The following is a 57,671-nucleotide window of genomic DNA, read 5'->3' as shown; positions in this document are numbered from 1 at the left end:
CCGGTCACCGCGAGCCGTGGGGTGGTGACGGCGCAGGACGGGCGGGTCACCGTGCGCCTGCCCGGCGTCGCGACCGATGAGCCGGTCCGGATCAGCCTCGGCTGACCGCCGCTCCGACCTGGCCGGGTGCGGCCGGTGTGGAGGGTTCGGGTCCCCTCCACACCGGCCGGCCCGTGGTCAGCCCGCCGTGCAGGTCGGGTTGAGGCCGGTGGAGGTGCCGTTGGCCTGGAAGCCGAACTCGGTGGACTGGCCGGCGCCGACCCCGCCGTTGTAGGCCACGTTCGTCCAGCGCGTGGTGCCGGTGTCACCGCTGCGGTTGACGTTCCAGGCGTTGGTGACCGTCGCGCCCGTCGGCAGCGTGATCGTCACCGACCAGCCGTTGAGCGCCGACGATCCGGCCGTCACCCGCACCGTCGCCACGAAGCCACCGGTCCACTGGTTCACTGCCACCGTCGCGGTGCAGGCACCCGGGCCGGGAGGCGGCGTGGTGGGCGGCGGCGTCGTGGGCGGCGGGGTGGTGGGCGGCGGGGTCGATCCGTTGTTGAGCGCGGCGAGGACGGCGTCGTACGCCGGCTTCTTGGCACCGCCGCTGGTGAACAGCAGCGGGGTCTGGGAGGCCCGCCACGAGTCGCTGTCCCGGATTCCCCAGACGGTGATGCCGTTGCAGCGCGCCACCGCGAGGCAGTCCTGCACCACGCTGCGGTACGTGGCCGCCGACGCGCCCTCGATGTCCAACTCGGTGATCTGCACGTCGACGCCGAGCGCCGCGAAGCTGGACAGCGTGGTGCGGTAGTTGCTCGGGTATGGCGAGCCGCTGTTGAAGTGCGACTGGAGACCGACGCAGTCGATGGGCACGCCACGCTGCTTGAAGTCCCGCACCATGGTGTAGACGGCCTGGGTCTTGGCGTGCGTCCAGTCGTCGGTGTTGTAGTCGTTGTAGCAGAGCTTCGCGCCGGGATCGGCGGCACGGGCGGCCCGGAAGGCGGCCTCGATCCAGTCGTTGCCGGTGCGCTGGAGGTTGGAGTCACGACGGGCGCCGGTGCCGCCGTCGGCGAACGCCTCGTTCACCACGTCCCAGGCGACGACCTGGCCGCGGAAGTGGGTCGCCACCTGGGTGACGTGGTTGAGCATCGCCTGCCGCAGAGCGGTGCCGCTCATGTTCTGCATCCAGCCCGGCTGCTGCGAGTGCCAGGCCAGGGTGTGACCGCGCACGCTCATCCCACGGCTGCGGGCGTGGTTGACGATCTGGTCGGCCGCACCGAAGCTGAACTGCCCCTGCTGCGGCTCGGTCGCGTCGATCTTCATTTCGTTCTCGGGGGTCACCGAGTTGAACTCGCGGTTCAGGATCGTGGTGTAGGCGCTGTCGTTGAGCTTGTTCGCCGCCACCGCCGCGCCGAAGTACCGGCCCTGCTCGGCCGCGGACGCGCCGAGGGTGGTGCCGGCGGCGGCGGGAGCCGCCAGGAGCATCGCCAGGCCGGCGGCGAGTGCGCCCACTCCGGTCAGCGCGATCGCGGCTCTGGATGCCGCCTTCCACTGCGCTCTTCTCATCGTGCAACTCCAGTTCTGGGTGGTGGTGGGGGTCAGGAGGTGGAGCAGGTGACGCCGTTCAGGGCGAAGGACGACGGTCTGCCGGTGCCGCCGTCGTGGGTGGCCTGGAAACCGATGCCCACCGAAGCGTTCGGGGCGATGGCGGCGTTGTAGGAGACGTTGCGGGCGGTCACCGCGCCGCTGGCCGGGGAGTACGACGCGTTCCAGCCGTTGGTGATGCGCTGGCCGCTGGGCAGTGCGAAGGTCAGCGCCCATCCGTTCACCGCGGCGGCACCGGTGTTGGTGATGGTGATGCTCGCGGTGAGGCCCGTGTTCCAGGTGCTGACCGTGTACCCGACCCGGCAGCCGTCCCCGGTCGGCGGCGGAGTCGTCGGTGGTGGGGTGGTCGGCGGCGGGGTGACGCCGTCCAGGCCGAAGAAGCGCAGCACCTGCGCGGCGTCGACCGGCAGGTTGTGCGACACGCCCTGCATGCTGATCGCCTCGACCGGAGCCGTGCCGCCACTGCCGCCGTACCGGGTCCGGGTGTAGCCGGACTGCGGCGAGTCGGTGTACGTGGGCGTCTGGCTCAGCCCGTGCACGTTGGTCCACTGCTTGACCTGCTCCCCGAAGTTCGGGTAGCGCAGCGTCTCATCGTTGGTGCCGTGCCAGATCTGCATCCGAGGCCGCCGGCCGGTGTAGCCGGGGTACGCCTCGCGGACCAGGTCCCCCCACTGCTGCGGGGTCCTGAGGAGCTGCCCGTTGGCGCACTCGCTGTTCCACTCCGAACTGCCGCCGGTGGCGAAGCAGCCGAACGGAACCCCGGCGAAGGACGCACCGGCCGCGAACACGTCCGGGTAGACGCCCAGCAGGACGTTTGTCATCATCGCCCCCGACGAGGTGCCGGTGGCGAAGATCCGGGTCGGGTCGGCGGTGTACCGCTGCCGCACGTGGTCGACCATCGACATCAGCCCGACCGGGTCGCTGCCCCCGCCACGCCGCAGCGCCTGCGGCGAGGACACGTCCCAGCACAGGCTGCTGCGGGTCACCGACGGGTAGATCACGATGAACCCGTACCGGTCGGCGAGGGACGCGTACTGGGTGCCGGAGTGGTACGCCGGCCCCGATCCGGTGCAGTAGTGCAGGGCCAGCAGGACCGCCGGCCGGGACGCCACCCGGTCCGGGACGTACAGGTGCATCCGCAGGTTGGTGGGGTTGCTGCCGAAACCGGTCACCTCGGTCAACGTCGCCGCCGAGGCCGGGGCGGCGAACGTCAACGCGGTGGCGGCCAGCGTCATGGCCCCCACGACGGCGCCAAGCATTCTTGTTCTCAGTCTCATTCGCGATTCCTGGGGGAAGTGGCGCATGGAAGGGGAGTAGATCGAGGACTGCCCTTCGCCCGACCCTGACCGCGGCTCGCGTGACCTTGTCAGCTTCAATCGATGCGACTCGATTGTCAATACTTCCGGAAGTCTTCGCCCGCTGGAACCGGGCAACAGCCTGCGCGGCGATGCGGGGAGCCGACGGCGTCCACGAAAGACGCGGTGGCGTGCTACCGGAAAATTCCCGGTCAGTAGATGCGGCGCCCCCGCGCGTCGGGCACCCCGGACTTGCGGAGGAAGTACGTGTTGATCTGGTCCCGCCACTCGACGGCGCTGCGCACCTGCTCGTCGAGGCGCTGAGCCACCCGCTCGTACACGGCCGGGTCGACCATCCCGCTCAGCGTCCGCCACCGCTGCCGCATCGCCACCACCTCGTCGACGCCGGCGAAGTGGGTGTCGTAGATGTGCTGGATGACGGTGGACCCGTTGTGCAGGACGTGCCCGTAGGGGACGTGGTGGAAGAAGAGCAGCAGCTCGTCGGGGCAGCGCTGCGGCGACTCGTACACCTGCGCCCAGTACGGCGGGTACTGGCCGGCGAAGCCCGTGCCCGTCGCGCGGCTGCGGTCCACGCCGACGCCGTCGCGGTCGGCGAAATGGTAGGTGCCCCACCGCGAGTACTCGTACCCGTCGACGTCCGGGCCGTAGTGGTCGCCGGGATGAACCATGAAGCCGACACCCAGCGGGGCCGTGTACCGCTCGTAGGTACGCCAGGAATCGTCCATGATCTCGTGCAGCGTCCGCCCCACCAGCTCCGGGTCGCCGATCGCCGACGGCGGGAAGGTGAGCGCGATCCACTCGTCGAGAACCGCACCCGGGTCCAACCCGGGATCCCAGGCGAGCCGGCCGAACGTGTACAGGTTGGCCTGCGCCAGCGGGTGCCCGGTCCAGAAGATGTCGTCGCCCACGTTGGCGACGGCGACCAGGCCGCCGCCCGCCCCCGCCTCCCCCGCTGCCACGTCGGCGACGGTCCGCCCGTCCGGACCCCACGGCGTGAACCGCAGCACCTCGCTCCAGCACGGGCCGAGGTGGCAGACGTGTCGCTGCTGGCCGGTGTACTCCTGGGTGACCTGCAACTCCACCGCCAACCGGGTGGCCGGCATGGCCGCGATCACCGGGGAGACCGGCTCGCGCACCTGGAAGTCGACCGGGCCGAACTTCACCTGCAGGACCACGTTGGACCGGAACCGCCCGTCGAGCGGGGCGAAGTGGTCGTACGCCGCCCGCGCCCGGTCGGTGGAGCGGTCCCGCCAGTCCTGGTGATGGTTGTAGACGAACGCCCGCCAGTGCACCACTCCCCCGTGCGGTGCGAGCGCGTCGGCGAGCAGGTTCGCCCCGTCGGCGTGGTCGCGCCCGTAGGTGAACGGGCCGGGCTGGCCCTCCGAGTCGGCCTTCACCACGTAGCCACCGAAGTCCGGGATGCGCTCGTACACCTGCCGGGTGGTGGCGGACCACCAGGCCCGCACGCCCTCGTCCACCGGGTCGGCGGTGGGCAGGCCACCCAGGACCACCGGTGCGGCGAAACTGACCGACAGGTGCACCCGGATGCCGTACGGGCGCAGGACGTCCGCGATCTCGGCCACGTCGCCGAGCCGGTCGGTGAGCAGCCGCGCCTCGGTCCGGCCGACATTGACGTTGTTCACCGAGATGGCGTTGATCCCGCAGGCCGCCAGCAGCCGCCCGTACTCCCGGACCCGGTCCAGGTCGCCGCGCGGACGGCCGTTCCGCCAGAAGATCGAGCCGCCCGCGTACCCCCGTTCGACCTGGCCCATCACCGGGTGCACGGCCACGTTGTCCCAGTGGTTCAGCATCCGCCGGCGCAGCACGGGCCGCTGGCGCTCCGGTGGACGGGCCGGGTCGAAGGCCGCCGCGCCGAGCCGGACCAGGTGGAACAACCCGTACAGCAGACCGGCGGGCGCGTCGGCCAGCACCACGGTCACCTGGCCGGCCCGCGCCAGGAGGAACCCCTCGTCACCGAGCGCCCCGCCGTCGCCGGCCTCCGCCAGCGCCGCCTCCCCCGCTGCCCGCGCCGCCTGCACCGACGGGCTCGGCAGCGGGCCGGCGCCACGCAGCGCGAACACCAGGTCGGCGTCGACGTCCCAGGACGGCGAGTGCCACACGCGCCCGCCGTAGCGGGTGCAGCCCCGGGCCACCTCGTCGAGGACGGTGTCGACGAGCATCCCGTCGCCGTGCACCAGGACGCGTCGAGCGCCGAGCGCCCGGAACGCCTCCGGCGGCAGCCAGGCGGCGTGCGCCCGCGGTTCCTCGGCGCCGACCGGCTCGTCGACCGGCTCCTCGGCGCTCACCGGTCCTCCCGCAGCACCACGACCCCGTACGCCGGCAGCCGCAGCGGCTGGCCGGTCTCCGTCCGATCACCGCCGAGCAGGTCGACGCCGCCGGTCGACGCGGTCACCTCGACCGGCTCGGCGCGGTGGTTGAGCAGGAACAGCAGGCGCGTCCCGTCCGGCGCGACCCGCACGGCGGACTCCAGGTCCGGCACGTCCGGGTAGGGCCCGAGCAGGTCGTGCCGGGCCAGCACCTGCCGGACCACCCAGGAGATCCCGACCTGGTCCAGCCCGGCGGCGACGTACCAGCCGTACCCGTCGCCGTGGGCGTTGCGGGTCACCGCCGGTGTGCCGGCGTAGAAGTCGGCCTGGTAGGTGCCGACCACCTCCGCGCCCTGCGGAATCACCAGCTCGAACAGCAGCCGCGCCTCGACCTCGATCTGGTCGGCGCCCGCACCGAGGCGGACCGGGTTGACCGCCTCGGGGCCACGGGCGTCCCACTCGTCGACCCGGATCCCCATGAGCTGCCCGAGCGGGCCCGGCACGTCCAGGAGGAACGCCTGGTCGTTCTCGTCCACCCGACCCGACAGGTACGTGGTCAGCACCGAGCCGCCGCGCGCGGCCACCGCCTCCAACCGCCGCGGCAGGTCTCCCTTGAGCAGGTGCAGGGCCGGCGCGACGACCACGTCGTAGCCGGACAGGTCGGCGGTCACCGGGACGACGTCCAGGTCGACCCCGGCGTCCCAGAGCGCCCGGTGGTACGCCAGCACGACCTGCTGGTAGCGGACCAGCCGGGACGGGCCGTCGGAGATCTCCAACGCCCACCAGCTGTCCCAGTCGAACAGCACCGCCACCCGCGCCGGCGTCCGCGCGCCCAGCGAGGCGGAGCCGAGCCCGCTCAGCTCGGCACCCAGCTCGGCGACCTCCCGGAAGACCCGGGTGTCGGAGCGGCCGGCGTGGCCGATCACCGCGCCGTGGTACTTCTCGCTGGCTCCCCGGGAGGCACGGAGTTGGAAGAACAGCACGGCGTCCGCGCCGTGCGCCACCGCCTGCCAGCTCCACAGCCGCATCAGGCCGGGCCGCTTCAGCGGGTTGACGTCCCGGCAGGCGGTGACGCTCGGGGTCTGCTCCATCAGCCAGAACGGCTGGCCGTCCTTGAGCCCGCGCATCAGGTCGTGGGTCAGCGCCATCCGGGCCGCCGAATCGTCGTCGGGCGGGTAGTTGTCCCAGGAGGCGAAGTCCAGGTGGGGTGCCCAGCGGTGGTAGTCGATCGGCCGGTACATGCCCATGAAGTTGGTCGTGACCGGGAGGTCGGGGCTGGACTCGCGGATGGCGGCCTTCTCGTCGCGGAAGTTGGTGAGCATCGCGTCGGAGGTGAACCGCAGGTAGTCCAGGGTGATGCCCTGGAAGGCCGTGTGGTCGGGGCCGCGCCAGTGCTCGGTCAGCGCCGACGGCGGCTCGATCTGGTCCCAGTCGGTGAAGGTGTGCGACCAGAAGGTGGTGTACCAGGCCGCGTTCAGCTCGTCGAGCGTGCCGTGGCGCTGGCGCAGCCAGTCGCGGAACGCGGCCGCGCAGAGCTCGCAGTAGCAGGCGCCGCCGTACTCGTTGCCGACGTGCCAGGCGATGACCGCCGGGTTGTCGGCGTAGCGGCTCGCCACCCGGCGGGCCAGCTCGGTGGAGAGCCGGCGGAACACCGGTGAGCTGGGACAGGAGTTGTGCCGCTGCCCGAAGCGGTGCTTGCGGCCCTCGAAGTCGGTCCGGGTCACCTCCGGGTACGCCTTCGCCAGCCAGGCCGGGTGCGCGCCGGTGCCGGTCGCCAGGCAGATGCCGCGCCCCTCGGCAGCGGCCCGCTCGACGATCCGGTCCAGCAGCGAGAAGTCGTACACGCCCTCGGCGGGCTGGGTGAGCGCCCAGTCGAACACGCCCACGGTGACCAGGTCGATCCGGGCGGCGTCGAAGAGGCGGTAGTCCTGCTTCCACACGTCCTCGGGCCACTGCTCCGGGTTGTAGTCGCCGCCGAAGGGCACCTTTGCCGTGACGGGCAGGCTCATGCGGTGAACTCCTTCCGGATCAGGTGGATCATCGGGTCGGCGACGCGCAGGAACGCCAGGACCGCGACCGAGGCGAACAGCGCCAGCACCGCCTCGGAGAACACCGCCGTGACGCCGGCCGCCGCGGCCAGCAGCAGGGCGTTGCCGATGGTGACGGCGGGGGTACGCACCAGGAAGTGCACGGCCAGCCGGAGCACGTCTCGGGTGCGGAAGTCGAACAGGGAGGTGATGACCAGGGCGTTGGCGGCGCAGAGGGTCACGCCGACTCCGATCAGGACCAGCGGCACCGCCCACCACCCGGGGACGGCGGCCGCACCGAGGTGGGCGAGGTTGACCGCGAGCACGGTCAGCCACAGCAGCGTCGGCACCCAGACGCGCGACGCCCCTGTGAGGTTGGCCCGGTAGCCCCGCCAGAACACGGCGGCGGGCCGCAGATCCGTCACGTCGGGGCGCTGGTGGCGCAGGGCGTACAGGGCCGCGGCGACCGCCGGGCCGACCGGGACCAGGCATGCCGCGGCCAGCGGCAGGTTGCTCGGGTCCCGCCCGAGCAGCAGCAGCGGCAGCAGCCCGGGCAGGGTGGTGAGCAGGAGCAGCAGCTCGACCACGAGCAGGGTGTAGACGCGGGCGGCGGCCCGGGACAGGGGCCCGTCGCCGAACTGTCGCCAGGTGTGCGTGGCACCGCTCACGGCTGCTCCTCGCGATCGGGCCCGGCCGGCAGGCCGAGCAGTCGGTCGTCGTCCCACCACGGCGGGGTCTCGTCCACCACCGGGCTCAGCTCGACCAGGGTCACCTCGTGCCGGGCCAGGGTGAGGTCCACGTCGACCCGGCCGGCGGCGACCGGCAGGGCGCGGTGGGTACGGGCCGGCTCGGCGGCCTCCCGCAGCGCGTCGAGCTGCCGGGCGCTGGGCGAGCGGGGGCGGCCCAACTCCGCCCAGGCCGCCCACGCGTTACCCGCCTCCTCGCTGACCGTCGAGCGGAGCAGGAACGCCGAGGCCGTACCGGGCGGACCGAGCGGGATCGACAGGGCCAGCGGGTGCCGGTCGGGCACCGGCGAGCGGCCGGTGACATCCACCGGCGCCCAGGCCAGCACGGCGATCCGACCATCGGGGTGTCGGGTCACCAGGTGGTCGTCGCCGCGCGCGAGCACCTCGCCACCGAGGCGGGCCATGAAGGCGTACAGGTGGTAGGTGGGTTTCTTGATCTGGCGGTGGGTGAGCAGGCCGAACCCGCCGTGGAACAGCGCGGTGGGCACCCCCACCTCCTCGAACATGTCGCTGAACGTCCAGTACGAGAAGGAGTCGACGACCTCGCCGCCGGCGGCCAGCACCGGCGCGAGGTACGCGGCGTGGAACGCCGTGTCGTGGATCGGGTTGTCCGGCCGGTAGGAGGAGTTGAACTCGGTGATGTGCACCGGCAGCCCCGCCAGCGCGGTGCCGGCCAGGTGCCGGCGCGGTGCGGCGAACTGGGTGAGCAGCTCCGCCGCCGGGGCGAGCGTCTGGTGGGTGCCGAACGGCACGTGCTGGGCGGGCCCGGAGGTGTAGGCGTGCCGGCTGACGAAGTCGACCGGAATCTGACGGTCGGTGACGAACTCGGCGAAGGGCACCAGCCACTCGTCCGCGCCCGGCGAGATCGCCGGGCCGCCGACCCGCAACGACGCGTCGACCTCCTTGACCGCGTGCGCGCTCACCTCGTACAGGCGGTGGTACGCGTCCCGGTCGGCGCCCTGCCAGAAGGACACCAGGTTGGGCTCGTTCCACACCTCGATCGGCCAGCCGCGGACCTCGTCGAGGCCGTACCGGTCGACCAGGTGGGCGGCCGTGGCCCGGACCAGGTCCGCCCACTCCGACCAGGAACGGGGCGGCGTGACGTTGCCCCGCCACCAGAACACCGTCTGGTCGCCCGAGGCGAGACCCGAGGGCATGAACCCCAGCTCGACGAACGGCCGGATGCCGAGGTCGAGGTACGCGTCGACGACCTGGTCGACGTAGGTGAACGAGTGGTGCACGCGGCGCTCGCCCCGGTGCTCGTACGGGCGGTGCACGCCGACGCCGTCGCTGAGCAGCCCGTGCCCCCGGATGTGCCGGAAGCCGATGTCCCGTTGGATGAGGGCCAGCGAGTCCTGGTAGTCACGGCGCAGGGCCAACTCGAAACGGCCGGTGCCGACACAGCCGCGCCAGGCGTCGGTGAGCCGGCCGATCGGCTGATCGGGAACGGTGATGGGCATGGGGGTCCTCTGGTCGTCCTGCCCGGGACGGGCGGGTCACGCTCGCGCGCCGGTGGTCGCCGGGGTCCGGCCGGGCCGCTGTTCGCCGCCCGACCGGACTTCCCGCTGATCAGCCGTTGTTCTTCTGGAAGCGCTCGTACGCCTTGTTGACCATGTCGATGTACTGCTCGGAGTTCTTGGCCTTCAGCTCGGCCAGGTAGGCGTCCCATTCGCTCAGGGGCCGCTGACCGAGGGCGAACTTCAGCGTGTTCTGGGAGACGAAGTCCTTCAGCGGGGTCTCCCAGAGCGACACCTGCTCGCGTTCCTCATCGGTGAACGGGAACGGCGGGGCCACCTCCCTCGGCTTGCGGGCGTCCATCACCTTCTGGAACTCCAGCTCCTCGGGGGAGAAGAACCCACGGACCAGGTCGGGGGTGCCGCCGTAGGCGAAGACGCCGTTGTAGAAGCCGAAATCCTTCTGCAGGTGCTTGGGGGCCTTCGGGTTGAGCCCGAGGACGTCGACGCCGGCGGTGACGGTGCGCTTGCCGGACGCGTCCTTGGTGAAGGTCGTCCCCTCCACGCCCCACCGGGCGAACTCCTGGCCGGCGTCGGAATACCACAGCCAGTCGATGAACTGCATCATCGCTACGAAGTTCTTGCTCTCCCGGGCCTTCGAGGAAATCATGATGCCGTTCTCCAGACGAGGGAACGGGTTGATCTCACCGGCCGGGCCGACCGGCAGCGGGATCTTGGCCATCTTCGCGTTCGGCAGGGTCTTGGCCAGGTCGGGCCGGTGGTTGTTGACCAGGGTCTGCGCGTTGCCGGTGACCACGAAGGACTTACCGTTGGCGAGCTTCTGGCGCGCCTGGTCGTCGGTCTGGGTGAAGCTCTCCGGGTCGAGCAGGCCCTCGGCCACGAGCTTGTGCAGGTACGTGAGCATCTGCTTGTACTGCTCGGATCCGCCGGTGTAGGTGAACTTCTTGGCCGTCGGGTCCCAGTTGGCGTGCTGGTAGTCCCAGCCGGCCCGGGTGCCGAAGGAAGCGCTGAGGATGTTCAGCAGGGCGCCGGTCGGCGTGGGCTTGCTGAACAGGTCGGAGTACGGGTAGACGTTCGGGTACTTCGCCTTCATCGCCTTGAGCACCGTGTACAGCTCGTCCCAGGTCTTCGGAACCGCAAGGCCCAGCTCCTGGAGGATGTCGGTGCGCACCAGCACCGTGTAGTCCTGCGTGGGCTTCTCGTGGACCCCGGGCAGCAGGTAGAACTTACCGTCGGACTGCCGCAGGTTGTCGATCTCCGGCTTGAGGTTCCACTTGGTGATCTTGTCCTTGAGGTTGGGCATCAGGTCCAGGTAGTCGCTCACCGGGAGGATCGCTCCGGAGGAGACGAACGCGTCCTCCTGCGGGTGGTACGTCTTCGGAATGATCAGCGGGGCGTCCCCGGCGCCGATCAGCAGGCTGCGCTTCTGCTCGTAGTCGCTCAACGGAACGGCGACGGGCTCGATCTTCACGTTGGTCCGCTTGGTCAGCTCCGACCAGAACAGCCAGTCCTCCTTGAGCGGATAGAACGTGTGGTTGTTGTAGAGCGTGGAGAAGGACAGCGTCTCGGTCGCCTTGAACTGGTCGCCGACGCCGTAGTCGGCCATCGCGCCGGCCCGGTTCTCCGACAGGTCCGTCGACTCGCCGGGGTCCTCGGAACAGGCGGCGGTGAGGGTGAGCGCGAGCAGACCCGCGGTGGCCATCGCCACGCGGCGCCACGTCTTGTGGAGCATGGCTCGTCCTTTCGGTGGTGGGGGTTTCGAGGTGGAGGGGTGCGGCCCCGGCGTCATCCCTTGACGGCGCCGAGCATCACGCCGGAGACGAAGTACCGCTGGACGAAGGGGTAGACCGCCAGGATGGGCAGGGTGGTGAGCACGACGGTCACGGCCTGGAGCGTGGCGGCGGCCTGGACCTTGTCGGCGTCGGCGGCGGCCGACTCGGCGCTGGTGGCGCCCGCGATGAGGTTGCGCAGGTACACGGTGACCGGGAGCAGGTCCTGCCGGTCGAAATAGAGGAACGCGGTGAACCACGAGTTCCAGAAGGAGACCGCGTAGAAGAGCACCATCGTCGCGATGATCGCCTTCGACAACGGCAGCACGATCCGCAGCAGGATGCCGTACGTGTTCAGGCCGTCGACCGCCGCGGCCTCCTCCAGCTCGGTCGGCAGGCTCTCGAAGAACGCCTTCATGACCAGCAGGTTGAAGACGCTGATGGCGTTGGGGATCACCACGGCCCAGATGGTGTTCTTCATCCCCAGGCTGGTGACCAGCACGTAGTTGGGGATCAGGCCGCCGGAGAAGAACATCGTGAACAGCGCGATGCCGACGAGGACGCCGCGTCCCTTGAGGTGCGGCTTCGACAACACGTACGCGTAACACGTGGTCAGGACGATCGAGATGAGCGTCGCGACCAGCGTGTACACGATGGTGTTGCGGTAGTTCGTCCAGAACATCGAGTCGGACATCACCAGCTTGTACGAGGTCAGGTCGAAGCCGCGTGGGACCAGGCTGACCTTCCCCGCGATGATGTACGCCTCCTCGCTGAGCGAGCGGGCCACGATGTTGAGGAACGGGTACAGCGTCACGATGACGACGCCGATCAGGACGACCGTGTTGACCACCCGGAAGATCCGGTAACCCCGGCTGTCCACCGGCCCACGGGTCTGCGGGGCGTCTCTTCTCGTACCGAGGGTCACCACAGGCTCGTCCCTACCGTGCGACGGGAGATGAGGTTCGCCGACAGGACCAGGACCAGCCCGATGACCGCCTCGAAGAGGCCGATGGCGGCCGCGTAGCTGAAGTTGCTGGACTGGAAGCCCATCCGGAACAGGTAGGTGGAGATCACGTCCGCGGTCGGGTACGTCAGCGGGTTGTAGAGCAGCAGGATCTTCTCGAACCCGACCGCCATGAAGCTGCCGATGTTGAGGATCAGCAGCGTCACCATCGTCGGCCGGATACCGGGCAACGTCACGTGCCAGGTCTGTCGAAGCCGGCTGGCGCCGTCGATCCGGGCGGCCTCGTACAGGTCCTCGTCGATCGTCGTGAGGGCGGCGAGGTAGAGGATCGTGCCCCAGCCGACGGTCTGCCAGACCTCGGACGAGACGTAGATGGTGCGGAACCACTCCGGTTGTTGCAGGAACGCCACCGCGTCGCCGCCGAACAGGCGGACGAGTTGGTTGGCCGTGCCGTCGATCGACGTCAGCTGCATGACCATCGCCGCCACGATCACGATCGACAGGAAGTGCGGCAGGTAGGACACGGACTGGACGAACCGCTTGAACCGGCGGGCACGCACCTCGTTGAGCAGCAGCGCCAGCACGATGGGCAGCGGGAAGCAGAACAGCAGGGTCAACGTCCCGAGCACCAGCGTGTTGGTGAAGACCTCCCAGAACGTCGGGTCGGTGAAGAACATCCGGAAGTACCGCAGCCCGACCCAGTACTCGCCGAAGATGCTGCCGCCCGGCTTGAACCGCCGGAACGCGATGATGTTCCCGATCATCGGCAGGTACCGGAAGATCAGGAAGAACAGCAGCGGCAGCACGGCGAGCGAGTAGAGCTGCCAGTCCCGGCGCAGCGCCTGCCGCCAGGTCCGCCGACGGCCCGGCGCGCGCCGCCCGGGAGGGCCGGCCTCGGCCGGCACGGGCTCCGGTGTCGGCGGCGTCGGCCGCAACGTCTCGGCCGTCATCCCCGGCCTCCGGCGCGGGCCGCCGCGCCGCTGCCGACTGGCACCTGATCTCTCATGCCCCAGACCCCTTAGCTCCGGCCACATCCCGCGCCCTTCCGGCGGCCAGGTACGTGGCGAGCGGTCCACGATCCGAAACTTTCCGGAAACCCGCGTAACCTTTTCGGCAACCTAAGTGCACCGACTGGGTGTGTCAAGGGTCTCACGTCGACTCCCGGCAACCCCTCCTGCGCTCCCGAACCGCGCATCCTGCGCCTCGTGACGCATCGACGGGCGTTCGGCCTCAGGGACGGCTGTCCCGGTCGCCGCACCGGCTCGCACGAACCCGAGATCGTGTTAGGGTCTCCCGAAACTTTCGGATGCTGCGCGAGGCCGCGATGACAGAGCACCGCCCGCTCGACCCACCCGCCTCCACCACCATCGCGACGATCGCCAACGACGTGGGCGTATCGGTCGCCACGGTGTCCAAGGTCCTCAACGGACGCGGCGATGTCGCCCCCGACACGAGGGCCCGCGTCGAGGCGAGTCTCGACCGCCACCGGTACCAGCGCCGGGGCAGGAGGACCTCGTCCGGCCATGGCCGCGTCGACCTCGTGTTCCACGAGTTCGACGCCGGATGGGCCATGGAGATCCTGCGCGGCGTCGAGGCGGTGACCAGCGACGCCGGGATCGGGCTCGCCGTCTCCCAGCTCGACGGCGCGCACCGCCCGTCGACACGGTGGCTGGACGCGCTGCTCACCGACCGGCCCCTGGGCGTGGTGTTCGTCCTCTGCCACCTGGCCGAGGCCCAGCAGCAACACCTGCGACGGCAGGGGATCCCGTTCGTCGTCGTCGACACCGACAGCGCGACCTCGGCCTCGGTGCCCACCGTCGGGTCCAACAACTGGAACGGCGGCCTGCTCGCCACCCGGCACCTGTTCGAGCTGGGGCACCGGCGGATCGCGATCATCTCCGGCCCACCGGACGTGCTGTGCAGCCGGGCACGGGCGGCCGGCTTCCAGTCCGCCCACGACGAGGCCGGGGTCGAGGTCGACCGGGAGCTGGTCCGGTACGGCAGCTTCTCCGCGAGCGCGGGGCACGAGCACGGCCTGCGGCTGCTGCGCCGACCGGACCGGCCGACCGCGATCTTCGCCGGCTCGGACATCCAGGCCATGGGGGTGCTCCGGGCCGCCCGCCAGTGCGGCCTGCGGGTGCCCGAGGACCTCTCGGTGATCGGGTACGACAACCTGCCGGTCGCCGCCTGGACCGACCCCGCCCTCACCACGATCAACCAGCCGTTGCACGACATGGCCGGCATCGCCACCCAGATGCTTCTGGGGCTGGCGCGGGGCGTCGAGCCGGCGAGCAGCCGCATCGACCTGGTGACCGAGCTGGTCGTCCGCGAGAGCACCGCACCTCCCGCCCACCCGCGCTGACCCCTGCGAGGTTCCGTGCCCCACCCCGATGCGTCCCTCGAACAGCTCCAGCGGTACGCGCCCACCGTCGTCGAGCCCGACGACTTCGACCGGTTCTGGAGCGACACCCTGGCCGAGGCGGCCGCCCCGCCGGTGCTCATCGAGGTCCGTCCGGAGCCCACCGACCTACGGCTGCTCGACTCCTGGGACGTGACGTTCGCCGGCTTCGACGGCGACCCGGTGCGCGCCTGGTACACCCGACCGGCGCACGTGCACACGCCGCTGCCCGTCGTGGTCGAGTACGCCGGCTACGGGCGCGGCCGTGGCCTGCCGCACGAGCGGCTCACCTGGCCGGTGGCCGGGTACGCGCACCTGCTGATGGACAACCGGGGTCAGGCGGGGCAGTACGGCGCCGGTGACACCCCGGACCGGCACGGCGCTCCCGGCGGCCCGTGGCCGGCCACCTGGGGGATCCTCGACCCGCGGGACTACCACTACCGCCGTCTGATCACCGACGCGGTGCGGGCCGTCGACGCGGCCCGGGCCCTGCCGGGCGTCGACGCGAGCCGGGTCGCCCTGGTCGGCAACAGCCAGGGTGGTGGCCTCGCCCTCGCGGTGGCCGGCCTCGTCGGCGACCTCGCGGCCCTGGTGACCACCGCCCCGTTCCTCTGCGACGTGCAGCGGGCCATCGGGTCGACCGATGTGTCGCCGTACGGCGAGATCGCCCGGTACCTGGCCGTGCACCGAGAGGCCGAGGCGATGGTCCGGCGCACACTGTCGTACGTCGACGGGGTGAGCTTCGCCCGGCGGGCGACGGCACCGGCGCACTTCGGGCTCGGCCTGCGCGACACCGTCTGCCCGCCGAGCACCGGCTTCGCCGCCTACAACCAGTACGGGGCCGCGACGGGCCGACCGCACCGGGAGATGCACGTCTACCCGTTCAACGGCCACGAGGGCGGTGAGGCCCTCCACGTACGGCGTCAGCTCCGCTGGCTCGGCTCGCTGCTCCGCCCGACCTCCCCGTCCGACCAGGACTGACGGAGCGGCCGGTCGCCGTCATCGTCCCGGAGCCCCGTAGAGCCGGCTGACGGTCTCGGCGACGCAGACGGGCTTGCCGCCACCGTCGCTCTCCACGGTGACCGCGGCGACGAGCTGCACCCCGCCGTCGACCGGGGACACGTCGGCGATGACGACGGTGGCCCGGACGGCGGCGCCGACCCGGAGAGGGGCGGGGAAGCGCACCCGGTTCAGCCCGTAGTTGACCCCCATCGCCACCCCCTCGACCCGGTAGAGCTGGCCCGCCAGCGCCGGGAGCAGCGACAGGGTCAGATAGCCGTGCGCGATGGTGCCCCCGAAAGGCCCGGCGGCGGCGCGTACCGGGTCGAGGTGGATCCACTGGTGGTCGTCGGTGGCGTCGGCGAAGAGATCGACCCGGCTCTGCTCGATTCGCTGCCACGGGCCGGGGCCGATGGTCTCGCCGACCGCGCCGGCCAGCTCGTCGAACGAGGTGAAGACTCGCACTGGTCCTCCTGGGGCTAGAAGGCGTTGACGCCGGTGAGCGCACGTCCGATGAGGAGCTGCTGTATCTGGCTGGTGCCCTCGTAGAGGGTGGCGACCCGGGCGTCGCGCAGGTACTTGCCGACCGGGTACTCGTCGATGTAGCCGTACCCCCCGAAGACCTGGACCGCGTTGTTGGCCGCCCGGACGGCGGCCTCGCTGGCGAAGAGCTTGGCCATCGACGCCTCGGTGGCGAACGGCCGGCCACGGTCGATCAGGTCGGCCACCTGCCACACCAGCAGCCGGGCCGCGGCGGTGTCCACCGCGATGCCGGCGAGCAGTTGCTGGACGAGTTGGTGGCCGGCGATCGGCTTGCCGAACTGGGTCCGCTGCCCGGCGTAGCCCACGGCCGCGTCCAGGCACCCCTGGGCGATGCCGACGCAGCCGGCGGCGACGGACATCCGGCCCTTGGCCAGGGTGGCCAGCGCCAGCCGGAACCCGGCGCCCTCGGCACCGAGGCGCGCCGTGTCGGGCACCCGCACCTCGTCGAAGCGCAGCTCTCCGGTCGCCTGCCCGCGCAGGCCGAGCTTGCCGTGGATCTCCCGCCGGGTCAGCCCGGCGCTGCCGGTGGGCACCAGGAACGCGGTGATGCCCCGGTGCCCGGGGCCACCGGTGCGGGCGAAGACCAGAGCGACGTCGGCGGTGGTGCCGTTGGTGATGAACGTCTTCGTGCCGGTGAGCAGCCAGTCGGCGCCGTCGCGCACCGCGCGGGTCCGCAGCGCTGCGGCGTCCGAGCCGCTGTCCGGCTCGGTCAGCGCGAAGCAACCGAGCGCGGCACCGGAGCAGAGCCGGGGCAGCCACTCGGCCCGCTGTTCGGCCGACCCGTGTGTGGCGATCGACTTCGCGACCAGGCCGAGCGAGACCGACACGATGCCGCGCACGGCCGAGTCTCCCCGGCCCAGTTCCTCCAGCACGAGGCAGTACGCGAGGTGGTCGCCGCCGGAACCGCCGTCGGACTCGTCGATGGTCAACCCCAGGAAGCCCAGATCGCCGAGCATGCCCACGACGTCGGGGTCGACCCACTCGCGGCGATCCCAGGCCGCCGCGTGGGGCACCAGCTCCCGGTCGGCGAACTCCGCGGCGAGCTGGCGGACCGCGGCCTGTTCCGCGGAGAGGGTGAGCTCCATGAGGAATAAACTAGCGGTGATAGTTTTGGCCGTCCAGGGCGGACCACGAGCCGCCGGCCGTCACCGGTCGGAGATCAGCTCGGCGGCGAACGCCCGGGCGAGTTCGGTGCGGGACCGGATGCCGAGCCGGTGGAAGACGTTGCGCAGGTGGTGGTCGACCGTGCGGGTGGAGAGGAACATCCGGGCGGCGATCTCCCGGTTGGTGGCACCCTCGGCGACCAGTTGGGCGATCCGCAGTTGCTGACCGGTCAGCAGCCGCGCCGCGGGCAGATCCGGCGGGCCGACCGACTCCCCCGCCGCGCGCAGCTCCGCGGTGGCCTGCTCGGCCCAACAACTCGCGCCGAGCAGGGTGAACGTCTCGCGGGCCTGGTGCAGGTGCCCACGGGCGTCGCGCGGACGCCGGCTGCGGCGCAGCTCCTGACCGAAGAGCAGCTCGGTACGCGCCCGCTCGAACGTGCCAGCCTCCGTCGGGTGCAGTCGCAGCGCGGTCCGGAACTCCCGCTCGGCCTCGGCACTGCCCCGGGGCGCGAGCAGCGCGTGACACCGGGCGGAGAGCGCCCGGCGCAGTGGACTCGCGGTGCTGCTGGCCCAACGGTCGAAGACGGCGAGCGCGGCGGTCGCCGCAGGGCGGTGCGCCAGGTGGGCCGCCGCCTCCACCAGGTACGGGGTCGCCATCACCTGGACGAGGACCTGCCCCCGGCCGGTGCCGAGCCGCGCCAGCGACGCCAGTCGGTCGGCAGCCTCGACATGTCGGCCGTCGACCAGGTCGAGCACCGCCAGCGCCCACCCGGCGAGGGCATGCGGCCGGCTGCCCGGCGCCGGCGCCTCGCCGATCCCGCGGATCCACCGCAGGCTGGCGCCCCGGTCGGCGCGGATGGCGGCCAGCACCGCGAGCATGCCCAGATGGACGTTGGCGCAGTTGACCTGCCCGGTGGCGCGGGCGACCCGCAGCCCGTCCCGGGACGTCTCCGCCGCGGCCTCGTGCCGGCCCAGCCAGTACTCGGCCACCGCCCGCAGCTCCAGTGCCCGGGACAGCATGGACAACTCGCCCCGCTCCCGGGCCAGCCCGACGGCGCGTTCGGCGAGCCGGTGCGCGGCCCCGTCCACGGCCACCACCAGGCCGGCCGCCGCCGCGCAGGTGAGCGCGGTGGGGGTCAGCGCCGGCCCGGTCAACCGACCACCGAGCACGACGGCCCGGCGCAGCGCCGGGCCGGCCCGTTCATGGTCACCGCGCAGGGTCGCGGCCACCCCGGCGACCAGGGAGCCCATCAACTCGGTGGCCGGCGGCTCGTTCGGGCAGCGCAACGCCAACGCCCGGCGCCCGACCTCCGCGTACCGGTACTGGTCTCCGGCGAAGCAGACGGCCTCGCCGGCACGCACCAGCGCGGCAAGGGCAAGGGCACGGTCGTTGCCGGCCACGGCCCCGGCGGCGGCCAGCAACGTGATCGACGCACCCGACGCGTCGTCGCACCGCAACTCCAGCTCGCCACGCAGCAGCTCGGCCCGCCCGCGGACGCCCGGGTCCACGGAGACGGCGCGAAGGCGGTCGAGCAGCAGTCGGGCCTGACCGGGTTGGCCGCCGGCCCAGGCGTACCGGGCCGCGGCCAGCAGCCGGGCGGCGGCGCGGGTGGGGTGGTCGCTGAGTTCGGCGGCCCGGCACAGCGCCGCCGAGGCGGTGGCCCAGCCGCCCTGACCACCGGCCGCGGCCTGCTCCAGCTCGGCCGCCAGGGCCGGGTCGGTGGCCGCCGTCGCGGCGGCGAGGTGCATCGCCCGGCGCAGGCGCTGGCCCTCGGGATCGAGGACGCCGGCGAGCAGCCGGTGCGCCGCGCGACGCTCGGCGAGCGGCGCGCTGGCCACGACCATCGCGCGGGCCAGCGGCTGCGGGAACGTGACGCCGGTCGGCTCGACGCGGACCAGGCCGGCGACCTCGGCCGGGGCGAGCGCCTCGACCGTGGTCCCGGCGGCTCCCGCCGCCCGCATCAGGGTTCCCGGGTCCCCGTCCTCGTCGAGCGCGGCGAGCAGCAGCGTCCGTCGACTGTCCGGCGGCAACCGGTCCAGCCTGGCCCGGTAGGCGCGGCCCAGCGCACCGTCGGCCGGCGGCGCGGTGGGCAGCGGATCCTCCCCCCGCCACTGCTCGGGGCTGAGCACGTCGGCGAGGTCCACCAGGGCCTGCGGGTTGCCGCCGCCGACGGCGGCGAGCGTGACCGCGACCGGCGCGGCGGGCCGCTCGGGCGACCGGTCGGTGAGGACGGCGACGCTCTCCCGCTCGTCCAGCGCCCGGAGCCGGTGCGCCGGGATCCCGTCGACCGTCGTGGTGACGTCCGCGGTGAGCAGGACGGCGACCGGCAGGTGCCGCAGCCGGCGGGCCACGAAGGCCAGCACCTGGGTGGTCTCCCGGTCGCCGCGGTCGACGTCGTCCATGGTGGCGAGCAGTGGGCGGTCCCGGGCGACGGCGCCGAGCAGGCCGAGCACCGCCATCGACAGCGCCAGGTGGCGGTCGACCGGACAACCCTCGCCGGACAGCGTCCGCCGCAGCAGGTGTCGCTGCTGCTCCGGCAGTGCGGCGGCGCGGTCGAGCACCGGATCGAGCAGGCGTTGCAGGCCGGCGTACGGCAGGGCGGCCTCCTCGGCCAGGCCGGTGCCGGCGAGCACGGTGCAGTGCCCGGCGTACCGGTGGGCGTACGCGACCAGCGCGGTCCGGCCCGACCCCGGCTCACCGTGCAGCAGCAGGGCACCGCCACCGTCGGTCACGCCGTCGAGCAGGTTCCGGACAGCCCGGCACTCGTCGTCTCGGCCGCGCAGCACGGTTATTTGCACTCTTGATGCAGTAACCATGCATTCAGTGTCACCTATCGGTAACCGAATGGAAAGAGGTGGCCACCAGCGTGAGGGGCCGGTGTCAGCCGGCCGGCACCTCGGCCAGCAGGGCGCCGACCGTCCGCGCCATCACCCCACGGGCCTGATCCACGCCCAGCCCCAGGCCGTCACGCAGCATCGACCAGGCCGGCCACATGCTCGCCGCGACCAGCGCGTTGAGCAGCTGGCCGCGCCCGGCCCCGGCCTGCGCCAGCTCGGCGGCGAAGAGCTCCTCCACCTCGTCCCGGACGCGTTCGATGTGCTTGAGCCGGTTGCGGTGCAACTGGTCGGAGACCGGCTCGCGCATCTGGGCGGCCCGCGCCGACGGCGCGATGAGCTGGAGCAGCCGGGCCCGTTGCCGGCAGTACGCGTCGACCCGCTTCGACAACGGCAGCGCCGGCGAGATCGGCCGGTAGGCGGCGTCCTGCTGGCGGAGCACCTCCGCGCCACTGGCCTCGAAGAGGGTCTCCATGTCCTTGAAGTTGGTCCAGAGCGTCCGCAACGAGATGCCGGCCCGCTCGGCGATGCGCTCCCCGGTCGGCCGGAGGTCGCCCTCGGAGATGAGCGCGAGGTGTGCCTCGACGATCGCCGCACGGGTGCGCTCGGCTCGGGCGGTCCGTCCGTCGACCCGGCCCTGGACCTCGACCCCGCCCATCCGCCCCCGCCCCTTCACCGCCACGACGCCCCCCGACGCACCGCAGAGTCTAGACAGGCCGCGAGCAGCGTCATCCGGGCGTCCACGGGCGCCGTCATCCGGCTCGACCGGTCAGCGTGACGCCGCCGTCGCACACGATGGTCTGTCCGGTGATCCAGGCGGCGTCGGCGGATGCCAGGAAGGCGACCAGGCCGGCCACGTCCTGCGGCAGGCCGAGCCGCCCGAGGGGATACCGCGCGGCGACCTCCTCCTCCCGGCCCTCGTAGAGCGCGGCGGCGAAGCGGGTCTTCACCACGCCGGGGGCGACGGCGTTGACCCGGACGGCCGGCCCCAGCTCCACGGCGAGGCTGGCCGTGAGGTGGTTGAGCGCTGCCTTGCTCACCCCGTAGAAGGCGATGCCGGGTGACGGGCCGAGCCCGGCCACCGACGAGACGTTGACCACGCAGCCACCCCGGTCGGCCATGCCGGCGGCGCAGACCTCCTGCACCCAGCCGAGCGCGGCGACCAGGTTGACGTCGAGGATCTTGCGCGCCGCCGCCAGGTCCAGCCCGACCAGCGGGCCGTGCACCGGGTTGATGCCGGTGTTGTTGACCAGGAGGTCCACCGGCCCGAACGCGGCGCTGACCTCGCGCACGGCGGCGGCCCGGTGCTCGGCGTCGTCGGCGCGCCCGGGCACGGCCACGGCGTACGCGGGCCCGCCCAGGGCGTCGACCGCCTCGGCCAACGCCTCCGGACGTCGGGCGGTCAGGCCCACCCGCGCGCCCTCGGCCACCAACCGCTGGGCGATGGCCAGACCGATTCCCCTACTGGCACCGGTGACGATGGCGACCCGATCGGCAAGGCGACCCGAATATGCATTCACAGTGCAGATAGTAGAAGTGGCGATCGGCGCCGGTCAACGTCCGGGATGCGCGTCCAACGGGCTCGCGCGCCGCGATCGAGGCAGCCGGACGACCGGGCACGGTCACGGCGGTTCGCCGCGTGACCGCGCCCGGTCGTCTGCCCGTACGTCCGTCCTCAGGAGACGGTCGGCACCCCGTTGGCCGGCGGTGTCACCGGCGTGGCCGTGTACTCGTTGACCGGGCCGTCCGCCTCGTCGGTCTCGTACGCCGGCCCGAAGTAGCTCTGCACACCCCCGGTCACCCGGCTCAGCCGCTGCCCGCCGTAGCCGGAGTGGTCGTTCGCGGAGAAGCGCAGCGGCACCAGCCCGGGACCCTGGAAGCCGCCCTTCTGCACGGTCTGCAGGACCTTCTCCCGGGTGAGATCCTTGCCGGCGGCCAGCAGCACCTGCACGAAGAGGTAGCCGACCGACATGCCGTAGACGGTGTTGCCGTCGAAGGGCGCGTCACCGTTGTGCGTCTTGTTGATTTTCGCGAAGAGCTGGATCCACGGGTTCGCGGTGTCGTTCTGCATGGGCAGGTAGTTGGTGCCGACCATGCCCTCCAGCAGCGGCGCGGCGGTGCCGAGCTGCTTGGCCAGGGTGGGGTAATCGGCCCCGACGTTGGAGACCAGCCACTGTGGCTTGAAGCCCAGCCGCGCCGCGGTGCCGATGGAGAGCGCGGTGAAGCCGGGCACGGTGGCGAGCACGACGACCTGGCAGCCGGCCGCCTTGAACGCGCCGATCTGCGGCGCCACGTTGGTGTTGCTGGTGACGTACGTCTGCTTGACCGCCACGGCGGTCGCGCCGAGCACCTTCTCCACGCCGACCAGGCTGTCCCGGCCGAAGTCGTCGTCCTGGCCGAGGAAGCAGACCTTCTGGCCGGCCAGGTTCGCCTTCGCGTACGTGGCCAGAATCTTGCCCTCGACCGTGTAGTCCGGGTTGAACCCGAACGTGCCCGGGTACTTGTCCGGCTGGTCCCAGCTACGGCTGCCGGAGGCGACGAAGAGGTCCGGCACGCGGTTGCTCTTGAGGAAGTCGAGCACGCCGGTGTGCGTCGGCGTGCCGAGGCCGTTGAGCACGGCGAAGACCTTGTCCTGCAGGACGAGCTGGCGAACCACCTGCTGGGTGTTCGCCGGGTTGTAGCCGTCGTCCATGATCTTGTAAGTGATCTTGCGCCCGTGTACGCCGCCGTTGGCGTTGACGTAGTCGAAGTACGCCTTCGTCGCCGGAGCGATCTTGGAATAGCCGGCCGAGGCCGGGCCCGTGAGCGGCATGTGCGTGCCGACGACGATCTCCGAGTCGGTGACACCGGGCACCGATCCCCCGCCGGGACCGGAACCGTCGTCGCCGCTGCAACCGGCGGCGCTGATCAGCAGGGCTATGGTGCTGGCGATCGCGAGACCGCGTCGTGCCGAACGGTGCATGGGAAACACCGACCTTTCTCGGTCCGGTTCAGTCGAACTTCTGTGGTGGTGGGACGCCCGGCCGGAGCCGGACCGGGACAGCTCAGGACCGCCGCGCCGACCACCGGGCCAGCAGCGCCCGGCCGAGACGCGACAGCAGACCCTGCACGCCACCGGGCGCGGCGATCATGACGACGATCAGGGTGATTCCGAAGATCGCCAGCGGGAGGTTGCCCTCCATCCGCTGCGCCACGGCGGGCGAGAGGGTCAGCATCTCGGTCAAGGAGTGGGTGAGATCGGGCAGGGCGACCAGCAGGACGGCGCCCCACAGCGCGCCGGTGAGGCGGCCGAGACCGCCGATCACCACGGCCATCAGCAGGAACAGCGACAGGGTCAGCGAGAACGCGCCCGGTGAGACGCTCTGCGCCAGCACCGCGAGCAGCGCGCCGCCGAGACCCGCGGTGGCGGCGCTGACCACGAACGCCAGCACCTGGGTACGGGCCACGTGGATGCCGGCCAGACGCGCGGCCACCTCGTCGTCGCGGACCGCCCGGAAGGTGCGCCCGTACCGGCTGCGGATCAGGTTGGCCAGCAGCAGCAGGGCGAGCAGGGTGGCCGCGCCGGTGAGCCAGAGCTGCCACCGCTCGTAGGGGAAGTACGGCCCGAGCGACACCGGCGGCGGCTCCACCGGCACCGACAGCCCCTGCTCACCGTTGAAGACGCCGTCGAAGGTGACGGCCAGCGCCGGCACGACGACAGCCACGGCCAGGGTCACCCCGGCCAGGTAGGGACCGCGCAGCCGCGCCGCCGCGACGCCGACGACCGCGCCGACCGCCACCGTGCCGAGCACCGCCGCACCGAGCGAGAGCGGCAGCAGCCAGCCGCCGGTCATCCCCCGGTCGGCGAACGCGTTCTGGCAGAACGCCACCGTGTACGCACCCGTCGCCATCAACGCGCCGTGCCCGAGCGAGAGCTGGCCGTTGAGCCCGGTGAGGACCGTCAACCCGGCGGTGGCGCAGAGGTAGGCCGCCACCGTGGCGAGCTGGAAGTTGCGGAACGGCTCGACGGCGTAACTGACCCCGACCAGCAGCAGCCCGGCGGCGAGCATGATGGCGAGGTGGCGCAGCAGGGTCGAGCCACGCCGCCGGTCGACCGGACGGTCGCCGGCGTCGGCCGGCCGCTGCGTCGGCGGCACGGCCGCCCGGGTGGCGCTCACACCCGCCTCGCCGCGACCGGGGCGAACAGCCCGCCGGGCCGGACCAGCAGCACCGCCAGCAGCAGGACCAGCACCGCCAGCGGCGTGAGGTCACTGCCGGCGTAACCACTGACGTAGGAGAGCAGCAGACCCACCACCAGACCGCCGACCACCGCCCCGGGTGGACTGTCCAGGCCACCGACCACCGCCGCGGTGAACGCCGACACGAAGACCAGATCCATGGCGTGCGGGTGCAGGCCCAGCTCGGTGGGGATGACCAGCATGGCGGCCAGCGCGCCCACACCCGAGGCGAGCGCCCAGCCGAGAGTCAGCATGCCGCCGACGTTGACCCCGAGCAGTCGGGACACCTCCGGGGCGAACGCCGCCGCGCGCATCCGCAGCCCGACCGCCGTCCGCGCGAAGATCCAGGCCAGCCCGACGACCACCACCCCGATCGTCGCGAACACGAACAGGTCGTACGGCGAGAGCACGGCCAACCCGCCCACCGTGAGAGCGGAGCGGCTGAACGGCGCCTCGGCGGGGCGGAACTCACTGCCGTACACCATGCCCAGGACGGCCTGGATCAGCAGCACCAGCCCGAGCGCGACGATCACCGGGTTGAGCGGCGAGGTGTGGTCGACGTAGCGCATCACCGCGCGGTCGACCAGCGCGCCGAGCAGCAGCCCGGCGACGATCGCCACCACGAAGCCGAGCCAGTACGAGCCGGTCTGCGCGGACACGGTGTAGGCGACGTACGCGGCGGCGACGGCCATCGCCCCCTGCGCGAAGTTGACGACCCGTGCCGCCCGCCAGATGAGCACCAGGGCGAGCGCGAACGCGGCGTACACCGCGCCCCGGGAAAGGCCGTCGATGGTGAGAAAGACGAAGCGGTCCAACAGTCCTCCCTCCTGGGGACGAGGTGGTGGTCAGAATCCGAGGTACGCGTGCCGCAGCTCGACGTCGTCACGCAGCTTGTCGGCCGGAGCGGCGATCACCACCTGGCCGAGGGCCATCACGACGCCCTGGTCGGCGACGGCGAGTGCGCTGCGCACGTTCTGCTCGACCAGCAGCACCGTCAGGCCGGTACGGTCACGCAGTTGCCGGAGCAGGGCCATGGTCCGCGCGACCACCCGCGGCGCCAGCCCGAGTGACGGCTCGTCGAGCAGCAGCAGGCGCGGTCGGGCGACCAGCGCCCGGCCGAGCGCGAGCATCTGGCGCTCGCCACCGGAGAGCTGGTGGCCGAGGTGCCGGCGGCGCCGCGCCAGCGGCTCGAAGAGCTCGTAGACCTCGGTGAGCGCACGGCCGGCGTCGGCACGGTCGCGCCGCCACAGCCCGCCGAGCCGCAGGTTCTCGTCGACGGTCAGCTCGTTGATCACGCCCCGGCCCTCCGGCACGTGCGCCATGCCCCGCCGGACGAGCTTCTCCACCGGCGTTCCGCGCAGGTCCTCCCCGGCGAGGAGCACCTGCCCGGCGGCCGGACGGATCATCCCGGACAGCGCGCGCAGCAGGGTGGTCTTGCCGGCGCCGTTGGCACCGACGACCGCGGCGATGGTGCCGGCCGGAACGGTGAGGTCGACGGCCTGCAGCACGGGCGCGGCGCCATAGCCGGCCACCAGACCACGCACCACGAGCAGATCCTCGGCGCTCACGCGGTGCCACCTTTCGTTCGCGACTGCGGGGCTCGCAGGCCCGGCTCACTCCTCGCGCTCACGCCGTGCCACCTTTCGTTCGCGACTGCGGGGCTCGCAAACCCGGCTCACTCCTCGCGCTCACGCGGCTGCCTCGTCGATGGTGGCTCCCAGGTAGGCGTCGGTGACCGCCGGGTCGTCGCGGATCTCGTCCGGTGTGCCGGCGGCGATCACCCGGCCGAAGTCGAGAACCACGATCTCGTCGCAGACCGCCATCACCAGATCCATGTGGTGTTCCACCAGCAGCACCGCGCAGGGGTCGGCGTCCCGTCGGGGAAGCTGCCGGATCAGCTCCGCCAACTCGGTGATGTCGTCGGCACCGAGGCCACCGGCGGGTTCGTCGAGCAGGAGCAGCCGGGGTCGGGCGGCGAGCGCACGGGCCAGGGCGACCCGCTGCCGTACGGCGAAGGGCAGTGTGGCCGGCGCGGCCCCGGCGTGCCCGGCGATGCCCAGGTCGTCCAGGATGTCCAGCGCGTGCTGGCGCAGCCGCCGCTCGTCGCGGTCGCTGCTGGGCAGGCCGAGCAGCGCCGGCACGAAACCGGCCCGCGCGGTGTGCGAGGCGCCGGTCATGACGTTCTCCAGCACGGTGAGCCCGGCGAAGAGCCCGGTGCCCTGCAGGGTGCGGGCGATGCCGAGGCGCGTCAGCCGGTGCGGCCGTGGCCGCAGGGGCGCGCCGTCCAGGGTGAGCGAACCCGTCTCCGGCGCGACGAAACCGCAGATCACGTTGAACACCGTGGTCTTGCCGGCGCCGTTGGGCCCGATGACGCCCACCACCCGGTTGGGTGACACCCGCAGAGAGACGTCGTCGAGGGCGGTGAGGCCACCGAAACGTACGCCGATGTGGTGCAATGCGAGGCCGCGCTCCATCACCCATCCCTCTGTCGTGGCGGGTGTTATTTACACTCGCAGTGTACGTTTCTCGGGTACCGCGTCAAGACCTTCAATACCTCCCCACCGGCACACGAAGCGGGGCGGCCGCCACCGGCGACCGCCCCGGGTTCGCGGTCAGGAACTGGGGCAGGTGTTGCGGTACTCCTCGATCTGCAGTCCACTCGGGCCGGGGCAGAGGAACGGCTCGTAGCGGGTGTCGTCGTCGACGAACCGCTTGAGCCAGGCCACCATCTGCCGGGCGGTCGGCGTGTTGACCGACTGCGGGAAGAAGTGGCTCGCCCCGTTCAGCTCCAGGTACGCCTTCTCCGCGGAGGAGGGAATGCTGTTGTAGAACGGCTCCGAGTGCGACGAGACCGGCGCGACGCTGTCGCTCTCGCCACCGATGATCAGGGTGGGCACCCGCAGCTCGGACCAGCTCTTGTCCGTGTTCCACGGTGCCAGCGGCACCGCGGCCTGCAACGACGGCCGGGCGGACGCCGCCTCCAGGCTTCCGCCGCCGCCCATCGAGTGGCCGGCCACGGCGAGCCGGGTGCCGTCGATCCGGGTACGCACCGAGCTGCGCTCGACCAGGTAGTCCAGTGCGGCGAGCAGTTGCCGGCCACGGCTGTCCGGCTGGTCGAACCGGCTGTTGGTCTCGATGCCGATCACCACGAAGCCGTGTGAGGCGAGCCGGGGGCCGAGCCAGCTGATGCTGGACCAGGCCGCGGTGTAGCCGGGCGAGATGGCGACGGCGCCGAAGGTGCCCTCGCTGGTGCTGGTCGGGTAGTAGATGACGCCGCCGCCGAAGCCGGTGACGCTCAGCGAGGACACGTTCTGCGAGGCCGTGGCGAACGGGCCGCGACTGGCCTCCAGGATCGCGGTGGTGGGGTTCGGGCCCCGCTCGTACGGGCTCGCCGCCTGCGCGGCGCCGGAGGAGCCGGCGAGGACGCCGCCGGCGACGAGGGTGGCGGCCAGCGCGAGCCGCACGGCTCGGGCTGCCACGGAACGGGGACGGGTGGTGGTTGGTGACGACACGTCGGGCACTCCCTAGGGTCGAGGGATATCGACGTGCGTCAGTTTTTTCCTCTTCGCCGGCCCACGCATCGGTGAAATCACCAGTCCCGCCCGCCCACGTCCTCGCGCGGGGTCGGCCCCACGTCACGCGGCGGTGTTTTGGCCTCCTGACCAGGGGTAGGAATTTCTGGGCCTGCTCGCACACGCTCCATGGAGGGGTTCGTCAGTGGATTCCAGCACGCCCGCCAAGGCGGTCAAGAACGCCGTGAAGACCGCCTCAGAAAAGATCACGGATGCCCTGTCGCCGGACGTCCCCGGCGCGCCCGGCAGCGCCCCGCCGACCGTCGAGGAGCCGACGACGCCGCGCGGCCCGTTGCCGCCGAAGGGAGAGCAGGGGGCTCCACAGACCCGCACGCCGACCGGTGAGGAGACCGGCGCGCCGACGACCGCCAACGGCCAGCAGGGCGCCTTCCTCACGACGTCGCAGGGGGCGCGGCTGCGCGACACGGACCACTCTCTCAAGGCCGGATCACGCGGTCCGACCCTGCTGCAGGACCACCACCTGCGCGAGAAGATCACGCATTTCGACCACGAGCGCATCCCCGAGCGCGTGGTGCACGCCCGCGGCGCCGGGGCGCACGGCGTGTTCACCGCGTACGGCACCGCGGAGCGGGTCACCCGGGCCGGCTTCCTGAGGAAGGGGCGGGAGACGGAGGTCTTCGTACGGTTCTCCACCGTGCTCGGTTCGCGCGGTTCGGCCGACACTGTCCGCGACACCCGCGGCTTCGCGACGAAGTTCTACACCGACGAGGGCACCTTCGACCTCGTCGCCAACAACATGCCGGTCTTCTTCATCCAGGACGCCATCAAGTTCCCCGACATCATCCACGCCGCCAAGCCGCATCCCGACCGGGAGATCCCACAGGCGCAGAGCGCGCACGACACCTTCTGGGACTTCGTCTCCCTGCACACCGAGGCGCAGCACCACGCGATGTGGAACATGTCCGACCGGGGCATCCCCCGGTCGTACCGGACGATGGAGGGCTTCGGCGTCCACACCTTCCGCCTCGTCAACGAGGCCGGCGAGACGACGCTCGTCAAGTTCCACTGGAAGCCCAAGCTGGGCGTGCACTCCCTGACCTGGGAGGAGGCCCAGATGCTCAGCGGCATCGACCCGGACTTCCACCGCCGTGATCTCTACGACGCGATCGAGGCCGGCGCGTACCCCGAGTGGGAACTCGGCATCCAGGTCTTCCCGGACACTCCGGAGGAGACCTTCGCCGGGATCGACCTGCTGGACCCGACGAAGATCGTGCCGGAGGAGCTGGCGGCGGTGCAGCCCATCGGGAAGCTGACCCTGCACCGGACGCCGACGAACTTCTTCGCCGAGACCGAGCAGGTCGCCTTCCACCTCGGCCACCTTCCGCCGGGCATCGACGTCACCAACGACCCGCTGCTGCAGGGCCGGTTGTTCTCGTACGTCGACACGCAGCTCACGCGGTTGGGCGGGCCGAACTTCTCCCAGATCCCGATCAACCGCCCGCACGCCCCGGTGAACGACATGCTGCGCGACGGCTTCCACCAGCACGCCGTCCACGCGGGGGTCGCACCGTACCGGCCGAACTCGCTCGACGGCGGCAACCCCTTCCCCGCCGGAGACGGGGAGCAGGCGTTCGTCGACGTGCCGGTGACGGTGGCGCAGGCGCCGAAGGTACGCGCCAACCCGGTCTCGTTCGACGACCACTTCAGCCAGGTCCGCCTGTTCTGGCTGAGCATGTCGCCGGTCGAGCGGGAACACATCATCCGCGCGTACACCTTCGAGCTGGGCAAGTGCTACCACCAGGCGATCAAGGAACGTCAGCTGCAGTGCCTCGCCAACATCGACCCGGTGCTGTGCGAGCAGGTCGCCGCCGGTCTGGGCCTGCCCGCTCCGCAGCCGACCGTGCCCCTGGCCGACGTCGCGCCGAGCCCGGCGTTGTCGCAGGTCGGCAGGGAGTGGCCCACCGACGGTCGTATGGTCGGGATCGTCGTCGACCCCGACGGCGACCTGGACGGCGTCGACGAGGTCCGGCAGGCCGTGTTCGACGCGGGCATGGTGCCGCTGCTGATCGCCCCGCACGGCGGGATGGTGGGAGGCGTGCCGGTGCAGCGGACCTTCGCCACCGGTCGGTCGGTCGAGTTCGACGCGGTGCTGCTGGCCGGAGCGCCGGTGCCCGCGCCGGATGCCATCCCCGCCCGCGACGACAAGGCGGGTAGTCCGAAGGCGGTGACCGTGGATCCTCGCGTGCTGCTCCTCGTCGAGGAGTGCTGGCGGCACGCCAAGACGATCGGCGCCTGGGGCGCCGGCGTCACGGTGCTGGAGCAGGCGGGGGTGGCCGGCACTCCCGGCGTCGTCACGGCCGGCTCCGGCCCCGAAGCACTGACCGCGGTGCGGCAACTGATGGCCGCGCACCGCGTGTGGGACCGGTTCCCCGCCTCGGTCGCCTGACGCGGCAGCTACTCACCAGGGGCTGTCCTCGGCTCGCCGGAGGGCAGCCCCTGGTGTGCGACTCACCGTCGCGACTACTTTTGACGATGTCCCGCTGAAGCATCCGGTCGCGGGCCACACTCGACCCATTCCGCCCCGCCGCGATAGCAATTTCCAGCGGGCGGCGCCGGCCTTTGTGTGACCCGGATCATTTGACCCTGCGAACTGATTCCGATGCTCGAAACCGGCGGCGGTGCGCACCGACGGTCAACCATCCATTTGCCCATTTCAATGGTAGCGCCATCGCGATCGGATCAGCCGATGTCGGCCAACCGGGGCAGCACCTCGTCGCCGAGCCGCTGGGCGAACTCCACCGGGTGCCGATCAGGCGTCACCTGCACCTCGCTGACGCCGAGCGCGGCGTACTCGGCCACCTCTGCGAGGAACGCGTCGACGTCGGCCAACGGCGACCGGTGCGCCACCACCGTCTTCTCGATGGTGTCGTAGTCGCGGCCCTCGGCGGCGCAGTGCCCGCGCAGCACGTCCAGCTTGCGCGCCACCTCGCCGGCGCCGGCACCCGTGCCGAACAGGTTGCAGGCGTCGGCGTACCGGGCCACCAGCAGCAACGTCTTCTTCTCGCCGCCGCCGCCGATCATGATGGGCGGGTGCGGACGGCTCAACGGCCGGGGCGAGTTGATCGTCTCGGCGAGCTGGTAGTGGCGGCCGTCGAACGGCCCGTCGTCGTCGCTCCACATCTGCAGGCAGATGCGCAGCGTCTCCTCCAGCCGCTCGAAGCGCTCGGCCACCGGCACCACGGGCACGCCGAGGCCGCGCTGCTCCCGCTCGTACCAGGAGGCGCCGATGCCGAGCCGTGCCCGGCCGCCGGAGAGCACGTCGAGCGTGGTCACGGTCTTGGCGAGCAGCCCCGGGTACCGGTACATGACGCCGGTGACCAGCACGCCCAGCGTCATCCGCTGGGTCTTCGCCGCGACGAACCCCAGCGTCGTGTACGCCTCCAGCATCGGCTCCTCGGCGGCGGCCACCGCGTCCATCTGGAAGAAGTGGTCCATCACCGTGAAGGAGGCGACGCCCGCCTGCTCCGCCGTGGTGGCCGCCTCGGCCAGGGTCGGTGCGATCGCGGCCGCCTCGGCCGGGGTCGAGTAACTCCAGTAGTGCAGCCCGAGCTTCATCCTCGCCACCTCCGAGCCGAGCCTAGTGCTCCCCGACGTCACCGGTGGGCTCTGGCGACAGGTGCCGTCCGGCGACTTCCATTACCCGTTCATGACAATCCGTGGATCAGGTGGGGATATCCACCTGACACCTTCTCCTGAGTGATCCGACAGCCGACATCCACCGACTCCCGGCCCGCCGAGCGCGAACCCGGTGCGACGCGCGTGCGCTTCCGCCACCGGTACCGGGCAACCGGGGCCGCCCCCACCTCCGGGCGGCCGCACCGGGCGGAGTGGGCGGACGCCGCGAAGGGCGTCTGCATCATCCTGGTCGTCCTGTGGCACGTCGTCGTGAAGGACTATCTGCAGATCGACTGGCACATCGGCGTACCGGTGCCGGGCCTGTGGGGGACGGTGGGCGAGCAGTTCCTGCCGCTGCGGATGCCGCTGTTCTTCACCATCTCCGGTGTCTTCGCGGCGAACGCCGTCCAGCGGCCCTGGCGGGTCGTCGCCCGCAGCAGGATCGCCGGGTTCCTCTACCTGTACGCCGTCTGGCTGCTGATCCACACCGCGGTCCTCGCCGCGGCCCCGGACTTCCCGACCGACCGCGCCACATCCGCCCTCGGTCTGCTGGAACAGCTCACCATCACACCCTCCAACCTCTGGTACCTCTACGCCCTGGCGCTCTACTTCACGGTCGCCAAGGTGCTGCGCCGGGCTCCCCGGGTGCTGGTCCTCGTGCCGGCCGCGGCACTGTCCGCCGTCGCCGCCGCCGGCCTGCTCGACACGCCGGGCAACCGCGCCGGCCTGTACCAGAACCTGATCTTCTTCCTCGCCGGCCTGTACCTGCGGCCGCGGATCGAGTGGTGGGCGGCGACGGCCACCCAACGCCGGCTCGTGCTGACCTCGGGCGCCTACGTCCTCGCGCTGGCCGCGATGGCGGCGCTCGGCGCCCAGCGGTGGTTCGGCGTGTGGCCGGCGGTCTCCGTCGTGGCGGTCGCCTTCGGCGTCACCGCGGCCGCCCAGTTGGGCCGGTGGCCCGCCGTCAGCGGCCGGCTCGCCACCCTCGGCCGCATCACGTTGCCGATCTACGTCATCCACATGCCGGTCCTGGCTCTGCTGCACCGGCTGCTCAGGCCCGTCTCCGGGCTGGACCAGGTCGGCCAGGGCCTGCTCGTGCTCGGCTACCCGATCCTGCTGACCGGGCTCGTGATCGGCGTCAGCCTGGCCATCCACCGCGGGTTGCTGGCGGCACACGCACGCTGGCTGTTCGCCCTCCCCGGCGACCGTCGGACGGCACCTCGCCGGGTGGAGGCGACCGGATGAGCGCGCTGGCCGAGGCGGTGGTCGACCTCGGGGCGATCGCCAGCAACGTCCGGACGATCGCCTCGCTCACCGGCACCGAGCTGATGGCGGTGGTGAAGGCGGACGGGTTCGGCCACGGCGCGGTGCCGGTCGCCCGGGCCGCGCTGCGCGCCGGGGCTGGTTGGCTGGGGGTGACCTCGGCGTCCGAGGCGTTGGCCCTGCGCGGCGCCGGCATCACCGCACCCACGCTGAGCTGGTTGCACCGCCCGGACGACGACTTCGCCACATTGATCAACGCTGGCGTCGACCTCGGCCTGTCGACGACGACCCACCTGCACGCGGTCGTCGACGCGGCCCACCGGCTCGGTGTACCGGCGATGGTGCAGCTCAAGGCCGACACCGGGTTGTCCCGCAACGGAGCCGGCGGCGACGACTGGGTCGAACTGGTCGACTGGGCCCGGAAGTACGAGCGCGAAGGCGGGGTCCGGGTGCGCGGCGTGTGGTCCCACCTGACCGACGCCGACGTGCCGGGCACCCCCGGGCTGGCCCGGCAGGTGGCGACCTTCGAGGAGGCGTTGCGGTACGCCCGGTCCGCCGGCCTCGACCCCGACCTGGTCCACCTGGCCAATTCGGCGGCCGCGCTGTCGGCACCCCGGACCCGCTTCGACCTCTGCCGGATCGGGCTCGCCCTGTACGGCGTGGACCCGTTCGGCGGGGCCGCGCCCGACGAGTTCGGCCTGCGCGCCGCGATGACGCTGCGCACCACCGTGGTCAACGTGAAGCGGGTGCCGGCCGGCACGGGCGTCTCCTACGGACCGGAGTACGTGACCTCGGCGCCCACCACGCTGGCCCTGCTGCCGCTCGGCTACGCCGACGGCGTGACCCGTGCCGTCGAGGGCCACGCCGCGGTGTGGCTCGGCGGCCGGCGCTGCCCGATCGTCGGGCGCATCGCCATGGACCAGTGCGTGGTCGACGCCGGCGACCTTCCCGTGGCGATCGGCGACCCGGTCGTGCTGTTCGGCCCGCAGGGGGGCGATCCGGCCCAACCGACGGTCGCCGAGTGGGCCCGCTGGGCCGGCACCAACCCGCACGAGATCTTGACCGGTATCGGGCCCCGGGTGGCCCGCGACCACCTTCACGAAAGGGCGGACGTTTCATGACAACCCGACTGGCAGTGCTGTACGGCGGGCAGAGCGGCGAGCACGAGGTGTCCCGCCGCTCGGCGGTGAGCATCCTCGCGGGGCTGGACCGCGACCGGTACCAGGTCACCGAGGTGCTCATCGGCCGGGACGGCCAGTGGTACGCCGACGGTCGCCCCGCCGCACTCCCCCAGGCGCTGCGCGTGCTGCGCGCCCAGGACGTGGTGTTCCCGGCCCTGCACGGCCCGTACGGCGAGGACGGCACCGTGGCGTCGCTGCTGGAGTGGCTCGGTGTGCCGTACGTCGGCAACGGCGTCTTCGCCAGCGCGGCCGGCATGGACAAGGGCGTCACCAAGAGGCTCCTCGCCGCCGAGGGCCTGCGGGTCAGCCCCGGGGTGACCCTGCGGACGGGTGAGGACCTGTCCCCGTCCGACCAGCAACGACTGGGCCTGCCGGTCTTCGTCAAGCCGGCCCGGGCCGGCTCCAGCCTGGGCGTCGTCAAGGTGACCGACTGGGAGCGACTTCCGGCGGCGCTGGAGCAGGCCCGCGAGGTCGACCCGAAGGTGCTGGTCGAGCAGGGGGCGCGCGGACGGGAGATCGACGTGGCCGTCCTCCAGCATCCCGACGGCCGGGTGCAGGCCGGACCGCCCCTGGAGATCCGGGTGACCGGCGCGGGCTTCTTCGACTACGACGCCAAGTACGACGGCGGGGCCGTCTTCCAGATCCCCGCCCCGCTCGACCAGGCCACCACCGAGGTGCTCCAGGACCGGGCGGTCCGCGCCTTCCACGCCCTCGACTGCCGCGGGCTGCTCCGGGTCGACTTCTTCCTGCCCACGGAGGGGTCAGCCGAGCCCATCGTGAACGAGGTCAACACCTTCCCCGGGTTCACCGTCGCGTCGCAGTTCCCCCAGATCTGGCGACAGGCCGGGGTCGCGTTCGGCGACCTGCTCGACATCCTGATCTCCGGCGCGCTGGCCGATCAGAGCCGGTCCCCCGGCGGGTTGCCCCGGCCGGCGCGCGCGGTCGACCTGGTGTGAACGCCCGCCGCCCCGGTCACCTGACGACCGGACAGAACCGGGGCGGGCGGGCGCCGTCAGGCCCGGCGAGGGTGATCGGGGCGAAGCTGTCCGCCAGGCCGGCGACCGCCGCGGCGCTGGCCGCCGTGCAGACGATCTGGTCGGCCGCGGCGCCCGACAACGACCGCACGGGACCTGTCATCGTCACCGTGAGGCCGGGTCGGCCGGGGACCGCCGTCACCGGGCCGGCCGGGACGAGGCCGGTCGGCACCTCGCTGGTGAGCCCCTGGCTCAGTTCGGACTCGTCCGGACCCGCGGCCAGCATCGCGAGCGTCTCCTCCGGCGAGGCGGGCTCCTTGCTCGGGCGGATGACCAGCGCCAGTTCTCCGTGCGACAGCAGGTAGAGCCGGACGCCCACGGAGGGGCCGGCCATCGCGGGGCGGCCGGTGATGACGCCGGTGGGCCGGACTCCGCAGCCCGCCAGGAGCAACGTGAGCAGCAGCCCGCCGGCGAGCAGCGCCCGGGCCACACGGCGGCCGGTCACCGCACGCGTCCCGTGTTCGCCGTGTCCGCCGCCACCCGGGGTAGGCGGAGTGTGAACACCGCGCCTCCGGTCGGGGCGTTGCTCGCCACGAGACTGCCCGCCTGCCCGGCGTGGCGGTGCAGTCGGGCGTTCTCCCACGCGATGGCGAGACCCAGACCGCTGCCCTCGGAGCGGGTCCGCGCGGTGTCCGCCTTGTAGAAGCGGTCGAAGACGTGCGGCAGCACCTCCGGGTCCAGCCCCGGCCCCTGGTCGCGGACCTCGATGGTGATCCAGTCCGGTTCGGCGTGCAGGCGTACGGACACCGGCTCGGTGCCGTGTCGGAAGGCGTTACCGACGAGGTTGGCGACGATGACGTCCAGCCGGCGGGGGTCCAGGCGGGCGACGACCCCGGGTGGCAGCTCCGCCCGTACGCGATCGGTCCAGCCGCGGATCCGCAGGGTGGCGGTGACCGCCGCGGCCACGTCGACGTCGTCGAGGGCGAGCCGCGCCGTGCCGGAGTCGAACCTGCTGACCTCGATGAGGTCGTTGACCAGCTGGGTGAGGCTCTGCGTCTCCTGACTGACGAGCCGGGCGGCCTTGCCGGCATCCCCGGGCAGCCGGTCGGCCTCCTCGTCCAGCACGTCGGTGACCGCCGTCATCGCGGCCAACGGTGTACGGAGTTCGTGCGACACGTCGGCCACGAAGCGCCGGGCGTCGGCCTCCATCCGACGCAGTTCGCCGACCTGCCGCTCCAGCGTCCCCGCCGTGTCGTTGAAGGTCCGCGCCACGTCGGCCAGTTCGTCGGCGCCCCGCACGACCAGCCGGGTGGTCAGGTCACCCTCGCCGAGCCGTCGCGCCGCCCGGCCCAGCTCGCGTACCGGCCGCAGCACGCCCCGGGCGGCCAGCAGTGCCAGCAGGACGGCGAGGACCAGGGAGAGCCCGCCGGTCAACCACGCCAGGGTGGCGAGCCGGTCGATGCTCTGCTGTTCGGAGGCGAGGCTGCGCACCGCGTAGACCTCCAGGCCGGACGGCAGGACCGCGCCGTCGGGTCGGTCGAGTTTCAGCTGGGTTCCGATGAGCAGCACGGGTTCACCGTCGCGCGACACGCGTTGCCAGGCGATGAGGCCACTCTCGACCGCCTGCCGCAGTTCCGGGGTGAGGGGCTCGGGGACCTGGGCGCCCTGCGCCCGCATGTCGTGGTAGATGACCACGGCGTAGCCCTCCCGGTCGGAGAGGCGATGGGCCAGGTCGTCCAGCTCGTTCTGGGTCGGCGGGAGCTGGCGGATCGGGTAGACCTTCGTGAGTTGGTCGGTCAGCGACGCCACCGCGGCGTCCTGTGCCTGCTGGAGGATGACCGTGCGGGCCTGGAAGTAGCTTCCGCTGGCCACCACCGCGGTGGTGGTCACGCCCAGCAGCGCGAAGGCCAGCAGCAGGCGGACCCGCAGGCCCGAGGCCTGGCCGCCGGCCCAGTGCCACAGTGTCACAGTGGCCCGAACCGGTATCCGAAACCGCGCACCGTCTGGATGAACACCGGTGCCGACGAGTCGTCCTCGATCTTGGCGCGCAGTCGCTGCACGCAGGCGTCCACCAGCCGCGAGTCGCCCAGGTAGCCGTGCTCCCACACGGCCGACAGCAACTGCTGCCGGCTCAGCACCTGCCCCGGCGTGTGCGAGAGTTCCAGCAGCAGGCGCAGCTCCGTCGGGGCGAGGCTGACCGGCCGCCCGTCCTTGCTGACCACCAGCGCGGCACGGTCGATGGTCAGAGCGCCGTGCTGTTCCACGCCGGACCGGTCGCCGCCGGTACGTCGGGACTCACCGGCGGTGCGTCGCAGCACCGCGCGGATGCGCGCCTCGAGCACCCGGGCCTGCACCGGCTTGACCACGTAGTCGTCGGCGCCGGCCTCCAGGCCCGCCACCACGTCCATGTCGTCGTTGCGGGCGGTCAGCATGATGATCGGCAGGTCGCCGAGCTGGCGGATGCGGCGACAGACTTCGAACCCGTCCATCCCGGGCAGCATCAGGTCGAGGATCACGACGTCGGACGAGGCCCTCCGCAGCCGTTCCAGCCCCTGCTCACCGGTGGCCACCGCATCGACCGTGTGGCCCTGTCGCGTCAGCGCCAGCTGGAGCCCGTCGCGCACCGTCTGGTGATCTTCGATCAGCAGGACCTGGGACATGTCACCAAGTATCGCATCATGAATAGATTTAGCCTTTTGTCGATGTCCGGATGTGGGGGTATCAGCGCCAGGCTGTCGTGCCGTCCCGAATGGTCGCCGCCGGCCGCGCCGCACGCTGCCGTGTCCGTCGCGGGCCGGCGAAGTCCGCCGAACGCACCAGGAACACCACCGACACCACCGACAGCACCGTCAACCCGGATGCCGCCACGATGGCGACGAGCGTCCCCCGCTGCACGGATGCTGCCAGACCCGGTCCGGCCACCAGAAGCGCCCAGACCAGCACGACCAGTCCCACCGCCCCCTCCGTCAGCCGGCGCCACGCGGCGCCGCCGTCCGTCCCGGCGTGCGGGCCGGCGCCCGCGCCCGGATCGGCGTCGCCACGCCAGCCCGCCAAGGCGGCCGCGGCCAGGCAGAACAGCGCCACACTCAGCAGGACGCCGCCGAGTGTGTCGCTGAACCGGTGCCAGCCGGCGATCATGGTGGCAGAGGCGATCACCGAGACACCCACCGCGCCCGGTACCGCCAGCCACCGGCGCGCCCACCCCGGCAGGACCAGCATGAACGCGAGCAGCAGCGCCGTCGCCGCCGCCACATGACCGCTGGGAAAGCTGTTGTGGGTGGTGGAACTCTCGATCGGGAAGTCCGAACGGGGAAGCACCGATTTCGCCGCGCCGGCCGCCACCACCGCGCAGACGACCATGCCGACGCCCACGACGCCGGCCAGCAGCCGCCGGTTGAGCAGACCCACCAGCAGCACCGCTCCGAGCAGGACGGCCAGGAGCGTGGGGCTGCCGAAGGCGGCCAGCACGGTCTTGGACGGACCCACCAGGACGGTCTGCTGCTCGTAGCCCCCACCCCGCTCGGCGCGCGGCAGGAGCAGGCCGTCCAACCACTGGCCGGGGTAGGTCCGCACGAACACGGCACAGGTGAGACCCAGGGCGAGCAGGAAGGCGAGGGCCGCACCGAGCAGGAGTCGGCCGAGGGACGCGGCCGAAGGCACGGGTGACAGCGGCCGCGCCGACCGCGGGTCGGGTGCCGGCCCGAGGTGGTACGACGATCCGAGGGACATGCCGATCATGCTCGGCCCGCCAGATCCGGGCACCGTCCGCGGATTGTCTTGGTTCTGTCACAACTTCCGCTGGGTTGCGGAAAGCCGGACGCCGAGCAGCGGTTGTCGGGGTGTGCCGCTGCGGGGACCTCCCGCCCACCCCACCCTCGCTCGGAACGGAGAAACGGCTGGTCGTGGGACTGCGGCCGGTCGTGGACGGGCAACCGAGGGCCGACACGACAGCGCGCGGAGGGCTGACGGGGCACGTCGATCGGCATGAATTGGCCGGCAAAACCGACGAAGCCGACTCGAGCGGCCTACGCGGCGTGAACGGTCATTCATATGCTTGCATGCAACTATGTTTTACCCGCCCGAGACGAGCCACCACTAAGGTCAGGGCACTGATTGACCGACGTTTCGGTCGGCAGTGCGAAAAACCATCCGGAGTGCAGTGGGGAACCGGAAGGGGTTGGGGAAAATGCAGGGGATTCCGGCCGCCTCCTTGGTCATCGGCATCGCGTCCTCGCCGGCCGAACGCCGACAGTTGGCGCGGCTGCTCGGCGGCAGTGACGCCTTCCTGATCGTCTCGAGCGTCGAGCAGGCACGGGAGTTTCTCGGGGTGGTCGAGATGCCTCCCGTCACCTCGGCGCGTCCCCCCGCCCCGGCGGTGATCGTCGAGGCGGCACAGAGCACGCACTCGCCGCCACCACCCGATCTGACCGTCGATTCCGACCGCAGGGTGCTGCGGTGGCGCGACAAGGAGATCGACCTGACCCGACTGGAGCACGACGTCCTGCTCTGCCTGGTCGACGCACCCGGCCAGGTCTGGACCTACGAGCGGCTGCACCTCGAGGTCTGGGGCAACCGGCACCTGGGCCGCGGCTCCGACATGCACTCCGTGATCCGTCGGGTACGCCGCAAACTCGCCCGGCTGAACGCCGCGGCGACGATCCACGCGGTCCGCGGGGTCGGCTTCCGCCTCGCGTCCGTCTGACCGCCAACGGGGCCCACCACCACCGGAGACGGCCCGGCCCGCCTGGTCGGTGACCAGGCGGGCCGGATCTGTGGTGCTACCGCTCAGGCGTCAGCACCGGATGGGGGACAACCCGAAGTCCTCCACGGTGGGCGTGGTGGTGCTGATCTTCGTCTGACGGGTCTGCGGCTTCCAGCCGTCCTTGGCGACGATCATCGTGAGCGGGTTGTTCCGACGGTCCACCCAGTAGGCGTACTTGCCCTGGGCATCGGTGGCGAAGGTCCACGACATCGCCCACGAGTCGACCTGGACCACCGCGCCGGCGATCGGCGAGGTCGCACCCTGGCAACTGGTCCCGGTCACCGTGCCCAGCAGCTTGCCCCAGGTCTTCGGAGGCGTCGCGGTCATGGTCACCGCCACCGGCGCCACCGCGTACGGGGTGTTCTCCTTGATCGCGACCGAGCCCGAGTAGGTGCCCGGCTGGTCGACGTTCGCCGTCACGCCGACGGTGACCGTGACCTTCTCACCCGGCGCGAGGGTGACCGCCGACTTGTCGATCGTCATCCAGCTGACGTCGGCCGCCGCCTCGGCACAGCCCTCGAACCCGGGCAGCACCTCGCTGTCCGGAGCCGCGCTGAAGCTGCCGGACGAGCCACCGATCTTGTAGAAGCCGCACGCCGCGCCACCGCGGTACCGCGCGGTGTTGGCGTTGGGCAGGTTGGACCACGAGCTGGTGGCCGGGTCGTAGGCGAAGCCCGCGTTGCTGATGGCTCCACCCTGCGACCCACCGACGACGAGGAGCTTGCCGCTGGCGACAGCGAACGAGCTGGCCCAGTTGTCGGCCGGCGCGTCGGCGATGGCGGTCCAGGTGTTGGCACCCGGGTCGAAGGAGTAGCTGGACTTCTGCGAGGCGGCACCGTCGTTACCGCCGGTGCAGTAGATCGCGCCGTCGATTCCTCCGCAGGAGGCGAAGGCCACCGACTTCGGGTAGTTCGCCAGCGTCTCCCAGCTGTTGCTGGCCGGGTCGTACCGGACCACGCTGTTCGACATCGGCGTGCAGGCTGCGGTGGTGCAGCCGCCGATGGCGTACAGCTTGCCGTCGACGACCGCCTGCGCGGCCGCGGCGCGCGGCGCCGGGTTGTCGGCCAGCTCCGTCCAGGCGTTGGCCGCCGGGTCGTACGACCAGGTGGCGGAGTCGGGGCCGCCGTCGGCCCAGCCGCCGGTCGCGATGATCTTTCCGTCCACGACGCCCACGGTCAGGGCGTTGCGGGCACCGGGAAGGTCGGCGATCGACGCCCAGGTCTGCGCGACCGGGTCGTAGGCGTAGTTCTTCGAGGTGGAGGCGCTCCCGTCGCCGCCGCCGATCGAGTAGACCTTGCCGTCCAGGTTCACCACCCGGTTGTCCATGATGTTGGCCGGGTAGTCGGTGATGTCCGTCCACGGCGCGGCCTGCGGGCCGACCGCGGCGGGGGTCGCCATCGCCGCCTTGCCGGACGCCTTGGCGGCGAACGACGTCGGCACGGTGAGCCGCTGCTCCGGCGCGCCGCTGGCGCCGAGCACCTGCTGCCTGGTCGTCCGGGACCCGTCGGCCCGGAGGATCTCGAACCCGTTGTCGCGCTCACTGAACTCGACCTCGACCGGCGCCCCGCCGGTGTTGGTCACCGTGAACGTCCTGCTGGCCTTGCCGGTGGGCATCTGGACGGTCGCGCTCAGCTGGGTCGGCGTCACCGACAGCCGGCCGGCCGCGAGCTGGAAGTTGGCGGTGGTCGCCCAGTCCGCCTGGACGTCGACCTGCTTGCTCTGGCTGACGTAGTTGCCGGCCTTCGCGGTGAACGGGTGCGTGTCGGTCAGCGTCGAGAACATCCAGTAGAAGCCGTCGGCCAGCCCCGGGTCGTCCGGGGTCGCCACGGTGACAGCCTTCTCGGCGGGCCGGTCGTCGCTGGTGACGGTGGCACCGTTGATGTAGCTGTTGTCGTTCTTGTCGCGGACGTTGCCGACGACCAGGCCGCCGTCGACCGGGACGCAGGTGACCTGGCTGCCGATCAGGACGTTGTCGACCTCCCACCACCACTCGTACGAGGCGTCGAAGTAGTGGAACCGCACCTGGACCTGCGCCTTGCCGGCCGCCTGCGGGATCGGGATCTCGGTCACCTTCGGCCCCCGGACGTCCGTCTCCTGCCGGAGCACGTTCGTCCAGGTGGCGCCACCGTCGATGCTCAGATCGACATCGGCGGTGTCGTCGGCCAGCTGGTTGAAGTCCTGGTTGAACCGGATGACCGGGGCCGTGACGGCGGTCAGGTTGACCACCGGGCTGACCAGGGAGGTGTCCTGGCTGCCGCCGGCACCGTACGCGTCGCTGTCGATCACCGCGAAGTTGCCGTTGCCGCCGGTCAGGTTGCCCCGGCTGCCGTCGTCGGTGAACTTCCAGACCTGACCGCTGCCCGCGTTGTCCACCACGGACCAGCCGGCCGGCACCGTGGTGCCGTCGAAGGTCTCGTACTCACCGTCGGAGCCGAACGTGTAACCGGGCGCCGTGGTGCAGGTGGTGGTGTTCACCGGCACCGCGACGTTGGCGGTGACGTTGCCCGAGCCGACCACGACCTCCTTGGTGACGGTCTGGTAGCCCGGGTACTGCGACTCGTACCTGAGGGTGTACGTCTGGCCGGCCGGCAGCTTGATGCTGTAGCGGCCGTTGGCCGGTGCGGTGTAGTCGTAGACGCCCGACACACCCTGCACGGTCACCTTCGCGTACAGCGGCCAGCCGTGGCCGGAGCCGTCGGTGACCGCTCCGGTGACGTTGACGCTCGCCACGGCCGTCAACGCCACGTTGAGCGTCGTGGTCGCGCCGTCGGCGACCGTCGCCGGCTTCGTCGTGCCGGCGTAGCCGAACGCCGCCACGGCGACCTGGTAGTCACCGACCGGCAGCGTCGTCGAGTATTTGCCGTCGGGCCCGGTGCTCAGCTCGCGAGCGGCCGGGCCGGTGAGGGTCAGGGTCGCACCGGCGATCGGGGCGCCGGTGGCCGCATCCGTGACGGTGCCGGCGAGGGTGCCGGTGTCGCCGGTCGGAGCGGCGTTGAGCAGCGCGAGGGCGTCCAGCCGGCCTTCGCCGTAGACGTTGTTGTCCGCCGGGGTGCCACCGCACTGGTCGTCGGCCTTGTCGACGGCGGCGCCGTTGAGCAGCGCACGGGTGGCGTTGATGTCACCGACCAGCGACGGGGCCGCCGAGTACAGCAGCGCGATCGTGCCCGCGAGGTGCGGGGCGGCCATGGAGGTGCCGCTGGCGCTGCCGTAGCCGTTGCCCGGGAGGCTCGACCGGACGTTCACGCCGGGCGCAGAGATGTTGGGCTTGATCTCACCGTTCTGCCCGACACCCCGACCCGAGAAGCCGGCCACGTTGTTGTTGATGTCGTACGCGCCACTCGAGTAGTTGCTGGCCAGGCTGCCCGGCGAACCACTGGTCTGGCATGCCGGCCCGCTGTTGCCGTTGGACCAGACGCCGAAGATCCCCGACGCGGCCCAGGCCAGCGTCACGTCCTCCATGAAGGGCTCGTTGGAGGGGTTCTCGCTCCCCCACGAGTTGTTGATGATGTTCGGCCGCTTGCTGGCGTCCGGGTTCTGGCCGCCCAGGTCCACCGGCTCCAGCATCCACTGGCCGGAGGTGATCAGGGCCGCGTCGCTGGGGCAGCAGCCGTTCGCCGCGATCCACGTGACCCCGGGTGCGACACCGATCTGGTTCGCACCGTCGGAGCCGGCCATGGTGCCCATCGTGTGCGTACCGTGGCCGTTGTTGTCGCAGGGCGCGGTCGCGCAGGTCCCGGCGGCGTCGAACCAGTTGTAGTTGTGGTCGAACGTGCCGTCGCCGTTGTTGCCGCGGTAGGAGTTGACCAGCGCGGGGTGGTCGAACTGGACCCCGGTGTCGATGTTCGCGATGGTGATGCCCTCGCCGGTGGCGCCGTACTGGGACCAGACGTCGTCGGCGTTGATGTTGGCGATGCCCCACTCGAGGGAGTTCACCGTCTTCTCGTCGGTGCCCTTGGCGGTCTCGGGCACCTTGTAGGCGACCGGTGCGTACAGGCCCTCGACCTCGGCGTGGCCGGCGAACTTCTGGGCCATCGCCAGGGAACCGCTGCTCACCTTGATGGCGTTGGTGGCCCAGAAGGTCTGGTACTTGGCGCCCGAGCCGTCGAGCTCGGCCCGGATCTTGGCCTGACTCTCGGCGGCGGTCCTGCGCAGCGTGTCCGCGACCGCGGTGCCGCGCTTGGCCCAGTCCTTGATGGCACTGGCCTTGCTCAGGTCCGCCCGGTCCGCGAACCGGATCCAGAAGTCCCCTTCGCTCTTGGCCTGGAACTGCTTCGCGAGCTCCGGTCGGATCTTGTCCCCGGCAGGGGCGCCCGCCCCCATCCCGCCACCGGGCGCGGCCTGCGCGCCCGAGCCGATACTGGCCAGGCATGTCGCGGCGAGGATCATCGCCGCGCCGGCGCTCACCAGTGATCTGGCTGTGCGCCGCCATTGTGGACGTCTGAACATCGGTGCTGCCTCCCTCAGAACGACCCAGGGTGAATTGGGCCATGTGAAGGTGCGGGAGGCTCGTCTCGACGAACCCCCTTCATGCCCCCCCATGCACCGCGCGGGTCACGCCGGTTGCCCGAGTGGACACTATGATCGAGAAGAATGGACGATCAAGAACTTGCCGTGAGCAACTTGTCGCTAACGGTTGCCAGGCTGGGCGGCTCGCCTGCCAGTCATTGTCAGGGCCGTGACAAGAACTGGGCAGGGATGCCCTTCGATCCCGGGCGGTGCTGTGGCCGAGGACGACGAATCGACGGTGGATGGGGCTGAGGCGGCCGACGAGCCCTTCCCGTTGCTGATCGCGGTGACCCCGTCGCCGACCGAGCGCATCCGGCTCGCGGAGCGCCTCGACGGCATCGCACCGCTGCTGCTGGTGGCCGACCTCGACGAGCTGCGCCGGCTGATCGCCGCTCCACACCAGCTGGCCGCGGCGGCCGCGCCCACCGCCGGGAGCGACTCCGCGCTGGTCATCGACTCGGCCCGATCCACGGCCCGCTGCGGTGAGCGCGAGGTGGACCTGACCCGGTTGGAGCGCGACCTGCTGACCTGTCTGGTCACGGAGCCGGTCCGGGTCTGGAGCTACGCCGAGCTGCACCGGTCGGTCTGGCGTGACGAGGGCCGGGAACGCAAGGCGGACGTTCAGTCCCTGGTGAAGCGGCTGCGGCGCAAGCTGCGGGACCTTGGCACCGGTGCCAGCATCGAAGCGGTGCGGGGTGTGGGGTTGCGGCTGACCGATCGACAGGAGCCGCGGATCGGTCGAGCCTGACGACTGCCTGATGTGGGCAATCGGGGGATGTGAAGCCGGGTCAGATCAGGCCCGAGCGGGCCCACAGCAGGCGTCCCGGCCCGCCAACGAGGCCGGCGTCGGCGAGGTGGGCGTGCACCCGCGCCGCGGACCAACGCAGGGTGGCGCGCCAGTGCGGGTTGGCGCGGGCGGCGGCCCGGCCGACGGCCGGCGGGATGCCGACCGCCGCGTACGCGTCCGGGTGGACCAGGCGGTTGGCGATCGTGTTGGCGGCACGGCCGATCAACAGCCGGGCGTACGCCGTGCCCAGCGGGCCGGCGTCGGCGACCTGCGCGGCCAGCTCCTCGCGGGCGAACCGGACGTGTCGCGCCTCCTCCACCACGTGGATGCGCGAGACCATCCGGATGAGCGGCTGGAGGGACTCGTCCGCCATGATCTCGCGCTGGAACGCGTCGAGGATCTCCTCGGCGATGAGGATGGCGGCGTACATCCGTGGGCCGCTGGCGGTGGCCTTGAGGAAGCGCCCGAGCAGGTGGTCCTTGGGGCTCGCGCGGTAGACGGGGCAGCCCAGTGCCTCGATCAGACGGCCGAACATGATGGAGTGGCGGCACTCGTCCGCGACCTCGGTCAGCGCGTACTGGGCCTGCGCGCTGGTCGGGTCGGCGTCGTAGTACTCCCGGATCAGCATCTGCATGAGGATCGTCTCGAACCACAGCCCGGCGCTGGCCGCGCTGGCCACCTCGTGCTTGGTGAGCTCGACGCGCTGCTCCTCGCCGAGCTGCTCCCACAGCCCGGTGCCGTAGAGGCTGCTGCGGTGCGGTGGCAGCCAGTAGGCGCCCGGCGTGTGCGGGGCGTCCCAGTCGATTTCGACGGTGGGGTCGTAGCTGGTCCGCAGTGAGGACGTGAGCAGGCGCTCGGCGACCGCCGCTCGCTCGGATTCCGCCGGTGCCGCCTCCATTGCTCCTCCATATTGACGTGACGACCGGTAACTGTTACGAGTAGTAGCATGCAATCGCCGCTCAGCGATGTCAATGGATCCGACCCGCCGGCCCCTCCCCCGACCGACGACCGGAAGGCACGGGGCAACGGCCGCCGGGCCCGCTGGGCCGACCATCGTGAGCAACGCCGGCAGGAGCTGGTCGGGGCTGCCGTGCAGGCGTTGCTGCGCTACGGGCCGGAGGTCGACATGGACCAGGTGGCCGCCGCCGCGGGCGTCAGCAAACCCGTCCTCTATCGCTACTTCGCCGACAAGTCGCAGCTCTGGGTCGCCGTGAGCGAGGTGGTGGCGGCCCGGATGGTCGACACCATCGCACCGGCGATCGCGCAGGTCCGCGAGGAGCGCGACCTGGTCGAGGCGACGATCGACGCCTACCTCGGGGTGATCGAGTCCGAGCCGAGGCTCTACCGGTTCCTGATGCACCAGTCCGGCGACCCGGGCATCCACCAGGTGGTCGCCGGCACCAGCCGGCAGGTGGCCGCCGGGCTGGCCCGGGTGATCGGCGACCGGCTGCGTTCGCTGGGCCTGGACGCCGGCCCGGCGGAGCCCTGGGCGTACGGCCTGGTGGGCTTCGTGCAGGCCGTCGGCGACTGGTGGACCACGCACGGCCAGCCGATCAGCCGGGCGGCCCTCACCGACTACCTGACCGCTCTGCTGTGGAACGGAATCGAGGGGGTACGGGCCAGCGCCGACCTGCCGCGCGAGCTGACCCGTGCCCACGAGCGGATCGTGCCGTGAGCTACCACGGGCCGGCCGGCGTCGAGGGCACCACCGTCCGCGTGCACCTCACCGGGCGGTGGGAGCCGGTCGACGGCCGCTACCACTGGGGTGGGCGGATCGAGCCCGAGCCGACGGTCGCCGGGCTGCTGCGCTCCGGCCGGCGCGACGTCGAGTTGCGCATCGCCGACCGGGTCCGGCCCGCCCGGCTCGCCGAGGTCGACCCGTGGGGCGGCGTACGGATCACCGGCGTGGGAGACCCGCCCTGGCCGGCGGCGACCGAGCCTCCGGAGGAGGAGTGATGGGCACCGACGTCGCCATCGTCGGCGCCGGTGTCGGCGGCCTGGACGATCGGGAACGGGAGCACCTCGATGCGGTATGACCTCGCGGGCAGGACCCTGCTCGTCACCGGCGCGGCGCGTGGCATCGGGGCGCGGTTGGCCCGCGAGGCCGCCGCCCGCGGCGCGCGGGTCGCCCTGGTGGGTCTGGAGGGCGAGCGGCTCAAGCAGCTCAGCGACGATCTCGATGCGCACTGGTACGAGTGCGACGTCACCGACCAAATGGCCCTGGACGCGGCCGTCGCCTCCACGGTGGACCGTTTCGGCGGCATCGACGTGGTCGTGGCGAACGCCGGCATCGCGAACCTCGGCACCGTGGCCGTGGGGCCGGTCGACGCGTTGGTGCGTACCGTCGAGGTGAACCTCTGCGGCGCGATCCGCACGGTCAGCGCGGCCCTGCCGCACGTCACCGCCGCCCGTGGCCACGTCCTGATCGTCTCGTCGGCCGCGGCCTTCACGGCGATGCCCGGCATGGCCGCCTACTGCGCGTCCAAGGCGGGCGTGGAGCAGTTCGCCAACGTGCTGCGCCTGGAGACCCGCGCACGCGGCGTCACCGTCGGCACGGCTCACCCGATCTGGATCGACACCGACCTCGTGCGCGACATCCGCGACGACCTGGCATCGTTCCGCGCCACGCTGCGTCGGTTGCCGTGGCCGCTGTCCACCGTCGTGCCCGTCGAGCGGTGCGTCGACGCCCTGCTGCGCGGCATCGAACGCCGCAGGCGCAAGGTGTACGTGCCCCGCTCGCTGGCCGTGGTGCAGGCGCTGCGGCCGCTGGTGTTGAGCGGCCTCTCCGACGCGTTGATCACCCGGCTCGGCGGCCGGACCATGGTCGGCCAGATGGAGGACGAGGTACGCCAGCTCGGCCGCTCCTTCGGCAGGACCTCGGTGGGAGGGAAGTCATGATCGTTCACTTCCGTCGGGCGGGCAGCGGCGAGCCACTCGTGCTCATCCACGGCATCGGTCACCGCCACCAGGCGTGGGAGCCGGTGTTCGACCGGCTGACCGCCCACCACGAGGTGATCGCGCTCGACCTGCCCGGTTTCGGGAACTCCCCGGTGCCCGAGGGCGGCATGCCCGCCGACATGGCCGCCACCGTCGCGGCGGTCCTGCCGGTCCTGACCGGGTGGGGGTTGGACCGTCCGCACGTGGCCGGCTACAGCCTCGGCGGGGCGATCAGCCTGGAGCTTGCCGCCACTGGAGCGGTCGCCTCGGCCACCGCCTTCTCCCCCGCAGGCTTCTTCACGCCGGCCGAGCGCCGGCGCGCGCTGGCCATCCTCACGATGTTGCGGGCCAACTCGTTCCTACCGGCCCCGATCATGCGGGTGGCGCTGCGGTCGGCGTACCTGCGGGCGATGTGCTTCGCGCCGCTGATGGCCCGCCCGGCGTTGCTGGACGCCGACCGCGCGTTGGGCGACGCGCTCGCCCTGCGGCGGGGGCTCGGCTTCACCGCGGTGGCCCGAGCCGCCCGTGACTACCGCTTCGACGGGGTCCGGCTGTCCGACGCGACGGTGCCGGTGACCATCGGTTGGGGTGACCGCGACCGGATCTTCGGTGTTCACCAGGCCGAGCGGGCCCGGGCCGGCCTACCGGCGGCCCGGGTGGTGACGCTGCCCCGCTGCGGGCACGTACCGATGAGCGACGACCCCGATCTGGTGGCCGCGCTCATCCTGGAGACCACCGGCGCCGTGCCGCGCGAGCGGTCGGACCCGTCGGTGGTGACTCCGGCGGCCCGAGGTCAGGAAGGTCACTTCACAGAATAAAAACTTGCAGGCTCCGCAAATTGTCTCCTAACCTCGCCCGAGTGACCGATACCGACCAGGCTGCCCCCGGGCGTCGGGACCGCAAGAAGCGGCAGACGCGGGCCGCGCTGACCGCCGCCGCCCTGCGGCTGGTCGCCGAACGCGGCCTGGAGCACGTCACGGTCGAGGAGATCAGCGAGGCCGCGGACGTCTCCTCGCGCACCTTCTTCAACTACTTCACCTCCAAGGACGAGGCACTCACCGAAGACCCCGCGCTCGACGGCGCCCCGGTCGTGGCGCGTATCGCCGCCGCCGCGCCGCAGATGCCGGCGTTGCGGGCCGTCCGGCTCGCCCTCGACGAGGCGATCGACGCGATGCAGGCCGACCGGGAACTGTGGCGGCTCCGCCTGGTGGTCATCTCCCAGAACCCCGCGCTGCTGCCCCGGCTGATGACCGGCAACATCGCGACCGAACAGGCCATGGTCACGACCATCGCCGCCCGCCTCGGCGTCGCTCCCGACCACGGCCACCCCGCGCTGGTCACCGCCGTGGCCGGTGCCGCCTTCCGCACCGCCATGCTGCGCTGGGCCGCCGACGACGACACCCGGCCCCTGCGCGACTTCGTGGACGAGGCGTTCGCCGCGGTCGCCGCCGGCCTACCGGATCCACCATCGTCCTGACCCCGCCCCGGTTCACCAGTGCCGGGGCGAACCAGTCCGTTACAAACCCGACAAGGGAGCGTCAATGACCACCACCGCCCCGCCCGCCGACAGTGCCGAGGTCGGCACGCGCATGTCGCGTCGGGAGGTTCTCCAGGCCCTCTCCGGGCTGATGGTCGGCATGTTCGTGTCCATCCTCGCCTCCACCGTGGTGGCGAACGCGCTCCCACGGATCATCGCCGATCTGAACGGCAGCCAGACCGTCTACACCTGGATCGTCACCAGCGAACTGCTCGCCATGACGGCGACGGTGCCGCTGTGGGGCAAGATGGCCGACCTGTACAGCAAGAAGCTGCTGATCCAGCTCTCGCTGGGGCTGTTCGTGGTGGGTTCACTGATCGCGGGCTTCACCCCGAACGTCGAGGTGCTGCTGCTCAGCCGTGTCGTCCAGGGCATTGGCGCCGGCGGCATGACGGCCCTGGCCACGATCGTCATGGCGGCGATGATCCCGCCGCGCGAGCTGGGTCGCTACGCCGGCATCTTCGGAGCGGTCTTCGGTGTCGGCACCATCGCCGGTCCGCTGATCGGCGGCCTGCTCGTCGACACGTCGTGGCTGGGCTGGCGCTGGTGCTTCCTGATCGGGGTCCCGTTCAGCATCCTGTCCATCGCCCTGCTGCAGCGCACCCTGCACCTGCCGGTCGTCCGCCGCAAGGCCAGGATCGACTGGCTGGGCGCGGTGCTCATCACCTCGGGCGTCTCCACGCTGCTGATCTGGTCGTCCCTGGCCGGGAACAAGTTCGACTGGGCCTCCGGCTGGACGGCCCTGATGGTCGTCGGCGGTCTGGTCCTGCTGGCGCTGGCCGTCTTCGTCGAGTCGCGGGCCGTGGAGCCGATCGTCCCGCTCGACATCTTCCGCAACCGCACGGTCTCGCTGGCCACGATCGCCAGCGTGCTGGTCGGTGTCGCGATGTTCGGTGGCACCGTCTTCCTGTCCCAGTACTTCCAGATCTCGCTGGGCAAGTCGCCGACCGTCGCCGGCCTGATGAGCCTTCCGATGATCTTCGGTCTGCTCGTCTCGTCGACGGTGGCCGGCCAGCTCATCACCAAGTTCGGCCGGTGGAAGGCCTACCTGGTGGCCGGCGCCGCCGTGATGACCCTCGGGATGGTGCTCCTGGGCACCATCGACGCCAGGACCAGCGTCGTCGTCCTGTCGATCTACATGGCGGTGCTGGGCATCGGCGTCGGCATGCTCATGCAGAACCTCGTTCTCGCCGCGCAGAACGACGTGCCCGCCAACGAGCTCGGGGCGGCCACCTCCACGCTGACGTTCTTCCGCAGCATGGGCGGCGCCATCGGGGTCAGCGCCCTCGGCGCGGTCCTGGCCAACCGGGTCACCTCGCTGACGACCGAGCGCCTCGGGCCGGCGGCAACGGCCGGCGGCGGCAGCGCCGAGGTGCCCGACCTGTCCACCCTGCCCGAGCCGGTGCTGCGCGTCATCCAGGACGTGTACGGCACCGCGACGGCCGACCTCTTCCTGGTCGGCGCGCCGATCGCGCTGCTCGCGCTGGTCGTCGTGCTGTTCATCAAGGAAAAGCCCCTGCACACCCTGAGCGGGGACGAACGACGCGTCCAGGAGGAGGCGGCCGCGAAGGCCGCGATCCACTGAGCCGTACGCACCAGCGGGGGCGGGCCGGTCGGCCCGCCCCCGTTCGCGTCCACCGGTGGCGTGGCCGCGTTTTCCCGTAACGGTGAGGGGCAGACCGGTCGCACCGTAACGTGGGATCCAGCCGATCAACGGCTAACGCCAGACGTGTGCCGAGCCGCCACCGTGGCGGCGAGAGCCACTCGGCCAACCGCCGGGAGTCCGGCGAGATTCCCCGACCCGGTGTCATCCGGGTCTGCGCGGATTCTGCCCAGTAGGCAGCGCGACGGTGCGAGGCTTCGGACAGCTCTGCACCGCCGACGGCCTACTCAGCCGCAGGAGGTGCGGACGATGCCCATGCTGTCGGTACTCGATCCTCGGCACACTGTCGCTCCGCCGGGGTACAGCCGCTGGCTCATCCCGACCGCGGCGTTGGCCGTGCACGTCTGCATCGGGCAGGTCTACGCGACGAGCGTCTACAAGAACTCCCTCATCGCGCACTTCGACACCAGCCAGACGGCGATCGGGGCGATCTTCAGTATCGCCATCGTCATGCTGGGTTCGTCCGCGGCCGTCGGTGGCCGGTGGGTGGAGCGGAACGGACCGCGCCGCGCGATGTTCGTCTCCGCCTGCTTCTGGGCCACCGGGTTCCTGGTCGGTGCGCTCGGCATCGCCACCCACCAGCTCTGGCTGCTGTACCTCGGGTACGGCGTCATCGGCGGCATCGGGCTCGGCATCGGTTACATCTCGCCCGTCTCCACCCTGATCAAGTGGTTCCCGGACCGGCCCGGTCTCGCCACCGGGCTGGCCATCATGGGCTTCGGCGGTGGCGCCCTGGTCGCCGGCCCGCTCGCGCGCCAGTTGCTCTCCCTCTACGACCCGGACTACAACCCCGGCAACCCCGCCGCGGTGGCGTCCGGGCATGCCCTGGTGGCGCTCTTCGTCACGTTCGCCATCGGATACTTCGTGATCATGATGTTCGGGCCGTTCAACGTGCGGGTCCCGGCGCCGGACTGGCGGCCGGCCGGGTTCGACCCCGCGCGCGTCGCCAGCCGGCCTCTCGTGACAAGGGCGAGCGTGTCCGCGTCGAACGCCGTGCGCACCCGTTCGTTCTGGCTGCTGTGGATCGTGCTGTTCTGCAACGTCACCGCCGGCATCGGCATCCTGGAACAGGCCAGCCCGATGATCCAGGACTTCTTCCGGGACAACGGGGTCAGCGCCGTCTCGGTATCGGCGGCGGCCGGTTTCGTGGGAGTGCTGTCCCTGTTCAACATGGCTGGGCGGTTCGTCTGGTCGTCCACGTCCGACCTCATCGGGCGCAAGCCGATCTACATGGTCTACCTCGGCGTCGGCATGGTGCTCTACGCGCTGCTCGCCGTGGCCGGCCACTCCGCGACGGCGGTCTTCGTGCTGATCGCCGCCGCCATCATCTCGTTCTACGGCGGCGGCTTCGCCACCGCCCCCGCCTACCTGCGGGACCTCTTCGGCACGTTCCAGGTCGGCGCCATCCACGGCCGGCTGCTGACCGCCTGGTCGGCCGCCGGCATCGCCGGCCCGTTGATCGTCAACGGGATCCTCGACACGCAGGGCAAGCCCGGCACGCTCACGGCATCGGCGTACCGTCCCGCGCTGTTCACCATGGTCGGCATCCTCGCCATCGGGTTCATCGCCAACCTGCTGGTCCGTGCCGTGCCGGAACGGTTCCACGAGCCCGACCGGGGATCGACCTCGCCAGTGGCGCGGGCCACCGTGACCGAGCCGGTCGCCCTCGGCAAGGACAGCCAACCTCCGGTGCCGCAGCGGGTCGGCACCCAGACCGGGCGGCTCTGGCTGTCGTGGCTGCTCGTCGCGGCGCTGCTCGGGTACGGCATCGTCCAGACCGCCATCACCGCCGCGAAGCTGTTCACCGGCTGATGTCCTGCGCGTCCGGGGCGGCGGACGTCCGCCGCCCCGGACGAGGACGAGACCGACCAGCGCCCCCGATGGCGGCGCTTCGGGGCTAGGGGCGGGCGGCCGGCTCGTTCTTCTGAGGGAGGCGCTCCCGCTGCGGCACCACCGTGTACTTCGGGTCGCGCGCCGACACCCTGCCGGCCTCGAAGACACCGAACCGGGTGGCCACGGACGAGGCCACGAGGGCCGCGCCGGAGATCGCCGACAGGATCCGGCTGCGCCGGCTGAGCAGCGCCGTGGCGGTGCCCACCGCGAGCAGGGCCCGCCCCGCCGTGACCAGCCGGCCGCTGCGGCCGTGCCCGTAGGGCTCGCCGGTCAGCCCCAGCCGCTCCAGCCGGCGCCCGCCGACGAGTTCTATGGTCGCGGCGGCCAGGGCGAGCTTCCGCAGCGGAGCGGTCTGCGCGGCCGGCGCCGCGATCAGTCCGACCCCGGAGGCGGCGGCGAGCGCGCTGCCGGCGAAGACGAAGGGCAACGACGGGTAGGCGTCGTGCCAGGCCGGTACGGCGGTGTCGGCCAGCAGGACCCCGGTGTACGTGGCCAGCGCCGGCGCGGTGGCCGCGGCGGCCAGGCCGGCGACGTTGCCGACTGTCGGCGCCACCCGGCGGGCGAGGCCGAGCGGGCCGTGCTGCGGCAGCAGCGGCGCGAGCTCGGCGACCGCGGCCACGCCGGCCATCGGCCCGAACGCGGTGAGGATCCAGGTGCCGATCGACATCGGCGAGGTCAGCTTGGCGACCCGGAGCATGTGGTGGAAGCGGTCCGGCCGCCCGAGGTCGTGGACCAGGAGGTACGTGCTGGCGGCGACGCCGCCGAGGGCGGCCCACCGGCCCACCGCGCGCAGTCCGGGCCGCCCGGTCAGTTGGGCGCCGGCGCCGATCAGCGAACTCCCGGCGGCGAGCCCGCCGGTGAACAGGTAGCCGGCGATGTCGTGTTTCCACACCGGCGGCTTGAGGATCGGCCTGCCGTAGTAGGAGGCGAAGTCGGCTGGCGGCACGGTGAGCTGCTCTCCACCGTGGCCGGCCCGGCGGCGGCGCTGCCCGTCGGGCCGGTCCGGGCCGGCCGGGGACCCACGGCGGCCTGCCGGCTCCGGTGACATCGCGCCGGTCATGGCTGCCTGCCAAGGAACGCGAGCGCCGTGGCGGCGGCCATCGCCAGTGCCGCGAGGCCGGCGCGTTTCCACATGGCCGGCAGGTCGCGGGTGGTCACGATCGGGTCCGGTGGCAGCCCGTACACCTCGGGCTCGTCCAGGAGCAGGAAGAACGCTCCGTCACCACCGACCCCGTCGTTCGGGTCGTGACCGTACAACCGCGCGTCCGGCACCCCCTGCTCGTGCAGAGTCGCCACCCGCGCCGCCGCCCGCTCCCGCAGATCATCCAGGGCCCCGTACTGGATCGACTCCGTCGGGCACGCCTTCGCACACGCCGGCGTCATTCCCACACCCAGACGGTCGTAGCAGAGTGTGCACTTCCACGCCCGGCCGTCGTCCTTGCGCTGGTCGATGACGCCGTAGGGGCAGGCGGAGATGCAGTAGCCGCAGCCGTTGCAGATGTCCTCCTGCACCACCACCGTGCCGAACTCCGTACGGAACAACGAACCCGTCGGACACACGTCCAGACACGCCGCGTGGGTGCAGTGCTTGCACACGTCCGACATCATCAGCCACCGGAAATCCGTGCGCTGCTCCACGCCCGTGCCCCGCCCCGGCGGCTGGGCCCCCGGCATCCCCAGGAACTCCGGCCCACCGGACATCCGGGCTGCCGCCGCGGGCGAGCCTGGCGGCAGACCCGGGTCCGTCCCGGTGTCGGTGCCGGTACGCGCGCCGACCGCCGCCGTTTCCGGGCTGATCGGCGGTCCGTCCGGTTCGTGCTCGAACGCGGGTGTCGCCCAGCCCGCCGAGCGGGGCTGTTCGACGAACGCGACGTGCCGCCACGAGTTCGCGGTCAGGGCGCCCGTGTTGTCGTACGACATGCCCAGCAGGTCCAGGCCCGAGGCGGGCACGTCGTTCCACTCCTTGCAGGCCACCTCGCACGCCTTGCAGCCGATGCAGACGCTGGTGTCGGTGAAGAAGCCCATCCGCGGTGGCGGGTCGACGTAGCCGGCGTCGGGCGCCGGGTCGAGCGGGCCGTACAGGCTGTTCACGTGGGGCATCGGTCAGACCTCCCGGTCGCGGCCGCTGTCGGCGACGTCGGTCGTGACCTGCGGTGGATAGTGCGGGCCGAGATCCCCCGACCGTCGCCGGTAGTCGACGAGGAGGTTCAGCAGGTCCTGTCCCCTCGGGCGTCGACCGGGCCGTACGTCGCAGGTGCCGACCTTGCTCTCCTGGATCAGGACGTTCGGGTCGAGGCTGATCCCGAACAGGTCGTTGGCGGACTCGCCGGTGACCAGGCCCTCGAACCCGAAGTGGTACGGCAGCCAGAGCTGGTGGATGATCCGGCCGTCCACCCGCAGCGGGGTGAGGCGGTCGGTCACCAGCACCTTCGCCTCGATGGCCGCGCGTGCGGTGACCAGGTGCGCCCAATCGAGGTGGGTGAGCCCGCGTTCGACCGCCAGTTCCGGTGACACCTCGACGAACATCTCCGGCTGCAACTCGGCCAGCGGACGGACCATCCGGCTCATTCCGCCCGCCGTGTGGTGCTCGGTCAGACGGCTGACCGTGAAGACGTACGGGAACACCTGGCTGTGTTCCTCGGGCGGACTCGGGTTGAGCGTGTTGATCGGGTGCGTGTAGACCTTGCGGGTCGGGTTGGCCTGCTGCCGGTAGAGCGGGTTGCGCACCGGCGACTCGACCGGCTCGTAGTGGGTGGGCATCGGCCCGTCCAGCACGCCGGTCGGCGCGTACAGCCAGCCCTTGCCGTCGCCCTGAAGGATGAACGGGTCGTCACCCGCGATCCCGGCCACGCCGGAGGAGTTCGGGGGCGGCCGGTACGTCGGCGGCTTGGTCTTCTCGAAGTCCGGCACGTCGTACCCGGTCCACTCGGCCTTCTCCGGGTCCCACCAGACGTACTTCTTACGCTCACTCCACGGCCTGCCGTCCGGGTCGGCGGAGGCGCGGTTGTAGAGGATCCGGCGGTTGGCCGGCCACGCCCAGCCCCACTCCGGGGCCACCAGGGACTGCTCGGCGCCGGGCTTGCGGCGGGCGGCCTGGTTGACGCCGTCCTCGTACACCCCGGTGTAGATCCAGCACCCGGCGGCGGTGGAGCCGTCGTCCTTCATCTCGGTGAACGACGACAGCGGTCGACCGCCGGCCACCTCGTAGCCGTTGATCTCGTACAGCACCGCCTCGGCGCTCGGCTCCGCGTGCGGGCCGTGCGTCGGGTAGTTCCAGTTCAGGTCCAGCAGCGCCCGGTCCCGGGGCTGGGTCGACGTCGACAGCCGTTCCCGGATGATGCGACCGAGGTGGTAGAAGAACCACAGCTCCGAGCGGGCGTCGCCCGGAGGCTCGACGGCCTTCTCCCGCCACTGCAACAACCGCTGGGTCTGGGTGAAACTGCCCTCCTTCTCCACATGCGAGGCAGCGGGAAGGAAGAACACTTCCGTACGGCACTCCTCCGGCACGATCTCGCCCGTCTCGATCTCCGGGCCGTTCTGCCAGAACGTCGCACTCTCGATCATGAACAGGTCCCGGACCACGAGCCAGTCCAGGTTCGCCATCCCCAGGCGCTGCGCCCGACCGTGCGCCGACCCGACCGCCGGGTTCTGGCCGAGCAGGAAGTACCCCTTGACCTTCCCGTCGATCATGTTCAACACCTGCTGGTACGTCCCGTGATCGCCGGTCATCCGCGGCATGTAGCCGTAGCAGTAGTCGTTCTCGGCCGTCGCCGCGTCCCCCCAGTACGCCTTGAGCAGGTTCACCCCGTAGGTGCGGGCGTTGCCCCAGAAGCCCTTCTGCCCGGGGTGGTGGATGCTGTCCACCCACTCGTCGAGGGTGGGGTGGTCGGCGTGGTGTGGCATCGGCAGGTAGCCGGGCAGCAGGTTGAACAGCGTCGGGATGTCGGTGGAACCCTGGATGCTCGCGTGGCCCCGCAGCGCCATCACCCCACCGCCGGGGCGGCCCACGTTGCCGAGCAGCAGTTGGATGATCGCGCCGGTGCGGATGTACTGCACACCCACGCTGTGCTGGGTCCAGCCCACCGAATAGACGAGCATGCCGGTCCGGTCCCGACCCGAGTTCGCCGTCCACGCCTCACACAGGTCGAGGAACTTCTCCTGCGGGATACCGCAGACCCTCTCCACCATCTCCGGCGTGTAGCGGGCATAGTGCCGCTTGAGGACCTGGTAGACGCAGCGGGGGTGCTGCAACGTCTCATCCCGCTCGGTCTGGCCGTTGACCGGTGCGCCGTGCGACTCGTGTTCCAGCCCCGCCGCGGTCTCCCGCTGCGTCTCGGTGTCGCGCGGCGTCGCGTGCTGGCCCTCCCCCTCGTACCGCCAGCTGGTCTGGTCGTAGCTGGCGTTGTCATCCTGGAAGCCGGAGAAGAGCCCGTGCATGTCCTCGGTGTCGCGGAAGTCCTCGGACAGGATCGTCGCGGCGTTGGTGTAGGCGACCACGTACTCCCGGAAGTCGAGTTCGTTCTCCAGGATGTAGCGCACCACCCCACCCAGCAGGGCGATGTCGGTCCCCGCACGGATTGGCAGGTACGAGTCGGCCAGCGCGCTGGTCCGGGTGAACCTCGGGTCGACGTGGAAGACCCTGGCGCCGCGCCGC

At 71.6% G+C, this 57,671-nt stretch carries 45 protein-coding genes and 1 pseudogene (2 of these 46 cut by a window edge); 16 read left to right on the top strand and 30 right to left on the bottom strand.

Annotation, left to right across the window (positions count from 1 at the left end):
• A protein-coding gene (locus ACTWLT_RS10350; RefSeq protein WP_445318133.1) for a beta-galactosidase crosses the window boundary here: on the top strand, positions 1–105 show its 3' end. 2,298 nt of this gene lie to the left of the window's left edge; only the last 105 of its 2,403 coding nucleotides appear in the window; the start codon falls outside the window, past its left edge; the stop codon is at positions 103–105.
• Between the two features lie 72 nt (positions 106–177).
• On the opposite strand, the gene ACTWLT_RS10345 is transcribed toward ACTWLT_RS10350, so the two are convergent.
• The 9 genes from ACTWLT_RS10345 to ACTWLT_RS10305 form a co-directional block, all read right to left on the bottom strand.
• Positions 178–1,548: a glycoside hydrolase family 10 protein gene (locus tag ACTWLT_RS10345; protein ID WP_445318132.1), complete on the bottom strand. Its 1,371-nt coding sequence runs from the start codon at positions 1,546–1,548 to the stop codon at positions 178–180.
• A 32-nt stretch (positions 1,549–1,580) separates the two neighbouring features.
• Positions 1,581–2,864, bottom strand: coding sequence for an extracellular catalytic domain type 1 short-chain-length polyhydroxyalkanoate depolymerase (locus ACTWLT_RS10340; RefSeq protein ID WP_445318131.1), 1,284 nt, complete (start codon positions 2,862–2,864; stop codon positions 1,581–1,583).
• 230 nt (positions 2,865–3,094) lie between these two features.
• Positions 3,095–5,209, bottom strand: coding sequence for an alpha-glucuronidase (locus ACTWLT_RS10335; protein ID WP_445318130.1), 2,115 nt, complete (start codon positions 5,207–5,209; stop codon positions 3,095–3,097).
• On the bottom strand, positions 5,206–7,239 hold the full coding sequence (locus tag ACTWLT_RS10330; RefSeq protein ID WP_445318129.1) for a beta-galactosidase: 2,034 nt from the start codon (positions 7,237–7,239) through the stop codon (positions 5,206–5,208). Before ACTWLT_RS10330 ends, ACTWLT_RS10335 begins: the two co-directional genes overlap by 4 nt.
• Entirely contained in the window at positions 7,236–7,925 is a 690-nt protein-coding gene (locus ACTWLT_RS10325) for a DUF624 domain-containing protein (protein WP_445318128.1), read from the bottom strand. Before ACTWLT_RS10325 ends, ACTWLT_RS10330 begins: the two co-directional genes overlap by 4 nt.
• Positions 7,922–9,463: a GH39 family glycosyl hydrolase gene (locus ACTWLT_RS10320; RefSeq protein ID WP_445318127.1), complete on the bottom strand. Its 1,542-nt coding sequence runs from the start codon at positions 9,461–9,463 to the stop codon at positions 7,922–7,924. The genes ACTWLT_RS10325 and ACTWLT_RS10320 overlap by 4 nt, the downstream gene beginning before the upstream one ends.
• A 109-nt stretch (positions 9,464–9,572) precedes the next feature.
• Positions 9,573–11,210 carry an ABC transporter substrate-binding protein gene (locus tag ACTWLT_RS10315; RefSeq protein ID WP_445318126.1) on the bottom strand — a complete coding sequence of 546 codons (1,638 nt, stop codon included), beginning with the start codon at positions 11,208–11,210 and terminating at the stop codon, positions 9,573–9,575.
• Between the two features lie 53 nt (positions 11,211–11,263).
• Entirely contained in the window at positions 11,264–12,172 is a 909-nt protein-coding gene (locus tag ACTWLT_RS10310; protein ID WP_445318125.1) for a carbohydrate ABC transporter permease, read from the bottom strand.
• Positions 12,169–13,161: an ABC transporter permease gene (locus ACTWLT_RS10305; protein ID WP_252415322.1), complete on the bottom strand. Its 993-nt coding sequence runs from the start codon at positions 13,159–13,161 to the stop codon at positions 12,169–12,171. Before ACTWLT_RS10305 ends, ACTWLT_RS10310 begins: the two co-directional genes overlap by 4 nt.
• 374 nt (positions 13,162–13,535) lie before the next feature.
• Between ACTWLT_RS10305 and ACTWLT_RS10300 the strand changes: the two genes are divergently transcribed.
• Positions 13,536–14,573 carry a LacI family DNA-binding transcriptional regulator gene (locus ACTWLT_RS10300; RefSeq protein WP_445318124.1) on the top strand — a complete coding sequence of 346 codons (1,038 nt, stop codon included), beginning with the start codon at positions 13,536–13,538 and terminating at the stop codon, positions 14,571–14,573.
• A gap of 15 nt (positions 14,574–14,588) precedes the next feature.
• Positions 14,589–15,590: an acetylxylan esterase gene (locus ACTWLT_RS10295; protein WP_445318123.1), complete on the top strand. Its 1,002-nt coding sequence runs from the start codon at positions 14,589–14,591 to the stop codon at positions 15,588–15,590.
• Positions 15,591–15,608: 18 nt separating this feature from the next.
• On the opposite strand, the gene ACTWLT_RS10290 is transcribed toward ACTWLT_RS10295, so the two are convergent.
• The 11 genes from ACTWLT_RS10290 to ACTWLT_RS10240 all read right to left on the bottom strand — a co-directional run bounded on the left by ACTWLT_RS10290 (position 15,609) and on the right by ACTWLT_RS10240 (position 27,818).
• Entirely contained in the window at positions 15,609–16,073 is a 465-nt protein-coding gene (locus ACTWLT_RS10290; RefSeq protein ID WP_445318122.1) for a MaoC family dehydratase, read from the bottom strand.
• Between the two features lie 14 nt (positions 16,074–16,087).
• Entirely contained in the window at positions 16,088–17,236 is a 1,149-nt protein-coding gene (locus ACTWLT_RS10285) for an acyl-CoA dehydrogenase family protein (RefSeq protein WP_445318121.1), read from the bottom strand.
• Positions 17,237–17,296: 60 nt separating this feature from the next.
• Positions 17,297–20,041: an AAA family ATPase gene (locus tag ACTWLT_RS10280; protein WP_445318120.1), complete on the bottom strand. Its 2,745-nt coding sequence runs from the start codon at positions 20,039–20,041 to the stop codon at positions 17,297–17,299.
• A 94-nt stretch (positions 20,042–20,135) separates the two neighbouring features.
• Positions 20,136–20,747 carry a TetR/AcrR family transcriptional regulator gene (locus ACTWLT_RS10275; RefSeq protein ID WP_445318119.1) on the bottom strand — a complete coding sequence of 204 codons (612 nt, stop codon included), beginning with the start codon at positions 20,745–20,747 and terminating at the stop codon, positions 20,136–20,138.
• Between the two features lie 94 nt (positions 20,748–20,841).
• Positions 20,842–21,609 (bottom strand): SDR family oxidoreductase, encoded by a 768-nt coding sequence (locus ACTWLT_RS10270; RefSeq protein ID WP_252415315.1) that lies wholly within the window; start codon positions 21,607–21,609, stop codon positions 20,842–20,844.
• 155 nt (positions 21,610–21,764) lie between these two features.
• The gene (locus tag ACTWLT_RS10265; protein WP_445318118.1) at positions 21,765–23,051 is read right to left on the bottom strand and encodes an ABC transporter substrate-binding protein; all 1,287 of its coding nucleotides are present in this window, start codon (positions 23,049–23,051) and stop codon (positions 21,765–21,767) included.
• Between the two features lie 82 nt (positions 23,052–23,133).
• Complete coding sequence (locus ACTWLT_RS10260; protein ID WP_445318117.1) at positions 23,134–24,246, bottom strand: branched-chain amino acid ABC transporter permease; 1,113 nt, start codon at positions 24,244–24,246, stop codon at positions 23,134–23,136.
• On the bottom strand, positions 24,243–25,121 hold the full coding sequence (locus tag ACTWLT_RS10255) for a branched-chain amino acid ABC transporter permease (RefSeq protein WP_252415312.1): 879 nt from the start codon (positions 25,119–25,121) through the stop codon (positions 24,243–24,245). Before ACTWLT_RS10255 ends, ACTWLT_RS10260 begins: the two co-directional genes overlap by 4 nt.
• A 30-nt stretch (positions 25,122–25,151) precedes the next feature.
• Positions 25,152–25,874, bottom strand: coding sequence for an ABC transporter ATP-binding protein (locus ACTWLT_RS10250; protein ID WP_445318116.1), 723 nt, complete (start codon positions 25,872–25,874; stop codon positions 25,152–25,154).
• Between the two features lie 120 nt (positions 25,875–25,994).
• Positions 25,995–26,780, bottom strand: coding sequence for an ABC transporter ATP-binding protein (locus tag ACTWLT_RS10245; protein WP_445318115.1), 786 nt, complete (start codon positions 26,778–26,780; stop codon positions 25,995–25,997).
• A 138-nt stretch (positions 26,781–26,918) separates the two neighbouring features.
• Entirely contained in the window at positions 26,919–27,818 is a 900-nt protein-coding gene (locus ACTWLT_RS10240; protein ID WP_445318114.1) for an alpha/beta hydrolase family protein, read from the bottom strand.
• A gap of 205 nt (positions 27,819–28,023) precedes the next feature.
• Here ACTWLT_RS10240 and ACTWLT_RS10235 point away from each other — a divergent pair, with 205 nt between their 5' ends.
• Positions 28,024–30,285 (top strand): catalase, encoded by a 2,262-nt coding sequence (locus ACTWLT_RS10235; RefSeq protein WP_445318113.1) that lies wholly within the window; start codon positions 28,024–28,026, stop codon positions 30,283–30,285.
• 293 nt (positions 30,286–30,578) lie between these two features.
• Here ACTWLT_RS10235 and ACTWLT_RS10230 read toward each other — a convergent pair whose 3' ends face one another.
• Positions 30,579–31,454, bottom strand: a complete 876-nt coding sequence (locus ACTWLT_RS10230) for an LLM class F420-dependent oxidoreductase (protein ID WP_445318112.1) — start codon at positions 31,452–31,454, stop codon at positions 30,579–30,581.
• Between the two features lie 141 nt (positions 31,455–31,595).
• On the opposite strand from ACTWLT_RS10230, the gene ACTWLT_RS10225 reads away from it, so the two are divergent.
• The 3 genes from ACTWLT_RS10225 to ACTWLT_RS10215 are packed head-to-tail and all read left to right on the top strand — an operon-like array spanning position 31,596 to position 34,914.
• Positions 31,596–32,759: an acyltransferase family protein gene (locus ACTWLT_RS10225; RefSeq protein ID WP_445318111.1), complete on the top strand. Its 1,164-nt coding sequence runs from the start codon at positions 31,596–31,598 to the stop codon at positions 32,757–32,759.
• Complete coding sequence (gene alr / locus ACTWLT_RS10220; RefSeq protein WP_445318110.1) at positions 32,756–33,898, top strand: alanine racemase; 1,143 nt, start codon at positions 32,756–32,758, stop codon at positions 33,896–33,898. Before ACTWLT_RS10225 ends, alr begins: the two co-directional genes overlap by 4 nt.
• The gene (locus tag ACTWLT_RS10215) at positions 33,895–34,914 is read left to right on the top strand and encodes a D-alanine--D-alanine ligase family protein (protein WP_445318109.1); all 1,020 of its coding nucleotides are present in this window, start codon (positions 33,895–33,897) and stop codon (positions 34,912–34,914) included. Before alr ends, ACTWLT_RS10215 begins: the two co-directional genes overlap by 4 nt.
• A gap of 16 nt (positions 34,915–34,930) precedes the next feature.
• On the opposite strand, the gene ACTWLT_RS10210 is transcribed toward ACTWLT_RS10215, so the two are convergent.
• From ACTWLT_RS10210 to ACTWLT_RS10195, 4 genes are all read right to left on the bottom strand, one after another.
• A complete protein-coding gene (locus ACTWLT_RS10210; RefSeq protein WP_445318108.1) occupies positions 34,931–35,437 on the bottom strand; it encodes a hypothetical protein in 507 nt (168 codons plus the stop codon).
• The gene (locus ACTWLT_RS10205; RefSeq protein ID WP_445318107.1) at positions 35,434–36,900 is read right to left on the bottom strand and encodes an ATP-binding protein; all 1,467 of its coding nucleotides are present in this window, start codon (positions 36,898–36,900) and stop codon (positions 35,434–35,436) included. The genes ACTWLT_RS10210 and ACTWLT_RS10205 overlap by 4 nt, the downstream gene beginning before the upstream one ends.
• Positions 36,897–37,592 (bottom strand): response regulator, encoded by a 696-nt coding sequence (locus tag ACTWLT_RS10200; RefSeq protein ID WP_445318106.1) that lies wholly within the window; start codon positions 37,590–37,592, stop codon positions 36,897–36,899. The genes ACTWLT_RS10205 and ACTWLT_RS10200 overlap by 4 nt, the downstream gene beginning before the upstream one ends.
• A gap of 61 nt (positions 37,593–37,653) precedes the next feature.
• A complete protein-coding gene (locus ACTWLT_RS10195) occupies positions 37,654–38,661 on the bottom strand; it encodes a phosphatase PAP2 family protein (RefSeq protein ID WP_445318105.1) in 1,008 nt (335 codons plus the stop codon).
• A gap of 457 nt (positions 38,662–39,118) precedes the next feature.
• On the opposite strand from ACTWLT_RS10195, the gene ACTWLT_RS10190 reads away from it, so the two are divergent.
• Positions 39,119–39,634, top strand: a complete 516-nt coding sequence (locus tag ACTWLT_RS10190) for a winged helix family transcriptional regulator (RefSeq protein ID WP_445318104.1) — start codon at positions 39,119–39,121, stop codon at positions 39,632–39,634.
• 90 nt (positions 39,635–39,724) lie between these two features.
• On the opposite strand, the gene ACTWLT_RS10185 is transcribed toward ACTWLT_RS10190, so the two are convergent.
• A complete protein-coding gene (locus tag ACTWLT_RS10185) occupies positions 39,725–44,098 on the bottom strand; it encodes a S8 family serine peptidase (RefSeq protein ID WP_445318103.1) in 4,374 nt (1,457 codons plus the stop codon).
• Positions 44,099–44,438: 340 nt separating this feature from the next.
• Between ACTWLT_RS10185 and ACTWLT_RS10180 the strand changes: the two genes are divergently transcribed.
• A complete protein-coding gene (locus ACTWLT_RS10180) occupies positions 44,439–44,948 on the top strand; it encodes a winged helix-turn-helix domain-containing protein (protein ID WP_445318102.1) in 510 nt (169 codons plus the stop codon).
• 40 nt (positions 44,949–44,988) lie between these two features.
• Here ACTWLT_RS10180 and ACTWLT_RS10175 read toward each other — a convergent pair whose 3' ends face one another.
• Positions 44,989–45,885: an AurF N-oxygenase family protein gene (locus ACTWLT_RS10175; protein ID WP_445318101.1), complete on the bottom strand. Its 897-nt coding sequence runs from the start codon at positions 45,883–45,885 to the stop codon at positions 44,989–44,991.
• A 48-nt stretch (positions 45,886–45,933) separates the two neighbouring features.
• Between ACTWLT_RS10175 and ACTWLT_RS10170 the strand changes: the two genes are divergently transcribed.
• From ACTWLT_RS10170 to ACTWLT_RS10140, 7 genes are all read left to right on the top strand, one after another.
• Complete coding sequence (locus ACTWLT_RS10170; protein ID WP_445318100.1) at positions 45,934–46,662, top strand: TetR family transcriptional regulator; 729 nt, start codon at positions 45,934–45,936, stop codon at positions 46,660–46,662.
• Positions 46,659–46,943 carry a DUF4873 domain-containing protein gene (locus tag ACTWLT_RS10165; protein WP_445318099.1) on the top strand — a complete coding sequence of 95 codons (285 nt, stop codon included), beginning with the start codon at positions 46,659–46,661 and terminating at the stop codon, positions 46,941–46,943. Before ACTWLT_RS10170 ends, ACTWLT_RS10165 begins: the two co-directional genes overlap by 4 nt.
• 69 nt (positions 46,944–47,012) lie before the next feature.
• Entirely contained in the window at positions 47,013–47,885 is an 873-nt protein-coding gene (locus ACTWLT_RS10160; protein WP_445318098.1) for an SDR family oxidoreductase, read from the top strand.
• Entirely contained in the window at positions 47,882–48,742 is an 861-nt protein-coding gene (locus tag ACTWLT_RS10155) for an alpha/beta fold hydrolase (protein ID WP_445318097.1), read from the top strand. Before ACTWLT_RS10160 ends, ACTWLT_RS10155 begins: the two co-directional genes overlap by 4 nt.
• 41 nt (positions 48,743–48,783) lie before the next feature.
• The gene (locus tag ACTWLT_RS10150) at positions 48,784–49,401 is read left to right on the top strand and encodes an acyl-CoA-like ligand-binding transcription factor (protein ID WP_445318096.1); all 618 of its coding nucleotides are present in this window, start codon (positions 48,784–48,786) and stop codon (positions 49,399–49,401) included.
• A 64-nt stretch (positions 49,402–49,465) separates the two neighbouring features.
• On the top strand, positions 49,466–51,046 hold the full coding sequence (locus tag ACTWLT_RS10145; protein ID WP_445318095.1) for an MDR family MFS transporter: 1,581 nt from the start codon (positions 49,466–49,468) through the stop codon (positions 51,044–51,046).
• A 333-nt stretch (positions 51,047–51,379) separates the two neighbouring features.
• A complete protein-coding gene (locus ACTWLT_RS10140; protein ID WP_445318249.1) occupies positions 51,380–52,936 on the top strand; it encodes an OFA family MFS transporter in 1,557 nt (518 codons plus the stop codon).
• Positions 52,937–53,021: 85 nt separating this feature from the next.
• Here ACTWLT_RS10140 and nrfD read toward each other — a convergent pair whose 3' ends face one another.
• From nrfD to fdh, 3 genes and pseudogenes are all read right to left on the bottom strand, one after another.
• Positions 53,022–54,077, bottom strand: a complete 1,056-nt coding sequence (gene nrfD, locus ACTWLT_RS10135; protein ID WP_445318094.1) for an NrfD/PsrC family molybdoenzyme membrane anchor subunit — start codon at positions 54,075–54,077, stop codon at positions 53,022–53,024.
• Positions 54,074–55,117 (bottom strand): 4Fe-4S dicluster domain-containing protein, encoded by a 1,044-nt coding sequence (locus tag ACTWLT_RS10130; RefSeq protein ID WP_445318093.1) that lies wholly within the window; start codon positions 55,115–55,117, stop codon positions 54,074–54,076. Before ACTWLT_RS10130 ends, nrfD begins: the two co-directional genes overlap by 4 nt.
• A gap of 30 nt (positions 55,118–55,147) precedes the next feature.
• Positions 55,148–57,671, bottom strand: a pseudogene (fdh, locus tag ACTWLT_RS10125) (formate dehydrogenase) (its annotated part continues 725 nt past the right edge of the window); the annotation flags it as partial.

The organism is Micromonospora yongxingensis, from assembly GCF_052601155.1.
This window is presented reverse-complemented; position numbering and strand designations above follow the sequence as displayed.

Bases quoted from the DNA above. Each gene is read 5' to 3' on its own strand.
- ACTWLT_RS10175 (WP_445318101.1), bottom strand. From the start codon at position 45,885: ATGGAGGCGGCACCGGCGGAATCCGAGCGAGCGGCGGTCGCCGAGCGC.
- ACTWLT_RS10170 (WP_445318100.1), top strand. From the start codon at position 45,934: ATGCAATCGCCGCTCAGCGATGTCAATGGATCCGACCCGCCGGCCCCT.
- ACTWLT_RS10330 (WP_445318129.1), bottom strand. From the start codon at position 7,239: ATGAGCCTGCCCGTCACGGCAAAGGTGCCCTTCGGCGGCGACTACAAC.
- ACTWLT_RS10160 (WP_445318098.1), top strand. From the start codon at position 47,013: ATGCGGTATGACCTCGCGGGCAGGACCCTGCTCGTCACCGGCGCGGCG.
- ACTWLT_RS10305 (WP_252415322.1), bottom strand. From the start codon at position 13,161: ATGACGGCCGAGACGTTGCGGCCGACGCCGCCGACACCGGAGCCCGTG.
- ACTWLT_RS10345 (WP_445318132.1), bottom strand. From the start codon at position 1,548: ATGAGAAGAGCGCAGTGGAAGGCGGCATCCAGAGCCGCGATCGCGCTG.
- ACTWLT_RS10145 (WP_445318095.1), top strand. From the start codon at position 49,466: ATGACCACCACCGCCCCGCCCGCCGACAGTGCCGAGGTCGGCACGCGC.
- ACTWLT_RS10320 (WP_445318127.1), bottom strand. From the start codon at position 9,463: ATGCCCATCACCGTTCCCGATCAGCCGATCGGCCGGCTCACCGACGCC.
- ACTWLT_RS10155 (WP_445318097.1), top strand. From the start codon at position 47,882: ATGATCGTTCACTTCCGTCGGGCGGGCAGCGGCGAGCCACTCGTGCTC.
- ACTWLT_RS10230 (WP_445318112.1), bottom strand. From the start codon at position 31,454: ATGAAGCTCGGGCTGCACTACTGGAGTTACTCGACCCCGGCCGAGGCG.
- ACTWLT_RS10315 (WP_445318126.1), bottom strand. From the start codon at position 11,210: ATGCTCCACAAGACGTGGCGCCGCGTGGCGATGGCCACCGCGGGTCTG.
- ACTWLT_RS10265 (WP_445318118.1), bottom strand. From the start codon at position 23,051: ATGCACCGTTCGGCACGACGCGGTCTCGCGATCGCCAGCACCATAGCC.
- ACTWLT_RS10140 (WP_445318249.1), top strand. From the start codon at position 51,380: ATGCTGTCGGTACTCGATCCTCGGCACACTGTCGCTCCGCCGGGGTAC.
- ACTWLT_RS10245 (WP_445318115.1), bottom strand. From the start codon at position 26,780: ATGGAGCGCGGCCTCGCATTGCACCACATCGGCGTACGTTTCGGTGGC.
- ACTWLT_RS10200 (WP_445318106.1), bottom strand. From the start codon at position 37,592: ATGTCCCAGGTCCTGCTGATCGAAGATCACCAGACGGTGCGCGACGGG.
- ACTWLT_RS10195 (WP_445318105.1), bottom strand. From the start codon at position 38,661: ATGTCCCTCGGATCGTCGTACCACCTCGGGCCGGCACCCGACCCGCGG.
- ACTWLT_RS10300 (WP_445318124.1), top strand. From the start codon at position 13,536: ATGACAGAGCACCGCCCGCTCGACCCACCCGCCTCCACCACCATCGCG.
- nrfD (WP_445318094.1), bottom strand. From the start codon at position 54,077: ATGACCGGCGCGATGTCACCGGAGCCGGCAGGCCGCCGTGGGTCCCCG.
- ACTWLT_RS10130 (WP_445318093.1), bottom strand. From the start codon at position 55,117: ATGCCCCACGTGAACAGCCTGTACGGCCCGCTCGACCCGGCGCCCGAC.
- ACTWLT_RS10340 (WP_445318131.1), bottom strand. From the start codon at position 2,864: ATGAGACTGAGAACAAGAATGCTTGGCGCCGTCGTGGGGGCCATGACG.
- ACTWLT_RS10190 (WP_445318104.1), top strand. From the start codon at position 39,119: ATGCAGGGGATTCCGGCCGCCTCCTTGGTCATCGGCATCGCGTCCTCG.
- ACTWLT_RS10275 (WP_445318119.1), bottom strand. From the start codon at position 20,747: ATGGGCGGGGTCGAGGTCCAGGGCCGGGTCGACGGACGGACCGCCCGA.
- ACTWLT_RS10285 (WP_445318121.1), bottom strand. From the start codon at position 17,236: ATGGAGCTCACCCTCTCCGCGGAACAGGCCGCGGTCCGCCAGCTCGCC.
- alr (WP_445318110.1), top strand. From the start codon at position 32,756: ATGAGCGCGCTGGCCGAGGCGGTGGTCGACCTCGGGGCGATCGCCAGC.
- ACTWLT_RS10215 (WP_445318109.1), top strand. From the start codon at position 33,895: ATGACAACCCGACTGGCAGTGCTGTACGGCGGGCAGAGCGGCGAGCAC.